Origin of the sequence: Halothiobacillus diazotrophicus, assembly GCF_001663815.1 — a bacterium.
Lineage (GTDB): Bacteria > Pseudomonadota > Gammaproteobacteria > Halothiobacillales > Halothiobacillaceae > Halothiobacillus > Halothiobacillus diazotrophicus.
In genome coordinates, this window is sequence record NZ_CP016027.1 from 1,685,001 (window position 1) to 1,742,671 (window position 57,671).

General features: G+C 61.6%; 43 protein-coding genes and 1 tRNA gene (1 of these 44 only partly in view). 29 read left to right on the plus strand and 15 right to left on the minus strand.

What is annotated here, in order from left to right; genetic code table 11:
• Positions 1-23: 23 nt before the first annotated feature.
• A complete protein-coding gene (gene tyrS, locus A9404_RS07445) occupies positions 24-1,235 on the minus strand; it encodes a tyrosine--tRNA ligase (RefSeq protein ID WP_066099693.1) in 1,212 nt (403 codons plus the stop codon).
• A gap of 78 nt (positions 1,236-1,313) precedes the next feature.
• Here tyrS and A9404_RS07450 point away from each other — a divergent pair, with 78 nt between their 5' ends.
• Together A9404_RS07450 and A9404_RS07455 are read left to right on the plus strand one after the other, a co-directional pair.
• Positions 1,314-2,777, plus strand: coding sequence for a peptidoglycan DD-metalloendopeptidase family protein (locus tag A9404_RS07450; RefSeq protein WP_066099695.1), 1,464 nt, complete (start codon positions 1,314-1,316; stop codon positions 2,775-2,777).
• Positions 2,778-2,812: 35 nt separating this feature from the next.
• Entirely contained in the window at positions 2,813-3,994 is a 1,182-nt protein-coding gene (locus A9404_RS07455; protein ID WP_066099699.1) for an anhydro-N-acetylmuramic acid kinase, read from the plus strand.
• A 49-nt stretch (positions 3,995-4,043) separates the two neighbouring features.
• On the opposite strand, the gene A9404_RS07460 is transcribed toward A9404_RS07455, so the two are convergent.
• The 3 genes from A9404_RS07460 to argC form a co-directional block, all read right to left on the minus strand.
• A complete protein-coding gene (locus tag A9404_RS07460) occupies positions 4,044-5,204 on the minus strand; it encodes a citrate synthase (RefSeq protein WP_066099702.1) in 1,161 nt (386 codons plus the stop codon).
• 15 nt (positions 5,205-5,219) lie between these two features.
• Positions 5,220-5,582, minus strand: coding sequence for an iron-sulfur cluster insertion protein ErpA (gene erpA, locus A9404_RS07465; protein ID WP_066099706.1), 363 nt, complete (start codon positions 5,580-5,582; stop codon positions 5,220-5,222).
• 117 nt (positions 5,583-5,699) lie between these two features.
• Positions 5,700-6,734, minus strand: coding sequence for an N-acetyl-gamma-glutamyl-phosphate reductase (gene argC / locus A9404_RS07470; protein WP_066099709.1), 1,035 nt, complete (start codon positions 6,732-6,734; stop codon positions 5,700-5,702).
• A 156-nt stretch (positions 6,735-6,890) separates the two neighbouring features.
• Here argC and A9404_RS07475 point away from each other — a divergent pair, with 156 nt between their 5' ends.
• The 5 genes from A9404_RS07475 to A9404_RS07495 all read left to right on the plus strand — a co-directional run bounded on the left by A9404_RS07475 (position 6,891) and on the right by A9404_RS07495 (position 13,424).
• Complete coding sequence (locus A9404_RS07475; RefSeq protein ID WP_066099712.1) at positions 6,891-8,714, plus strand: chloride channel protein; 1,824 nt, start codon at positions 6,891-6,893, stop codon at positions 8,712-8,714.
• A 39-nt stretch (positions 8,715-8,753) separates the two neighbouring features.
• Positions 8,754-9,278: a peroxiredoxin family protein gene (locus tag A9404_RS07480; protein WP_066099715.1), complete on the plus strand. Its 525-nt coding sequence runs from the start codon at positions 8,754-8,756 to the stop codon at positions 9,276-9,278.
• Between the two features lie 83 nt (positions 9,279-9,361).
• On the plus strand, positions 9,362-10,126 hold the full coding sequence (map, locus tag A9404_RS07485) for a type I methionyl aminopeptidase (protein ID WP_066099718.1): 765 nt from the start codon (positions 9,362-9,364) through the stop codon (positions 10,124-10,126).
• Positions 10,127-10,167: 41 nt separating this feature from the next.
• Positions 10,168-12,774, plus strand: a complete 2,607-nt coding sequence (glnD, locus tag A9404_RS07490) for a [protein-PII] uridylyltransferase (RefSeq protein ID WP_066099721.1) — start codon at positions 10,168-10,170, stop codon at positions 12,772-12,774.
• Positions 12,771-13,424: an RluA family pseudouridine synthase gene (locus tag A9404_RS07495; RefSeq protein ID WP_066099725.1), complete on the plus strand. Its 654-nt coding sequence runs from the start codon at positions 12,771-12,773 to the stop codon at positions 13,422-13,424. Before glnD ends, A9404_RS07495 begins: the two co-directional genes overlap by 4 nt.
• A gap of 15 nt (positions 13,425-13,439) precedes the next feature.
• Here A9404_RS07495 and A9404_RS07500 read toward each other — a convergent pair whose 3' ends face one another.
• The gene (locus A9404_RS07500; RefSeq protein ID WP_066099728.1) at positions 13,440-13,832 is read right to left on the minus strand and encodes a VOC family protein; all 393 of its coding nucleotides are present in this window, start codon (positions 13,830-13,832) and stop codon (positions 13,440-13,442) included.
• 122 nt (positions 13,833-13,954) lie between these two features.
• Between A9404_RS07500 and dapC the strand changes: the two genes are divergently transcribed.
• From dapC to dapD, 3 genes are all read left to right on the plus strand, one after another.
• Complete coding sequence (dapC, locus tag A9404_RS07505) at positions 13,955-15,160, plus strand: succinyldiaminopimelate transaminase (RefSeq protein ID WP_066099731.1); 1,206 nt, start codon at positions 13,955-13,957, stop codon at positions 15,158-15,160.
• 62 nt (positions 15,161-15,222) lie between these two features.
• Positions 15,223-16,437: a carbohydrate porin gene (locus A9404_RS07510; RefSeq protein ID WP_066099734.1), complete on the plus strand. Its 1,215-nt coding sequence runs from the start codon at positions 15,223-15,225 to the stop codon at positions 16,435-16,437.
• Positions 16,438-16,565: 128 nt separating this feature from the next.
• On the plus strand, positions 16,566-17,390 hold the full coding sequence (dapD, locus tag A9404_RS07515; RefSeq protein ID WP_156521369.1) for a 2,3,4,5-tetrahydropyridine-2,6-dicarboxylate N-succinyltransferase: 825 nt from the start codon (positions 16,566-16,568) through the stop codon (positions 17,388-17,390).
• A 109-nt stretch (positions 17,391-17,499) separates the two neighbouring features.
• On the opposite strand, the gene aspS is transcribed toward dapD, so the two are convergent.
• From aspS to A9404_RS07535, 4 genes are all read right to left on the minus strand, one after another.
• The gene (aspS, locus tag A9404_RS07520; protein WP_066099739.1) at positions 17,500-19,311 is read right to left on the minus strand and encodes an aspartate--tRNA ligase; all 1,812 of its coding nucleotides are present in this window, start codon (positions 19,309-19,311) and stop codon (positions 17,500-17,502) included.
• A gap of 39 nt (positions 19,312-19,350) precedes the next feature.
• Positions 19,351-20,034 (minus strand): DUF502 domain-containing protein, encoded by a 684-nt coding sequence (locus A9404_RS07525; protein WP_066099742.1) that lies wholly within the window; start codon positions 20,032-20,034, stop codon positions 19,351-19,353.
• Between the two features lie 239 nt (positions 20,035-20,273).
• Positions 20,274-22,283 (minus strand): methyl-accepting chemotaxis protein, encoded by a 2,010-nt coding sequence (locus A9404_RS07530; RefSeq protein WP_066099744.1) that lies wholly within the window; start codon positions 22,281-22,283, stop codon positions 20,274-20,276.
• 220 nt (positions 22,284-22,503) lie between these two features.
• Positions 22,504-23,751, minus strand: coding sequence for an AmpG family muropeptide MFS transporter (locus tag A9404_RS07535; RefSeq protein WP_066099747.1), 1,248 nt, complete (start codon positions 23,749-23,751; stop codon positions 22,504-22,506).
• A 118-nt stretch (positions 23,752-23,869) separates the two neighbouring features.
• Between A9404_RS07535 and A9404_RS07540 the strand changes: the two genes are divergently transcribed.
• From A9404_RS07540 to A9404_RS07555, 4 genes are all read left to right on the plus strand, one after another.
• The gene (locus A9404_RS07540; protein WP_066099750.1) at positions 23,870-24,169 is read left to right on the plus strand and encodes a YcgL domain-containing protein; all 300 of its coding nucleotides are present in this window, start codon (positions 23,870-23,872) and stop codon (positions 24,167-24,169) included.
• A gap of 24 nt (positions 24,170-24,193) precedes the next feature.
• On the plus strand, positions 24,194-24,610 hold the full coding sequence (locus tag A9404_RS07545; RefSeq protein ID WP_066099753.1) for a hypothetical protein: 417 nt from the start codon (positions 24,194-24,196) through the stop codon (positions 24,608-24,610).
• 118 nt (positions 24,611-24,728) lie between these two features.
• Positions 24,729-25,886 carry a 3-dehydroquinate synthase gene (aroB, locus tag A9404_RS07550; protein WP_066099756.1) on the plus strand — a complete coding sequence of 386 codons (1,158 nt, stop codon included), beginning with the start codon at positions 24,729-24,731 and terminating at the stop codon, positions 25,884-25,886.
• A 4-nt stretch (positions 25,887-25,890) separates the two neighbouring features.
• Positions 25,891-27,426, plus strand: coding sequence for an SPOR domain-containing protein (locus A9404_RS07555; RefSeq protein ID WP_066099759.1), 1,536 nt, complete (start codon positions 25,891-25,893; stop codon positions 27,424-27,426).
• 127 nt (positions 27,427-27,553) lie between these two features.
• On the opposite strand, the gene A9404_RS07560 is transcribed toward A9404_RS07555, so the two are convergent.
• Both A9404_RS07560 and A9404_RS07565 read right to left on the minus strand, forming a co-directional pair.
• Positions 27,554-28,321 (minus strand): DsrE family protein, encoded by a 768-nt coding sequence (locus A9404_RS07560; protein ID WP_066099762.1) that lies wholly within the window; start codon positions 28,319-28,321, stop codon positions 27,554-27,556.
• Entirely contained in the window at positions 28,318-28,977 is a 660-nt protein-coding gene (locus tag A9404_RS07565) for an RNA polymerase sigma factor (protein ID WP_407645297.1), read from the minus strand. Before A9404_RS07565 ends, A9404_RS07560 begins: the two co-directional genes overlap by 4 nt.
• Before the next feature lie 122 nt (positions 28,978-29,099).
• On the opposite strand from A9404_RS07565, the gene A9404_RS07570 reads away from it, so the two are divergent.
• The 9 genes from A9404_RS07570 (at position 29,100) to A9404_RS07610 (ending at position 43,560) form a co-directional block, all read left to right on the plus strand.
• On the plus strand, positions 29,100-29,579 hold the full coding sequence (locus tag A9404_RS07570) for a DsrE family protein (protein WP_066099765.1): 480 nt from the start codon (positions 29,100-29,102) through the stop codon (positions 29,577-29,579).
• A 45-nt stretch (positions 29,580-29,624) separates the two neighbouring features.
• A complete protein-coding gene (locus A9404_RS07575) occupies positions 29,625-30,935 on the plus strand; it encodes a porin (protein WP_066099768.1) in 1,311 nt (436 codons plus the stop codon).
• A gap of 383 nt (positions 30,936-31,318) precedes the next feature.
• A complete protein-coding gene (locus A9404_RS07580; protein WP_066099772.1) occupies positions 31,319-31,798 on the plus strand; it encodes a DsrE family protein in 480 nt (159 codons plus the stop codon).
• Positions 31,799-31,858: 60 nt separating this feature from the next.
• On the plus strand, positions 31,859-33,190 hold the full coding sequence (locus A9404_RS07585; RefSeq protein WP_066099775.1) for a porin: 1,332 nt from the start codon (positions 31,859-31,861) through the stop codon (positions 33,188-33,190).
• A gap of 154 nt (positions 33,191-33,344) precedes the next feature.
• Entirely contained in the window at positions 33,345-34,358 is a 1,014-nt protein-coding gene (locus tag A9404_RS07590) for a molybdate ABC transporter substrate-binding protein (RefSeq protein ID WP_197490301.1), read from the plus strand.
• Positions 34,359-34,698: 340 nt separating this feature from the next.
• Positions 34,699-39,159: a glutamate synthase large subunit gene (gene gltB / locus A9404_RS07595; protein WP_066099777.1), complete on the plus strand. Its 4,461-nt coding sequence runs from the start codon at positions 34,699-34,701 to the stop codon at positions 39,157-39,159.
• Positions 39,160-39,382: 223 nt separating this feature from the next.
• Entirely contained in the window at positions 39,383-41,335 is a 1,953-nt protein-coding gene (locus A9404_RS07600; RefSeq protein ID WP_066099780.1) for an alpha-amylase family glycosyl hydrolase, read from the plus strand.
• A gap of 196 nt (positions 41,336-41,531) precedes the next feature.
• Positions 41,532-42,404 (plus strand): alpha/beta fold hydrolase, encoded by an 873-nt coding sequence (locus tag A9404_RS07605; RefSeq protein ID WP_066099783.1) that lies wholly within the window; start codon positions 41,532-41,534, stop codon positions 42,402-42,404.
• Positions 42,397-43,560, plus strand: a complete 1,164-nt coding sequence (locus A9404_RS07610; RefSeq protein ID WP_156521278.1) for a helix-turn-helix transcriptional regulator — start codon at positions 42,397-42,399, stop codon at positions 43,558-43,560. The genes A9404_RS07605 and A9404_RS07610 overlap by 8 nt, the downstream gene beginning before the upstream one ends.
• A gap of 114 nt (positions 43,561-43,674) precedes the next feature.
• Here the strand turns inward: A9404_RS07610 and A9404_RS07615 are convergent, their stop codons facing one another.
• The 4 genes from A9404_RS07615 to A9404_RS07630 all read right to left on the minus strand — a co-directional run bounded on the left by A9404_RS07615 (position 43,675) and on the right by A9404_RS07630 (position 54,105).
• Positions 43,675-46,191: a hypothetical protein gene (locus A9404_RS07615; protein ID WP_066099789.1), complete on the minus strand. Its 2,517-nt coding sequence runs from the start codon at positions 46,189-46,191 to the stop codon at positions 43,675-43,677.
• Between the two features lie 541 nt (positions 46,192-46,732).
• Entirely contained in the window at positions 46,733-51,547 is a 4,815-nt protein-coding gene (locus tag A9404_RS07620) for a CHASE domain-containing protein (protein WP_066099793.1), read from the minus strand.
• On the minus strand, positions 51,544-53,625 hold the full coding sequence (locus A9404_RS07625; RefSeq protein ID WP_066099795.1) for a putative bifunctional diguanylate cyclase/phosphodiesterase: 2,082 nt from the start codon (positions 53,623-53,625) through the stop codon (positions 51,544-51,546). The genes A9404_RS07620 and A9404_RS07625 overlap by 4 nt, the downstream gene beginning before the upstream one ends.
• Positions 53,626-54,029: 404 nt before the next feature.
• A tRNA-Phe gene (locus A9404_RS07630) sits at positions 54,030-54,105 on the minus strand.
• A 138-nt stretch (positions 54,106-54,243) separates the two neighbouring features.
• Here A9404_RS07630 and hisB point away from each other — a divergent pair.
• The 6 genes from hisB to A9404_RS07660 form a co-directional block, all read left to right on the plus strand.
• Complete coding sequence (hisB, locus tag A9404_RS07635) at positions 54,244-54,840, plus strand: imidazoleglycerol-phosphate dehydratase HisB (protein ID WP_197490302.1); 597 nt, start codon at positions 54,244-54,246, stop codon at positions 54,838-54,840.
• Between the two features lie 11 nt (positions 54,841-54,851).
• Positions 54,852-55,493 (plus strand): imidazole glycerol phosphate synthase subunit HisH, encoded by a 642-nt coding sequence (gene hisH / locus A9404_RS07640; RefSeq protein WP_231880982.1) that lies wholly within the window; start codon positions 54,852-54,854, stop codon positions 55,491-55,493.
• Positions 55,494-55,535: 42 nt separating this feature from the next.
• Complete coding sequence (hisA, locus tag A9404_RS07645; protein ID WP_066099801.1) at positions 55,536-56,291, plus strand: 1-(5-phosphoribosyl)-5-[(5-phosphoribosylamino)methylideneamino]imidazole-4-carboxamide isomerase; 756 nt, start codon at positions 55,536-55,538, stop codon at positions 56,289-56,291.
• Between the two features lie 10 nt (positions 56,292-56,301).
• Positions 56,302-57,075, plus strand: a complete 774-nt coding sequence (hisF, locus tag A9404_RS07650; protein WP_066099804.1) for an imidazole glycerol phosphate synthase subunit HisF — start codon at positions 56,302-56,304, stop codon at positions 57,073-57,075.
• Positions 57,076-57,151: 76 nt separating this feature from the next.
• Entirely contained in the window at positions 57,152-57,547 is a 396-nt protein-coding gene (gene hisI / locus A9404_RS07655) for a phosphoribosyl-AMP cyclohydrolase (protein WP_066099808.1), read from the plus strand.
• Positions 57,540-57,671: the 5' end (the start) of a phosphoribosyl-ATP diphosphatase gene (locus A9404_RS07660; RefSeq protein ID WP_066099811.1), read on the plus strand. The gene runs 222 nt beyond the window's last position; 132 of the gene's 354 nt are visible here — the first part of the coding sequence; the start codon lies at positions 57,540-57,542; its stop codon lies off the right edge, out of view. Before hisI ends, A9404_RS07660 begins: the two co-directional genes overlap by 8 nt.

Consider the following 57,671-nt stretch of genomic DNA (forward strand, 5'->3'; position numbering starts at 1 on the left):
CTATACAGCGCCCATTTTTTCCGTCAAGCCCCTTCGGTGACATTTGTCACAATTATTTTCGCCATGCGCCGCTTCCCGACCTGGATGATGTATTCACCCGCATCGATGACCGCCGCGCGATCCGTTACCACTTCGCCGCCGATCCGTACCGCGCCAGCCTGGATATGCCGGAAGGCCTCGGAGGTGGAAGCAACCATACCGATGACCTTCAGCGCCTGGGCAACCCCCAGCCCCGCCTCGAGGGCATGTTCGGGCAGATCATCCGGAATCTCCGACTTGGCAAAACGCGCGATGAATCGATCGCGGGCCTGGGCCCCCGCCCCGATTCCATGGAAACGATCGACGATTTCCATGGCGAGTTCGAACTTGATGTCGCGGGGATTGCGCCCATCGCGCATTTCCTGCCGCAGCGTCTCGATTTCCGACAGCGGTCGGAATGACAGCAACTCGAAGTAACGCCACATCAGATCATCGGAAATCGACATCAGCTTACCAAACTGCTCATCGGGCGCCTCCTCGATACCGATGAAGTTGCCGAGCGACTTGGACATCTTCTGCACGCCATCCAGCCCCTCGAGCAGCGGCATCGTGATGACGATCTGCGGTGACTGCCCATACTGCTTCTGCAATTCGCGCCCCATCAGCAGGTTGAACTTCTGGTCGGTCCCTCCCAGCTCGACGTCCGCCTTCAGCGCCACGGAATCGTAGCCCTGCACCAGCGGATAGATGAATTCATGAATGGCGATCGGCTGATGGCCCGCATAGCGCTTCGAGAAATCGTCGCGCTCCAGCATGCGGGCCACGGTCTGACGACTGGCCAGCTGAATCAGGTCGGCAGCCGACATCTCGCCCATCCATGCGGAGTTGAAGACGACCTCGGTTTTCGCCGGATCCAGGATCTTGAATATCTGACGCTCGTAGGTCCGGGCGTTTTCCAGCACCTGAGCCCGTGTGAGCGTAGGCCGCGTGGCACTCTTGCCGGTCGGGTCGCCGATCATGCCGGTGAAGTCGCCGATCAGGAACAGGATGTGATGCCCCATCACCTGGAATTGACGTAACTTATTGATCAATACGGTATGCCCCAGGTGCAGATCCGGCGCAGTCGGGTCGAAACCGGCCTTGATGCGCAACGGACGACCTGACGCCAGGCGCTCCCGCAACTCGGACTCGATCAGGACCTCCTCGGCACCCCGACGGATTTCAGCAAGAATGGGATCTAAAGGGTTGTTCACGATGGTCTCTCATTCATTGAATACTAACTGCAAGCGCGGTATGGTAACCGCTTATAGAAATTTTTATGAATGGATGCCCAAATGCAGAATCGATATTTGTTCGGTAAACGAAAATCCCGTACCGGGGTTCTTCTGACCGGAACCGCACTGTTACTGGGGCTGACGGGACTCGGTGCGGTCATCGCGAAGGTCTCGACGCCGACCGACCCGGCGCTGGATAAACGTATCGATCAGAGCATTGCCGATGCCGTATCTTCGCCGGAAATCCCCTTACCCCTCGAAAACCCCCGTCCCGCCAATGACCAGGAACCCGCCCAAACGGCCGCACTCGACGCCCCCCAGGACGACCTGTTCAGTACGCCAAGCATCGACTTCACCCCACCCACACCACTCCCCAGCCTGCCCAGCGCACCCAAGGTCATCACCAAAACGGTCAAGGTTACCTCCGGCGACAGCCTCTCCACCGTTTTTGCCCGTGCCGGCCTCGGTTACCAGGACGTCGATCGCCTGATGGCATTGGGCGACTCCGTTGCCCCCCTGAAAACCCTGCATCCCGGCGACGAATTTTCCTTCCGGCTTTCCCCCGATCAGAATTTCCAGGGCCTGACCTACCAGATCGCACCGAACAAATCCCTGGCGGTCAGTCTTGACGAGCACGACCAACTGTCCGCCCACGAGATCGTGCTGCCCATGGAAACGCGCCTCACTACCGCCGAGGGCACCATTGACAGCTCACTCTATCAGTCCGCCATCGACACCGGTCTCTCGGCCAACATCGTGATGCAACTCGCCGATATCTTCGGCTGGAAAATCAACTTCCTGAAAGATGTGCAAAACGGCGACCACTTCCGCATTGTCTACGAGGAGAATTTCCTCAACGGAAAGCATGTGGATACCGGCCGCGTGATGGCGGCGCAATTCACCAACAACGGCAAGGTTTACCAGGCCGTACGCTATACCGCGCCGGATGGTAAAACGGGATATTACGAGCCCAACGGCGCCAGCCTCGGGCGCGGCTTCCTGCGCTATCCGGTCGAATTCTCACGGATCAGCTCCCGTTTCAACATGCACCGGATGCACCCGCTCTACCACAAGATTCGGGCGCACAAGGGCGTCGATTTCGCCGCACCGACCGGCACACCGATTCATGCCGCCGGCGGCGGTCGCATCGAGTTCATCGGCTGGCAACACGGCTACGGAAAGGTCATCAAGATCAAGCATGACGGCGGTTACGAAACCGTCTACGGCCACATGTCCCGCTTCAACCCGAAGATCAAGAACGGCACCAAGGTCGATATGGGCGAAACGATTGGCTATGTCGGTATGACCGGCGCTGCGACGGGCCCGCACCTTCATTACGAGTTCCACGTCAATGGTGTCTACACCGACCCGCTGGCTGCCAAACTCCCTGAGGCGAACCCGATTCCTTCCCGCTACCGCAAGGACTTCCTGGCCCAGACGCAATCGCTGGTCGACCAGATCGCACAAGCCCCCAAGAACACACCGATTCGTGCCGCCCAGGTGACAGGCCTGACGTCGGAATAATCCATCGGGCACACGTGTGACCACAGGGGGCTGACATGAGCGGGGAAAATCGGCGCCAGAGTGTAAAAGCACGACCCTTCATCGGCGTGATGAGCGGCACCAGCATGGATGCGATCGATGCCTGCATCGTCGACTTCTCGGCGGCCCGCCCGCGCGTGACGTCACACGCATCCCGCGCGCTGACTGACCTTCATGACGACCTTCGCGCACTGAATCCCGGCCGCCAGACATCAACCCAATCGGGTCAGGACACCATCGATCTTCTGGGACAACTGGACATTCGTATCGCCCACCGCATTTGCGAATGCATCGAGGAATTGCTCGATCAAGCCGGGCTTGGCGCAGAAGATATTGCGGCCATCGGCTGCCACGGCCAGACCATTCGGCACCGCCCCACGCTGTCGACCCCCTTCACTCTGCAGATCGGCGACCCCAATACCATCGCCGAACGAACAGGCATTCCCGTTATTGCCGACTTTCGGAGACGCGACATGGCTGCCGGCGGACAGGGCGCCCCCCTGGTACCCCCCGCGCATCGCGTCCTCTTCGGGTCGGACGCACCGGACGAAACGCTCATCGCCGTCAATCTCGGCGGCATCTGCAACATTACCGTGTCCCGTCCGAATGACGAGCTGGTCGGCTTCGATACCGGCCCGGCCAATACACTCATGGATGCGTGGATTCGTCGGCACCGCGATCTAGCCTACGATGAGGATGGCCGCTGGGCCGCATCCGGCACTCTACGCACGACGCTACTGGCCCGCCTGATGAACGAACCTTATTTCCACCAGCCCGCACCCAAATCGACCGGGCCCGAGTTCTTCAATCTCGACTGGCTCCTCGCCAGCGCGGGAGACGGTCTGGAACAACTACCCCCCGAAGACGTACAGGCAACGCTCCTGGCCCTCACGGCACAAACGCTCACGGCCGCCATCCGTCCCTGGGTCATGGCCGCGTCCACGCGCCCACGCGTCATCCTCGCCGGTGGCGGCGCCCGAAATCCGGTTCTGGTGGCGGCGATTCGGCAAATGATCCGGCATATGGCGCCGGAGGCCGTCGTCGAACTGAGCGATGAGTCGGGAATTGATGTGCAGTGCGTGGAATGCGCCGCCTTTGCCTGGCTGGCGCGGCAATTCCTTCTGGGGCAACCGGGGAATGCCCCTTCGGTTACCGGGGCGCGCGGCCCACGGATTCTTGGCGGCTATTACCCGGCTTGACGAAAATCGATAACGGGCAATCTCCGCCGCTACGGGCGCGGACGGGCAATCAGCCGTTCAGACGGGAGGGATAGGGGCGCGGGTCGTATCCGGTGTAGACCTGTGTCGGCCGGAAGATGCGATTCTGGCTGATCTGCTCCTTCCAGTGCGCCAGCCAGCCCGCCGTGCGGGAAATCGCGAAAATCGGCGTGAACTGATCGCGCGGGATACCCAACGCCTCGTAGAGCAGCCCCGAATAGAAATCGACGTTCGGGTAAACGCCCTTAGATGCAAGGCGCTCCTCGGCGCTGCGCTCAAGCTCGCGGGCAATTTCATATTGGGGAGAAATCTCGCCGCCCCGATGCTCCCGCAGCTGCTCCAGCAGGCCCTGCAGAATATCTGCCCGCGGATCCTTCGTCTTGTATTCCCGGTGACCGAAGCCCCAGACGACCTGTTTGTTCGCCAAGCGCTGATCAAGCCAGTCGGCAACCGCCGCCACGGAGGGAATTTCGTCCAGCATGTTCAGCACGCGCTGATTGGCACCCCCATGCAGGGGACCCGCCAGCGTACCGATGGCCGCCGCGACCACGAGATTCGGCGGGGCCAGGGTCGAGCCGCTGACCAGCGCCGAAAAGGTGGAGGCATTGATGGTGTGCTCGGCGTGCAGAATCAGACAGGCGTCCATGATGCGCGACTCGACGGCATCCGGCTCCCGCTCGTTCATCATGTAAAGGAAGTTTTCCGCGTAGGTCAGATCCGCCCGGGGCTGGACCGGATCATCACCGCGACGAATGTGCTCCCACATCGCCACGAGCGTCGCCATACTGGCGAGCGTCTTGATGATCATCTGTTCGACGAACTCGCTATCGGCATTGACGCCGTTTGCCGTCATGCGCTCCTGACCGGGATAGAACATGCCCAGACTGGCCACGCAGGTCTGCAGCGCCTCCATTGGATGCCCGTCGATAGGCAGGAACTTCATGATGTCCCGGACGTTGTACTTGACCCGACGGTTCCGGCCGTTGCGCAACTCGGCATCGAAGGCGGCCAACTGCTCCCGGTCCGGCAACTCGCCATTGATCAGCAGCCAGGACGTTTCCTCGAACGTACTGTGACGGGCCAGATCGACGATTGGGTAACCGCGATACGTGAGCAGGCCCTTCTGACCATCCAGAAACGAAATGGACGACTGGGTGGCGGGTACACCCTGTAAACCGGGAATGTATTCCATGCGCGCCGATAGCTCCTAAACCGAAAAAGATGAACCGCAGCCACAGGTCGTGGCAGCCATGGGATTACGGATCACGAACTGTGCACCGCTGATGTCTTCCTTGTAGTCGATTTCCGCACCCTCAAGGTACTGGATACTCATCGGGTCGACGAGCAGGGTCACCCCTTCCCGAACCACCTGGGCATCGTCTTCCTGAGCCGACTCCTCGAACATGAAGCCGTACTGAAATCCGGAACAGCCGCCCCCGGTGATAAACACCCGCAGCTTGAGGTCGGGATTCCCTTCCTCCTCGATCAGACTCAAAACCTTACGAGCCGCATTCTCGGTAAAAATCAGCGGCGCCTCCTCGACGGGGCTGGCAACATTTTCACTGCTCATGGTTTCTTTCTCCGAGCCCCTCGCAGGGCAATAACGTTAAACATGCCGGGCACGGCCTTCATATTCGGCGGGTGCTTTTGGCAATCCGCGCAAGGCCACGGACTCATATGTCCTCAATTATGGCGCCAGACCGATGAGATCCAAGCCCTGGTCTTCCGGGAAGCCGAGCATCAGGTTCATGTTCTGGACAGCCTGTCCAGCCGCGCCCTTGACCAGATTATCGATCACCGAGCTGACCACCAGCATCGAACCGCCGAGCGGCCGGTAGATTGCCACGCGGCACAGGTTGTTGCCGCGCACGCTACGCGTTTCGGGGTAGCTGCCGGGCGGCATGACATCCACGAACGGCTCATCGGCATAGTAATCCTCGAACAACGCCTGAACGTCCACCGGCGGCTCGTCGCGCAAGGGAATATAGATGCTCGACTCGATGCCGCGCACCATCGGAACGAGATGCGGCAGGAACGTCAGGCCCACCGGACGCTCCGACACGGCGACCAGGGTCTGCAGAATTTCCGGCTGGTGGCGATGCCCCTCGGCTGCATAAACCCGAAAACTCTCGCCGGCCTCGGCCATGAGCATCGGCACCTCGGCCTTGCGCCCCGCACCGCTGGTCCCGGACTTGCTGTCGACGACGAGTTGGCCATGGTCGATCCATTCCTGACCCATCAGCGGCAACAATCCCAAGGTCGCGGCCGTGACGTGGCAACCGGGGTTGGCGACGAGCTGCGCCGAACGGATTTCGTCTCGATACAACTCGGGCAGACCGTAGGCGGCCCGACCGACCCATTCCGGGGAGGCATGGGTCATGCCATACCATTTCGACCAGACGTCCAGATCGCGGATCCGGTAATCGGCCGCCAGATCGACGACCTTCACGCCCTGGGCCAGAAGTGCCGGGGCCTGCTGCATGGCCACCCCGTTCGGCGTGGCGAAGAACACGAGATCGCAGGCGGTCAGGTCGGCATCGTCCGGCGTGGAAAAACGCAGAGACAGGGCACCACGCAGGTTGGGGTACAGAATATCCACCGGCATGCCCGCCTCGCCACGGGAGGTGATCGCCACGACCTCGACGCCACCATGGCGTGCCAGAAGCCGCATCAATTCCACGCCGGTATACCCCGTACCACCGACAATGCCAATTTTCTTCATGTTCACCCCATATCCGGATGGCGAAAAACGCCGCTCTGTCGCATCATAACAAAGGCGTGGTTTTCGTTAACAATAAACCTGTGGGCCGTTCTTTGACCGCCGGGACCAGCGCGTCAGGCAGAGCGGGCACAGCGACACCCACACTCAGGATACTCCGTGCGTCCCAAAGTTCACCAGATACTCGACCACATGCGCCTTCGGCTCGCGAAGCCGGATGCGCTGATCCACATGGCCATCCTGGGCCTGTTTGCGGGCCTGCTTGCGTCCGCCCTGGTGACGGCCTTCCGTCTCGTGCTCGAAGCACTGGAAATCTACTTTCTCGGCCTGCCCGCTCCGGGTGAATATGCGGCATTACCGCTGGAATGGCGGTTTCTGCTGCCGGCACTTGGCGGGATCACTCTGGGGTTGATCGTACACCGACTGCCCGTCGGCATCCGCAATGTCGGCGTCGGCCACGTGATCATCCGCTTCCATCGCTTCGAGGCAGACCTGCCCTGGCGGAATGCCGTCCTGATGTTCTTCAGCGGGATTTATGCCCTGCTGATCGGCTTGTCCAACGGTCGCGAGGGGCCGGGCATCCATCTCGGGGCATTCGGCGGCAGTCTCATCGGCCGCAAGCTCGACCTACCGCACAACAGTGTACGCACCCTGGTCGGCTGCGGTGCCGCCGCGGCGATCGCCGCCTCCTTCAACACCCCCCTGGCGGCCGTAATCTTCGCCCTCGAACTGATTGTCCGCCAATACACCCTCGCCACCTTCATTCCGATCATGCTGGCCTCGTCGGCGGGCGCCCTGTTCTCGACCCTGTTCTTCGGCAACAACCCAGCCTTCAACATTCAGCTGATGCACAACCTCGCCCTGTGGGAAGTCCCCATCCTGATCCTCCTGGGCCTACTCCTGGGCAGCTTCGCGGCGAGTTTCATCCAGATCATTGAAACATCCATCCAACGCACCTGGCGTTGGCCCGTCTGGCTCCGGTTCGGCATCATCGGCGTGCTGACCGGCATCATCGGACTCGCGCTACCGCAAGTCATGGGCGTCAGTTACGCCCCACTCGGCCTGGCGGCCGGCGCCAAATTCGCCCTCTGGTTCCTGGTGCTGCTGGTATTCGCCAAACTGATCCTGAGCGCGCTCACTTTCGGATTCGGCCTGCCGCTGGGACCCATTGGCCCTTCCCTCGTCATCGGCGGATTCACCGGTAGTGCCGTGGGCACCCTGCTGCTGAATTTCACGCAGATCCCGCTGTCGGACGTCGCGTTCTACACGGTACTCGGGATGGGCGCGATGATGGCGGCGACGCTGCAGGCACCACTGGCGGCCCTCGCCGCAGTCCTCGAGCTGACCGGAGATACGGGCGCCATCATGCCCGCGATGCTGACCATCATCGTGGCCAGCCTCACGAGCCGAGCCCTATTTCACAAGGATGGCATTTTCGACACGGTACTGCGCGCCAACGCGCACCAGATGCATGGCCTATCCCTCTGGCACGGTGCCAACGACGTCGGCATCAGCAGCGTGATCGAACGCAGCTTCGCCGAAGTCGCCCAGAACAGCACCTGGCGTGAACTGACGGCGGCGATCGCCGACAAACCCGCCTGGCTGATCGTGCGGGACGACGCACGTCAACCGATCGGCGTGTTGCCCCTCGCTACCGTGCAGAAGCTGCTGTCGCAACGTGCGCAGGCATCGACGGCCACCGACACCGGTAGCGAGGCCGAAACACCGGAAACGCAGACCACGGACACCCCCGGCAACGACACCCCTTCGGATGCCGCCCCAATCGATCTGGCCGAGACCTTCACCCTGATGCCGGTCGAGGCGGTGGATCTGGGCCTGACCCTGAACGAAGCCCGTGAACTCATGCGCCGTCAGCAGGTCGATGTACTGGTTGGACAGCGCATCACTGTTCCGCCCTTCAAACGCACCTACGGCGTACTGACACGGGCGGCACTGGAGGAGTACACCCGGAATGCGGCCTGATCCGTCCCAGACTCAAGAACACAGAACACAGGAAGCAACATGAACGATCATCCGCCTCAGTCCCCCGCCCGTCGCGCCGCCCTCCGCCTGCTGGGCGCAGTGGGCGCCGCCGGGCTTCTGGCTGGCTGCTCGACGGACACGCCGGTGAAGCTGAGCGGCATCACCGTCCAGACGCTTGAGGGGCAAACCGTCGATCTGGCCAAAATCCTTGGAAAGCCCACGGCCATCACCTTCTGGGCCACGACCTGCCCCGGTTGCGTCGAGGAAATTCCCCACATGGCGGCACTCCAGAAGAAATTCGGGCCCAAGGGCGTGCAGGTCATCGGTCTCGCCATGTCCTATGACGATCTGGGCCAGCTGCGGGCCATGGTGAAGGAAAAGGACATCCCCTACACGATCTGGCAGGACAAGACCGGTGCCGCGGCGGCGGCATTCGGCCCCGTACGACTCACGCCGACCTTCTTCGTGCTGGATCGGAAGGGGGTCATCCGCTATCAGAAGATCGGACCATTCGATACCCAACGCGTCGACCAGTTGCTGACCCAACTGACGGCGAACGCCTGAACCGTCCCGCCGAACGGAACGCAATGATCGCGGCCGGATTTGTTACACTCGTGCGTATTTGTTGCATTTAGCCTAGGGCCGACATGAGCGTCACGATCAAAACCCCGGAAGAAATCGAGAAGATCCGCACCGCCAGCCTGCTGGCCACCGAGGTGCTCAACCTCCTGCGGCCGCTGGTCGTTGCCGGCGTCACTACCGACTACCTGAACGACGTGGCCCACCGGCACATCACGGAAGTCCAGGGCGGCACGCCCGCCACGCTGGGCTATCACGGTTTCCCGAAGTCCCTTTGCACCTCGCTGAACCATCAGGTCTGTCATGGCATCCCGGGCGAGCGCAAGCTCGTCAACGGAGACATCCTCAACATCGACGTCACCGTCATCAAGGACGGTTGGTACGGCGATACCTCGGCCATGTACACAGTCGGAGCGCCCTCGATTCGGGCGCAACGGCTGATCGACGTAACCTATGACGCCATGATGCGCGGCATCGAGGCCGTCCGGCCCGGCGCCACGCTCGGCGACATCGGCCATGCCATCCAAAAGACCGCCGAGGCCAGCGGCTTTTCCGTCGTGCGGGAGTATTGCGGACACGGACTCGGCCGGAATTTCCACGAGGAACCACAGATCCTGCATTATGGTCGACCCGGCGAGGGGTTGGCACTGGAGCCGGGCATGGTGTTCACCATCGAGCCCATGATCAATGCGGGCAAAAAGGAAATCAAACTGCTGAACGACGGCTGGACCGTGGTCACCAAGGATCACTCGCTCTCCGCCCAGTGGGAACACACGGTCGCCGTCACCGAAACCGGGGTCGACATCCTGAGTGGTTCCGCCCGACCCGAGTAGCCGCCGACCCGCGCCCGCACCCCAGAGAGGTACGCTCAGGCATGACGACGACGCAAGCCCCCCATAAAGCCGCCACCGCCGTTCAGCAGCAGATCACGTCGCTCCACGGCCGGTGGCCGGAGGCCATCGTCGACGCCGCAGCCGCCGAGCGATTCCTCAAGGAGCTGAGCGACCAGATCGACCAGTTTCTGCGCATCCTCTGGCCCACGGATTTCGTCAACCAGCCGCTGGCTCTCGTTGCCGTCGGCGGCTACGGGCGGCAGGAACAATTCCCCCACTCCGACATCGACATTCTCATCCTGATCGACGACCACCGCTGGGATGAGGCCATCCAGACCTTTCTCTATGCATTGTGGGACGAGGGTCTGCCCATCGGGCACGCCGTGCGTACGCTCGACGAGTGCGTCGAGGCGGGTCGGGAGGACGTCACCGTCTACACCAACCTGCTCGATGCGCGGCTGATCATCGGTGACGCCCCCCTGTTTCAGGCCCTCATCGAGGTCGTTCGATCGGATCGAATTACCCAGGATTGGCCGTTCTTCCTCGCCAAACTGGCGGAGCAGAACCAGCGCTACGAAGCCCAGGACGCCATGGGTGCACGCATCGAGCCCAACATCAAGGAAAGTCCGGGCGGCCTGCGCGATCTGCAAACCATCCGCTGGATCAGCAACCGTGTGGCGGGAGCCGGCACGCTGGCCGGCATGCATCGCGCGGAACTGCTGCGCGATCAGGAATGGCACTCACTCGAAGCCGCTCAAGGGCTGCTCTACCGGGTCCGCATCGGACTCCATGCCCTGGCCGGCCGTGGCGAGGAACGGCTGCTGCTGATGCACCAGAAAGCCCTGGCAGCCCATTTCCAGTTCACCGAGGACAGTGACGGCAATCTGGCCGTCGAGCGTTTCATGCAGTCCTACTTCCGGGCGACGATCGAAATAGAACGGCTCAACCGACTGATCCTGCAGAATTTTCGCGAGCAACTCGACCCGCATCCGGCCACCGAAATCACGCCCCTCAATCCCCGATTTCAGATCCGGGGCAACCTGCTGGAAACGACGGACGCCCAGGTGTTCATGCGCGCCCCGACCGCCACGCTGGAGTTGTTCCTGCTGCTGGCCCAGCACCCGGAACTAATCGACATGAGCGCATCGACGGCCCGCCAACTGCGCGCCAACCTGTCGGTCATCGATGCCGGTTTCCGCAAGAACCCCCACGCCAATCAGCTGTTTCTGGAGATTCTTCGGGGGGAGCGGGGCGTCTATCGCGCCCTCAAGGCCATGAACCTCTCCGGGGTGCTTGCCGCCTACATCCCCGCCTTCGGCCAGATCGTCGGACTCATGCAGTTCGACCTGTTCCACGCCTATACGGTCGACACCCATACCCTGCTCGTCACGCGCAACCTGCGTCGCTTCTCGCGCCCGGAGTTCGCCAACGAACTGCCCATGGCATCGGCGATCTTCTCGCGGATCGAGAAACCGGAAGTCCTGTACCTGGCCGGGCTATTCCACGACATTGCCAAGGGACGTGGCGGCGACCATGCCATCCTCGGCGCCGTCGACGCGCGGATCTTTGCCCAACAACACGGCCTGCCGGAGGAGGCGGTCGACCGCCTCGCCTGGCTGGTGGAAAACCATCTCCTGATGTCCTTCACCGCCCAGCGCCGTGATATCGAGGATCCGGCCATCATTCGCGAATTCGGTCAGAAGGTCGGCTCCCGCGAACGGCTCGACGAACTGTTTCTGCTGACGGTCGCCGATATCCGCGGCACCAACCCGAACCTTTGGAACGCCTGGCGCGACGCCCTGCTCAAGCGTCTGCACCAATTGACCAGCGCCTGGTTCGAGGAAGGCGAGCAAAGCGCGCACGAAACCATTCGGACAAACCGGACCGATGCCCAGGATCAAGGTGAAGCTGCCGGCCTGTCGCGCGCGGGACTCCAAGCCTGGCTAGCCGCGCTGCCGGATGATTACTTCCTGCGTACCGATACCCTGCCGATCCTGCAGCATGCCCGACTGGCGCTGGAGCAAACCCCGTTACCAACGCTCGAAATCAGCAGCGATCCCGAACAGCATGCGACGCAGATTCTGATCCTGACGAACGACCACCCGGCCCTGTTCGCGCATATCGTGGCCGAAATCGACCGACAGGGACTCAACGTGCAATCAGCCAACATGACCCTGATCCCCGCAACCCAACCGGATCAACCGGACCGCGCCCTGTTCGAGTTTTTCGCGTTGAATGGGCAAGGAGCTCCGGCGCTGGATGCCTGGAGCATCGAGCATCTGACCGAACGGCTGACCGAACGACTGGCCCACCCGGAAGGCGCCCCCCCGGTCATCAGGCGGCGCATGAAGCCGCAACTGGCCAGCATTGACGTCGCCACTCAGATCGAGTTTCTGCCAGATCGTGCTCGCCAGCGCACACTCGTGCAGATCAGCACCAAGGATCGCCCCGGCCTGCTGGCCGACCTGACCGAGGCCTTTGCCCGCGAAGGGGTGTTTCTGCGCCATGCCCGCATCAGCACCCTGGGCGAGCGGGTCGAGGATGCGTTCTATGTAGTTGATGCACGGGATCGACCGATCGAGGTTCAGGAAACCCGTACGCGACTGGAGGCCACGCTGCGCGACGCCATCAACAGCAGCGATCGATGAACACTCAGACCGCCGGCGTGACGGACACTCGCGAACCGTGGCTTCTGTGCGCAGAGGCTCGGGATTATCTCGTCGTGGGCAAGCCTTGCCGAATGCTGTCCGTGCCGGGCAAGGACGCCCACAAGCAGGATTGCCTGATCGTCCGCGTCCAACAGGAATTCCCGGAAGCGCGAATCGTGCACCGGCTGGACTGGGACACCTCGGGCCTGCTCGTCCTGGCGCGGAACGCCCGTGCGCATAGCCTGCTTTCACAGGCGTTTCAGGACAGAAAGACGAAAAAACGCTATATCGCGCGGATCGACGCGCCGCTGGATCCGATCGAAGGGGACATCGATCTGCCCATCGGGCCGGATCTCGAGCGACGGCCCCGTTACCGCATCGACCCGGAACACGGCCGCCCCTCCCAGACGCGGTACCAAGTTCTGGACAATCATCCCGATTTCACGCGGGTGGCTCTCGAACCGATCACCGGCCGCTCCCATCAACTGCGGGTTCATCTGCTGGCACAGGGCCGACCGATCCAGGGGGACTCGCTCTATCATCCCGAACCGGCCCGTCACGAACGACTGATGCTGCACGCCGAACGGCTGGGATTCCCCGATCCGGAAACCGGAGCCTGGCGGGAATTCGAACTCCCGGCACCATTCTGAAATCGCCCATCACCCTCAAGCTGCCAGCCCGACGAGCTCCAGGGCATTGCCGTCGGGATCGCGGAAAAATACGGCATCGCGTCCGGATTTCGACCGCGTATACGGCCAACTCAGAGCGTCGAGCCGCGCAATGAACGGAGCGGTATCCGCCACGCGCAACGCGACGTGACGATCCCGACCGCCATGTTCCGGACGACCGGTGGCGGGATCGGGGTTGGGCAGTTCGAGCAAGTGCAAGGTGATCGTGCCGGAAAGTCGCAGCCAGGCCCCCGGAAAGCCGAGATCCGGACGATCCGCGTCCGCCAATCCCAGCACCTGCCGATAGAACGCCGCCGAAGCCTGCGCGTCTGACACCACGACGCTGACGTGATCCACGCCCAGAATGGCCCCATTCCTCACCTCATCCATCGCCCCATCACCCCTCAATTTCCTAAACCATCGCCGCGCGCAGGGTACGCCATGTCGTCCTGAACGGGCGCCCATTCACGTATACTAGCGGGCGTTGTTCATCGAGCCGACAAGACCTTTCCATGAATCCCGATCTCGCCCGCCTGTACCCCTATCCCTTCGAAAAACTGGCCGAACTCAAGGCCGGCATCACGCCCGCGACAATGGCAAAGCACATTGCCCTGTCCATTGGCGAACCCCAGCACGAGCCGCCTGCCGTGGCCATGAGCACCATGGCCCAATCCCTGGATGGACTGGCACGCTACCCGCTCACCCGGGGCGAACGCAGCCTCCGCGTCGCCATCGCCGACTGGCTGACCCGTCGTTTCCGACTGGACGCCGGTCAGATGGACCCCGACCGGCAGGTATTGCCGGTAGCCGGCACCCGGGAGGCGCTATTCTCCTTTGCACAGGCCGTGATTGCCAGACCGGACGATCCGTCGGCGCCACGACCGCTGGTGCTGATGCCCAATCCGTTCTACCAGATCTACGAGGGCGCCGCGTTCCTGGCAGGCGCCGAGCCCTATTACTACCCGACGGATGCGGCAAACGGCTTCCTGCCCGACTTCGCCGCCATCCCGGAAGAAATCTGGGCGCGCGCGCAGCTGATCTACGTTTGCTCGCCCGGCAACCCCAGCGGGGCGGTCATCGATCGATCGCGCTATCAAACTCTGCTGGCGCTGGCCGATCGACACGACGTGCTGATCGCCGCCGACGAATGCTATTCGGAAATCTTCGACGATCGAGGCGAAGCCCCGGCGGGCCTGCTCGAAATCGCCCACGAACTGGGTCGGAACGATTTCCGTCGGATCGTCGTGTTCCACAGCCTGTCCAAGCGCTCGAATCTGCCCGGCCTGCGCTCCGGATTCGTGGCCGGCGACGCGACGATTCTGGCGCAGTATCTGCGCTACCGCACCTATCAGGGCTGCGCCCTCTCCCTGCCTGTGCAGATGACCAGCATTGCCGCCTGGAACGATGAAGCGCATGTTCAGGAAAACCGTCGCCACTACCGGCAAAAATTCGATGCCGTGCTGGACATTCTCGCGCCCGTGCTGCCGGTACAACGACCCGATGCCGGCTTCTACCTCTGGACAAATGTGGGCGGGGACGAGCGCGAATTCTGCCGGGGACTGTTTGCCGAACAGAACGTGACGGCGCTGCCGGGTCGCTACCTGTCCCGCATCGTCGATGGCGTCGATCCCGGCGCCGGTTTCGTACGCATGGCCCTGGTGGCCGAACTGGCCGACTGCATTGATGCGGCCGAGCGCATCCGGGCGTTTCTGCGTTGAGCACTCAAGCTGCGCGACGACAGCCAGCAACCCTGTTTACTTTTGATGATCGGTTCCCATCCATGAATACCCGCTCCTTGTTCAAACCCCTTGCGATCAGTCTGACGTTGCTCGGGGCGTCATGTCCGACTTTCGCCCATAACGCCCCGACGAACGACGTCCCGCCCAAAATATCGCCCGCCCCAACCGTCGACACGGAACCCACACCACCGACGGCGGCCAGCTACCCGCCCCCCCTGGACGAAAGCCAGATGTTTTCGGTCTACGGGCACTGGGACAGCGAACTCGTCAGCAACCTGAAAGGCGGCATCCGCACGGGCAGCGCGTTCAACAGCGTGGCGGTCGGAGGCATCACCCTGCGCGGGGATGATCTCGGATTGCCGGACACCCTGCTCAACCTGTCCGTCATGGGCATCCGCGCAGGGCATGCCAACGGCAATCTGATCGGCGACACCCTGGGCAGCAGCAATATCGAGGGCACGCGAAGCCGGGTTCTGCTCGATACGGCATTCTGGCAGCAGAACTGGCTGACCCGGCCGGGGTTGCGGATCAACACGCGTCTCGGGATGTTCGACATCAATTCGGAATTCACGGGGACGGACAATGCCGCACAACTCCTGAACGGGTCTTTCGGCCCCGATCCGGCGATGACCGGCAACTTCACAGCCTCCACCTTCCCACTGAACGGCACCGGTCTCGTCGCTACCGTCGACAACGGCACGGGTGCAGCCAAACCCACCGGTTTCGCGCCATTGACCCTCAAGATCGGTCTGCTGCAGGGGGAAACCAATCAGCAGACCCAACCGTTCAACCAGGGCGTGCTCAACATCGTCGAAGGCCAATGGCGGCCTCAGGACGGCAGTACCCTGAAAATCGGCGTGTGGCGCAAGCGCGGATATGGCCGGCCGAATCTGCAAGGAGCCTATCTGAGCGGCGAACAGAATCTCTTCAGCGGGGATGGCACCGCCCTGGACGGTTTCGTGCGGGCCAGTACCGTGCATAGCGATACACCCGATGCCTTGACCCTGGACCGCTACCTCGGTGCCGGCGTCAACTGGCAGGGCCCGCTGGCGGGTCGTCCCGACGATTTCCTGACCCTCGGCGTCGGGCAGGCGCGCTTTCAACCAAGCGGTCGACACGAGCGCCTGATCGAGATCGCGTATATCTTCCGGGTGAACGATCGAGTCTTCCTGCAGCCCGACCTGCAATACATCGACCGCCCGTCCGGCACGCTGCCCGCCGCCTGGGTCGCCACGCTCCGCCTGCACCTCGAATGACCGTCCGGGCATGAACGCCGGGAACGCCGGCTTTCTGTCCGCCGCCGCGTTCCCTTGTTAGAATGCCCGACCAATAATCTTTACGACTCGCCGAACAGGAACGACACACCATGAATCAAGCCGTTGATCTGAACAGCCTCAAAGCCATCATCGAAGTCGCCTTCGAGGATCGCGCGAACATCACGCCGAATCAGGCGCCGGAAACCGTCCGCGCGGCGGTCAACACCGTCCTCGAACTGCTGGACAGTGGCAGCCTGCGCGTGGCCGACCGACGGGGCGTTGGCGACTGGATCGTCAACGAATGGGTGAAGAAGGCGGTTCTGCTGTCTTTCCGGCTCAACCCCAACAAGGTGGTCGAAAGCGGCGATCTGCGCTATTTCGACAAGGTGCCGACCAAGTTCGCCAACTGGGATCAGGCCCGCTTCGAAGAATCGGGGATTCGCGTCGTGCCGAATGCCGTCGCGCGTCATGGCAGCTTCGTGGCCAAGGGCGCGGTGCTGATGCCGTCCTACGTCAACATCGGTGCCTACGTCGATGAAGGCACGATGGTCGACACCTGGGCCACGGTCGGCTCCTGTGCCCAGATCGGCAAGAACGTCCACCTGTCCGGCGGTGTCGGCATCGGCGGCGTACTCGAACCCCTGCAGGCGGCCCCGACCATCATCGAGGACAACTGCTTCATCGGCGCGCGCTCCGAAGTCGTCGAAGGCGTGATCGTCGAGGAAGGTGCCGTGATCTCCATGGGCGTCTATATCGGCCAGAGCACGAAGATCTACGATCGCGAAACGGGCGAAATCCATTACGGCCGCGTCCCGGCCGGTTCGGTCGTCGTTTCCGGCAACCTGCCGTCCAAGTGCGGCAAGTACAGCCTCTACTGCGCGGTGATCGTGAAGAAGGTCGACGAGAAGACCCGCAGCAAGGTCGGCATCAACGCCCTGCTGCGCGACATTTAACCTGTCGCCGCACTCGACGCCCCCAAGCGTCGAGTAGGACCACAAAGAAAAAGCCCGCCGAAGCGGGCTTTTTTTCTGCCGAACGACCGTTTCGGATCGTTCGTGCCGGTCACTCCTTCTCGACGACCGGCTTGCGCACGCGGATCGACAGTTCGCGCAGTTGCGCCTCGTCGACTTCGCCCGGCGCATCGGTGAGCGGACAGGCCGCGGACTGCGTCTTGGGGAAGGCAATCACTTCGCGGATCGAGGTGGCGCCGCTCATCAGCATGACGACCCGATCCAGACCGAAGGCGACGCCCGCCATCGGCGGCGCACCGTACTTGAGGGCATCGAGCAGGAAGCCGAACTTCTCTTCGGCCTCTTCCGCCGAGATGCCCAGCAGACCGAAAATCCGTTTCTGCAGATCCTGGTCGTGGATACGCACCGAGCCGCCACCCAGCTCGTACCCGTTGAGCACGAAGTCGTAGGCGCGGGAACGCACGGCTTCGGGGTTGGAACCCAGCTGCTCGATGTCTTCCGGGTTCGGCGCGGTGAAGGGATGATGCAGCGCATAGTAGCGGCCGTCCTTCTCGTCGTACTCGAACATCGGGAACTCGGTCACCCAGAGGGCCCGGAAGCCCGCTTCCACGATGCCGAGATCATGGCCGAGCTTGACGCGCAGGGCACCGAGGGACTCGTTCACGATCTTGGCCTTGTCGGCGCCGAAGAAGACGAGATCGCCCGTTACCGCGCCGGTCCGCGCCATGATGCCGGCGATGGCCTCGTCGGTCAGGAACTTGAGGATCGGCGACTGCAGGCCCTCGCGGCCGGCGGCGGCATCGTTGATCTTGATATAGGCCAGACCCTTGGCGCCGAAGATCGAAACGTACTTGGTGTACTCGTCGATGGCGCTGCGCGGCAATTCGTTGCCTTTCGGCACGCGCAGGGCCGCCACGCGTCCGCGCGGATCGGTGGCGGGACCGGAGAAGACCTTGAAATCGACGTCGACCAGCAGGTCGGCGACATCCACGAGTTCCAGCGGAATCCGCAGATCCGGCTTGTCGGAACCGAAGCGACGCATGGCTTCCGCCCAGGTCAGCCGCGGCAACGGATCGGGCAAGGCGATCTCCACCGTGCGGGCAAACAGATGGCGCATCATGTCCTCGATCAGGGCCATCACTTCCTGTTCGTCCATGAAGCTCGTTTCGATGTCGAGCTGAGTGAATTCCGGCTGGCGATCGGCCCGCAGATCCTCGTCACGGAAACATTTGACGATCTGGTAGTAACGCTCGAGGCCGGCCACCATTAACAGCTGCTTGAAGAGCTGGGGCGACTGCGGCAGGGCGAAGAACTCGCCGGGATGGGTCCGCGACGGGACGAGGTAATCCCGCGCGCCTTCGGGCGTGGCACGCGTGAGTACCGGCGTTTCCACGTCGATGAACCCGGCATTGTCGAGGTACTCGCGCATGGCGCGGGTCACCTGGTGACGCAGACGCAACTTGGCCAACATTTCAGGGCGGCGCAGATCAAGATAGCGATGACGCAGGCGATGCTCCTCGGCAACGCGCTCGTCGTCGAGCTGGAACGGCAGCGGCTCGGAACGGTTCAGGATGCTGAGCCCGAGGCCCAGGACCTCGATCTGGCCACTGACGATATTCGGGTTCTCCGTCCCGGCCGGGCGCCGGCGGACCTTGCCGACCACGCGGATGACGAATTCGCTGCGCAGACTTTCGGCCATGCCGAACACGGTCAGGTCATCTGGATCGAACACGACCTGGACCATGCCGTCCCGGTCGCGCAGATCCACGAAAATGACGCCGCCATGATCGCGGCGGCGATTGACCCAGCCCACCAGCGTGATTTCTTGATCCAGCGCAGCCAGATCGACCTGACCACAGGTATGGCTTCGGGCGTTCAGAGAAAGGTTTTGCGGCGTGTTCATCGACAAAGTCCGTGCATTGATTCGGTAAAGGGCGGCATATTAGCCGGATATGGGGGGTTTTTCGAGCGCATCGGGCGGCAACGGTTCAGGTGCTGGCCGGGAATTGCCGCGCGGCACCACCACCCCAAGGGAGATCACCATGCGGAATCCCTCCTCAACGGTCATGTCCAGCTCGATCACCTCCTGTTCGGGTACCATGATGACAAACCCGGAGGTCGGATTGGGTGCCGTCGGCACGAACACCGTAATCAGATGCTGGGCCGTTTTTTCCTGCACCTCGCCGACGGGCTCACCGGCAAGAAAGGCGAGGGACCAGCAATCCCGGCGCGGATACTCGACCAGGACGACCTTGCGGAACGAGCGGGAATCCTGAGAAACGAAGGTCTCGATCACCTGCTTGACGGCTGAGTAGACGCTGCGGACCAAGGGGATGCGGTTCAGTATCGACTCGCCGATCGCCACCAGCTTGCGCCCCAGAAAATTCGCGACCAGTGCCCCGGTCAGCAACACCACCAACACGGCGAGCACCGCACCCATGCCGGGCACATTGAAGCCGAACAGGTGCTCGGGCCGATAGTCCGGCGGCAAGAGCAGAATGGTCTGATCCATGAAGCCGATCACGGCATTGATCACCCAGAAGGTGATGGCGAGAGGGGCCCAGACCAGAATTCCGGCCATCAGCCATTTGCGCAGGGTGGATACCTTGCTCGTCGATTCGCTCATAATTTCGTGGCTCTGTTGAGGGTCGCTCGATCGCATCCGGTCAAGGCGGGGTGGTCAACCCGGACGCCAGGGGCCGCGCGATCCGCATGGACGCATAGTGTGCCACATCTCCCAATAAACCATCGGGACTATCGGGCACCGATCTGCCCCGCCGCTCGTTTCCGCAGGTCACGTAACAAGGCCCGGCAAACCCGGGCCTTGTGGGGTAACCGTACGCCACATCCGTGGCGTCATCCCGATCAGATCTTGAACTGGCGGACCAGCTCGGCCAGCGTGGACGCCTGACGAGAGACGTCCGAACCGGCTTCGGCGGTCTGGGCAGCCGCTTTGGCCGTTTCGCCCGCAGTCACGTTGATGGACTCGATGTTCTGCTTCATGCCGCTGGAGACGGCCGTCTGCTCCTCCGCCGCCGCCGCAATCCGGGCATTCATATCGCTCAATTGATCGAACGACTGGGCAATGATGGTCAACATTTCGTTGGCCTCGGTGATGGCGTCGAGGCTTTCGTGACTAACCCCACGGCCTTCACCCATGGCCTCGACCGCATCATGGGCCCCATGCTGCAACTGGCTGATGATGCCCGAAATCTCCCGGGTGGATTCCTGGGTGCGCGTGGCAAGCGAGCGGACCTCTTCCGCCACCACCGCAAATCCGCGCCCCTGCTCGCCGGCCCGCGCCGCCTCGATGGCGGCATTCAACGCCAGGAGGTTGGTCTGATCCGCAATTCCACGAATCACATCCAGCACCTTGCCGATGGTCTGGCTCTGCACCGACAGCTGGTGAATCTTTTCTTCAGCGCGCAGGAGCGCTGCGTCCAATTGCTCGGCACTACGGGTACTCGTCGCCACCTTGCCCATCCCTTCGTGCAGCTTGTCATTGGCCTCGCGCACCGAACCACTCGCCATTTCCGCGCTCTGAGCAACCTCCTGAGCCGCTTCGAGGGTCTGACTCATCCCCGTGACCAGCGAATCCGTATCCTGCGCCTGCCGGCGGGCACCCTGCTGCCCCCGCTCCGAGGAGGCGGTCAGACGATTGGCCGAATCGGCCAGGGATCGCGTGGTTTCCACGACCTGGGTCACCAGGTTGTGGGCGGTTTCGGCAAAGGTGTTGAATGCCTGGCTCACCTCGGCAATTTCATCCCGTCCCGTCACGGGGAGTCGTTTGGTGAGATCGCCTTCCCCCTCCGCGATGTCCCGCATCCGCTCGGCCACACGACGCAGCGGCGAGGAAACGCCGAGGATCGACAGCATGGCCAGAATCCCGACAACCACGATACCCAGGAGCACCAGTCCCACCTGTCCGAGCATGGTCTGCGAAATGGTGGCATTGAGGGTCTGCGATTGCGCGTGGATCTGACTCCGTTCGGCCAGCACGATCTCCTCGACGGTTTTTTCCACCTGGTTGAACATCGGATCGAGCTTGGTACGGACGAGATAGGCATCCATCCGCCATTTATCCGACTTGTGAATCGCGAAGGCCTTTTGCGCCTGATCGATGAAATCGGGCAACAGTTTCAACAACTGGTCGACGGCATCTTGCTGCTCGAAGGTCAACAAGCCGGCATACTGTTTGTTGATCTCCTGTATCCGCTTGAGCACCTCGGCGGAATACAGGTCGAAATTATGCTCCAAGGCCGGACTCCGGAAGGCCATGAACCCACGCAGACCGGCCATGACATCGCCCCACTCCCCCCGCGCACGGGCGATCTCCAGAACCAGCGGGCGCCGGCTGGCCGTAGGACTGGGCTCGGCATCCGCTTCCGCACTAAGCAACGTCCCCATCAACCCGGATATCTGGATGGCCTTGGGATTCACATACTGGTTGGCGTATTCCATAGCGGGCAAGTTGAGCTTGTCGTCGGACGACACCTTCATCACCTCATTCGCATCCGCAACGAAGTGCTTGAGCTGCTCGTCCAGTTCGGCATATCCCATGCCGGAGTGCTTCTTGAGCTCGGCTTGTGCCGAGTCCACCCCAGCGATGGCGTCGTCAAACGCCTTGCGATCCCGCTCGCTCTTGCTTTGCAGATACAACCCCACCGAGGCCATCGCCCGCTCGATCTGGACGCGGATGGCGTCTGCGGCAAAAGCCGCTGGCTGGCGCTGGTAAATCACCTCATCCGCCACCTGCTGCACGCGGCCCATATTGAAGTAAGTCAGCACAGCCATCGAAAACATCAGCAATAGGATCAAGCCATAACCGAACATGTTCTTTTTGGCGATCGAAAAACCAGCTATCCAACTACTCATCCGACTGATTCCTTATTCTTGTTTTGGCATTTCGTCGTGATCCTGCGCTCACGTTACCCCGGCAGTCCTCACGATCTGTTAGCGGGGCTATCGGCCTGCCGCATCAAAACTTTAACACTCCACGCCCCTGCGCGGCGCGCCGATCAGCATTTTCGTCTTTCACATGCGTCAAACCACACATTCGCTGATCTCCTCGAACGATTTCGAACCTGAAAAACCCTCAATCCCGGGCATCCAACCGATCAATCATGGGGCGCAGGCGATGCAACAGCCAGAGTCCCGGCAACGCGCTGAGGAACGTAATGATGAAGAAGATCGGCCAACCCAGCGAGGCTGCGGTCAGACCGGCCAAGGGGCCGATATAGACGCGCCCCAGATTGGCCAGTGCGGACAGCAGCGCAAACTGGGTGGCGGAATAGCGGGCATCGCAAGCTGCCATCAGCAGGGCAACGAACGCGGCGGTACCCAGACCGCCAGTGAAATGCTCGAGCGCGATGACGGGCACCATCAACCCCAGGCTCGGTGCCAGCGCCAGCAGCGCATAGCCCAGATTGGTCACGGCCTGAAGGATGCCGAACAACATCAACGACCGATACAGCCCCAGCTTGACCATCCACGCCCCACCGAGGAGTCCGCCGATGATCGTGATCGACAGTCCCAGGCCGTTGTTGATCACGCCGATCTGCGACAGCGAAAAGCCCGCCCCACGGATGAGGAACGTGGTCGAAAGCGCACTGGCGAACGCATCGCCGAATTTGTAAAGAACGATGAGTGCGAAGAGCGCCCACACGTCCTTGCGCTGGAAGAACTCACGCAGGGGCCCCACCACCGCCTCCTCCAGACTCTTCGGCGCCAGACTCGCCGTATCCCGCTCAGGAGCCAGCAGGGTCGCAAGGATTCCGACGCCCATCAGCAGCGCCATCAGGAAATAGGTCACCGGCCAGCCGAAATACTGGGCGACAACCAGGGCCACACTGTTCGCGACGATCATGCCGATCCGGTAGGCCAGCACGAAAATTGCGGCGCCCAGCCCCCGCTCTTCGGCCGTGAGCGTATCGGTTCGCCAAGCATCGATGGCAATGTCCTGGGTCGCGGACAGAGTCGCCAGCAGCAGCGCCAGCAAGGCAAGCCCCCAGAGCTGCGATTCGGGATCCGTCAAGGCCATCAGCAACAGCACGCCGGCAATCGCGAGCTGCATCAGCAGCATCCAGCTGCGCCGGCGTCCCAGCCAGCGCGCACTGAACCGGTCGATCAGGGGCGCCCAGAGAAACTTCAGTGTGTAGGGGAGCCCCACGAGCGCAAACAATCCGATGGTTTCGGTTTTGATCTGACTGACGGCCAGCCAGGCCTGCAAGGTACCCGAACTGAGCAGCAGCGGCAGCCCGGAGGAAAAGCCGAGAAAAAGGACCGCCAGTTCGCGGCGCGAAGTGAGGATATCGCGCAGGGAGGATAACCAAGATGTCTTCATGAACACGCATCCTCGCATAAATCGAGGCGGTGCCGATGGTCAATACGCAATCCGGGGGATATTTCCGCTAAAATGCGGCACTTCAGCGATCACGAGTCATCTTAGAAACCCGAACGCCATGCAGTGCACCGTTTACAAAAGCAGCAAGAAAGCCGATTTGTATCTGTTCGTCCCCACGGATATTCAGCCGGACACGCTGGATCCCGCCATCCTTGCGCCCTTTGGCGCCCTGCAGGCCGTCATGACCCTCGATCTCTCCGCCGATCGCCGCCTCGCCCGCAGCGATACGGCAACCATCCGCAAACATATCCAGGCATTCGGATTTCACGTTCAGATGCCCCCCGGCAACGAGAACTGGGCCCACTGGGACAACCTGAAGGCCGGTATCCGCGGACAGGACCCGAACCCGGACGCCTAACCGACACCCCCAGGAACAGGAAACATGCCTCTTCTGCGCCACCTGCCCCGTCTCTTCCTCGCACTCGCCATCATGACGCTGGCAGCCTGCGGCTTTCACAATGGCCCCGACAAGGATGCCGTCCGACAGATTCTGCAGGATCAGATCGATCCATCCGGACAGGTCGTGGTTGTCCAGAGCATCGACGCATTGAACGCGGCAGAACAGACACCCAACTGGATCGTCGACGTCAAGGCCACCCTGCTGTTCAAGAAGAACGTGCAGCAACTCGCCCAGTCCCTGGAGCACGCCGCCTCAGGTTCGGACATGCTCGGTACCGTGGGCCAGATCGGTCTGGCCTTGCGGTTCGGCAATTTCAAGGCAGGCGAGACGCAACCCTATCAGACCCGCCTGGTACTGCTCCATGGCTCGGCTGGCTGGATGCCCGCGCCCGCCCGATAAACGGTGACCACAGGCCGTGCACCGGGTGGCGGGCTTCCTGATATAGTTCCGTCTTGCGCGCCTTGTTGCACGGTGTCCCGGCGCGCCGATTTGATTTCTTCCGTTAAGGTTGCTGAATATGTCCGAAGACCGCCCATTGGCCAATACCGCCACACTGAACGTCGACCTGGGTGACCGAAGTTACCCGATCTACATCGGCGCGGACCTGCTTCAGCAACCTGATCTGCTGGCCCGCCACATTCCGGGCGAACAGGCCGTCGTCATCTCCAATACCACGGTCGCCCCGCTCTATGCCGAAACGCTGCGCAGCGGACTGGCCCAGTTCAAGCACGTCGAACTCGTCGTGCTGCCGGATGGGGAGCAATACAAGTCGCTGGATACGCTGGGCACGATCTTCGACGCACTCGTCGACAAGCAGTGCGACCGCCAGACCACGCTGATCGCCCTGGGCGGCGGCGTCATCGGAGACATCACCGGTTTCGCGGCCGCCAGCTACCAGCGGGGCGTGCCCTTCATCCAGATTCCGACCACCCTGCTCTCCCAGGTCGACAGCTCGGTCGGCGGCAAGACCGGCGTCAATCATCCCCGCGCCAAGAACATGATCGGCGCGTTCTACCAGCCCCGTTGCGTGATCGCCGATATCCGCACCCTCGACACCCTGCCGGAGCGCGAGCTCTCGGCGGGTCTGGCCGAAATCATCAAATACGGCCTGTTGTGGGATACCGATTTCCTCGACTGGATCGAGGCCAATCTGTCCAAACTGCGCGCGCGGGACGAAACGGCGCTGCGCCACGCCATCACCCGTTCCTGCGCCATCAAGGCGGACATCGTCAATCAGGACGAACGGGAAGGCGGTCTTCGCGCCCTGCTGAACCTCGGTCACACCTTCGGTCACGCCATCGAAGCCGGCATGGGCTATGGCAAGTGGCTGCACGGCGAAGCCGTCGGCGCCGGCATGTGCATGGCGGCCAATCTTTCCCATCGACTGGAGTGGATTTCCGCCAGCGATCTTCATCGCGTGGAGACCATCGTTGCCGCTGCCGGCCTGCCGATTCGCAGCCCGGTCGAACTGCCGATCGAAACGCTCCGTAACCTGATGAACAGCGACAAGAAGGTACAGAGCGGCCGCTTGCGGCTGGTTCTGATGCATGGACTGGGTGCCGCACTGATCACCGACAAAGTCCCGGAAAACCTCATCATGGAGACCCTGCGCGCGACCCACGCGGGCACGGCCTCCGAATTGCCCGAGCCTCTCCAATTCACCGATAGCGAATAGGCCCATGAACACCGCTCAAGAACATGCCGTCGAACAAGCCAACCTCATTGCCCAGCTGGTGAAATATGCCGACCGGCTGATCGTGGTCGAAAGCGCCTCGCCCCCGGAGCGGCATGATTTCGTGGAACTGGTTGCCGAACGCCTGCCGGACAGCGTCGAAATCCTGGCCATGGCCGCCGAAGCCGGCAATTTCCCCCGCGAGATCATTCCACTCGTCACCGAAGCCCTGCAACTGTCGCCCGGCATCGAATCCCCCCGGCAACTGGCCTCCGCCGTTCACGAGGCGCTGACCGCGCAGGGCCGCATGCTGGTGATCATCGAAAACGTCAATGCCTGGCTCGACACCGAATCCTGGCCGGAGCTGTTGATCCTGCTTCGCGCGGCCCACGAGCTGGCGCCGAATCATCTGCTGTTCCTGCTGACAGGCGAAATCGATCTGACCGAACACCTGCGTGCCGAACCGGAACTCGCCGATATGCAGAGTGACATGCATCAATGCCTGTTGCTCGACGCGGCGTTCGCCGACGCGGCGCCGGAAGCAACGCCCGAACCGGCGCGCCCGGCGACGAAAGCGACTCCGCACAAGGAAAGCCCCAAGGAAGAAGCGTTGATCGCCCACCTCAAGGGCGAAGGCGAGGTGCCGCACTTCACGAACAAGCCGGCCCGGCGCGGCTTCAATCCGACACTGCTCATCATTGCCGCCTTCAGCGTTGCCGTGGTGAGCTTCGGCGGCTTCGCTCTGTTGACCCGGACTGCCAGCACCGATCACGCCGACAAGAGCATCCCGCTGCAACCCGCCCCATCGGCAGAAACCGCCACACCAGCGGCCCATTCCGGCCAGGAACCGTCCGCGCAGATAGCAGCAGCGACGCCGTTGGCACAGCCTGGGAACCCGTTACCCAATGACGGCGAAGCCGGGAAAACCGCGGGCGCGGATGCGGCCCCAACGTCCCCGGGCGGCAATGCGCCGCATCTCGTGCCCGTGCCGGCTCCACAGCCGCCGGCCACGAGCGCTGGGGAGACAGTCACACCGCATTTGCCCGCCATCGACACCACCCAGAAGGCGGAGACACCAGCTGAAGCATCGGGACAGCCGAAACCCGCCCCCGAAAAACCCACACCCGAAAAATCCGCGGCGGACAAACATGCCGTCGAAAAGGCGACCGTCGCGAAACCCACCCGCGAGACGCACAAGCACACCCCGACACGGCCATCGACAAAGCCGGAAAAGGTCGCTGCTGCAGACAATGCCTGGTACCACGCCCAACCGAAGAGCCGAGCCGCCCTGCAGCTTGGCGCCTTTACGGACACCCAGGCCGCCCTCGGCTTCATCCGGAAGCATGAAGCCAGCACCCACCTCACGGGCTGGCACATCTTCACCCAGAAGCCCAAGAACCAAGTTCTGTACACCGTGACCGTCGGCGATTTCGCTACCTTGAACGAAGCGCGCGCGGCTATAGCCAAGCTGCCCGAACCGCTCCGACGGGTCAAACCCTACCCACGGACCTTCAACGCGATCGATCAGGTGCTGACCAAATAACCACCGCAACTACCTTCGGAGCGGCGCGTCGAGCGGCCAGATACGGTGCAACTGGGGCAATACCCAACAAAAAGGGCGACACCAAAGGTGCCGCCCTTTTATTGTCCGCGCATCCACCGCGCCCTAATCAGATCGACAGATAGGTCCAGCCTTGACGAATGCGATGCGCCACCTGCTCCACGGCCGAATCCGTCACGGTTACCCGGGGGAGTAGATTCGGCTTCTTGCCGCTTTCCCGCAGCTTTTCGAGACTGGTGCCGCACACCATGAAGTGTACATTCGGATATTTCGTCATCAGCGCTTCGATCTGCTGCGCGTAGGGTGTCGTCCCGGAACGGAGGAAATTCAGCCCGTCCGAGTTGGTAAGCACTTCCAACTGAAAGCCGGGATCATGCGCCGAATTTTTCAGCACCTGTTCGGCCACCTTGAGGGTTTCGCGAAATTTCTCCGGCGAATCCGACCCCAGACGAAGCAGCACGTTGCGATGCTGAGCGGTCGCCATTAGTGAAGAAGCCGTAACGGCACTGGCGGCCTGCTGCTGCATCGAAACGATTCCAGGATGACCGCCGCCATCCGTTTGCGCCATGGACCCCGCGAACCAGCCGGCCAAGGCGCCAACGGAGAGCAGGGCGACTGCCGCCACTGCCGTGGGAAACAAGGCGAGCGCCCGAACGCGAGCGAGGCGTTTCGGCGGCTGTGGAACGGATTGATAGGCTTCGCGCACCCAGTCCTGAACCTGATCGATATCACAGATCATCTGGGTCAGCTTGGGATTGTGCTTTACGGCCGAGCGAACCCGCTGCCGATCCTCGATCGTCAACTCGTCGTCGACGAACGCATGAATTTCCTCATCAGAGATTCGGTCCGTATTCAGACAGTGGCGTGAGTAGCTCATATCACTCTCCTCAAATGACGCCCGGGCGAGGCGGTTTCCCGCACCTCCGGTTGTGGGCGTTCGATCAGCAACTCGCGAAGCGCCTGTCGACCACGGGACAAGCGGCTCATCACCGTCCCCACGGGAAGATCCAGAATGGTCGCCGTTTCCTTGTAGGAAAACTCCTCGAGATCCACCAGCGTCACCACGATACGCTGCATTTCCGGCAGGCTCATGATGGCACGTCGCACGCACTCGATCATTTCATCCCGGCAATGAAGACAGTCAGGGGACTGATTATCCTCCATGCACAGGGAATCCATGACGTCGTCGATATTTTCTTCCTTCGGGCGGCTGCGCACGTGATCCAGCCAGAGATTCGCCAGAATCCGGATGGCCCAGCGATCCAGCAGTTCGTCATCGCGCAATTGAGCCTGCTTCTGCAGCGCCCGGATCATCGCCTCCTGAACGAGATCGTCGGCAAGGAAGGCATCCTTGCTCCAGGAAAAGGCCAACCGGTACATCCGGGGCCGTAATTCGTCCAGGCGCCCGGCGAATGAAAGCCGCCGAAACAGAAACGTTGATATGCCCACTGACTCCCACCCCGTGTCATCTGTATTTAGGTTCATACCTATTGTGACGTAACGACTTACGTTTTCATTCCCCCGGGGCGTCATAAAAATTTAATACACCCATCAATATTAACGTTGGAATAAAGGCTTCCGGGATCTCGTCGTGTTTTGTGAACCCAGCGTAAATGGGGGATTAATAAAATGTCACTCACCACCAGGAGTTAACAATGATCCAATTGTCTCGGATAACGCCAATCGCTCTGCTATTGGCCGCATCCCTCGCCACGACAGGATTGGCCCAGGCCAATGAAAAAGCGGAACCGGTCGCCAAAGTCATGCAGGACAAGCCATTCGCGCAGACGCGCGTGGCCCTGCAGATCAGTGACGGCAGCCCCGACAAGCAGACGCTGATCCTCAACGTCGCCAACAACCTGCTGAAATTCTACGGACCGGACAAGGTGGACATCGAGGTCGTCGCGTTCGGCCCCGGACTGCGCCTCCTGTTCAAAGGCAACGCCAACAGTCAGCGCATCGCCGATCTGGCCGCGCAAGGCGTGCGCTTCAGCGCCTGTGAGAACACCATCAAGGCCATGACCAAGAAACTGGATCATGTCCCCGAACTGAACCCCAACGCGCGCATCGTCCCCGCAGGCATCGTACGCATGGTCGAGCTGAACAAGGCCGGCTATTTCGTGGCCCGCCCGTAAGGCATCACCGACTGACACGATAATAAACAGAAGGAACCATCATCCATGCAATTGCACAACACCTCGAAGAAATTCCAACGCTATCTGGCGCTCACCGCGCTCTGTGCCGGCATGGCCGCTGCCATGCCCAGCGCCCACGCCGCCAACTGGCTGATGCTGCAAGGCACCGAACCCGCAGACAATGCACCGCGCGCCAAGGTCTGGGGTTTTATCCAACCGATGTACTCCAAGGACTTCAGTGACGCCTTCGCCGGCAAGTACGTTCCACCGAAACTGATCGGCCCGAGCCTGGACTCCCAGTCTTCGTTCAACATCCTGCGTGCCCGGATTGGGGTCCGCGGCACCGGCTTCCCGCTGGACAGCCACATCAACTACTTCCTGCTGACCGAGTTCGGCAACAACGCCATCACCAACGGCGGCAAATACGGCAGCTACAAGCCTTACCTCACCGACGCCAGCATCACCCTGAACTACATCAAGGGTGCCCGCGTCCGCCTCGGTCTGTTCAAATACCCGGGCGCCGAGGAAGGCCTGCAGGGCATTGCGGCCTTTCCCTACATCGGCTATACCAGCGTCACCAACCAGATGCTGCTGGAGCGTTTCCCGACCAACGGCGAAACCAACATCGCCCCCCAGACCGTTCCGAATGCGGATATGAATGCCTTCTCCGCACCCGTGGGCGCATTCCGCGATGTCGGCGCTCAGGTATTCGACGCCTTTGACGTCGGCAACTGGGAGCACACCTACGCCGTCATGCTCGGCAACGGTCACGGCGTGCAGATGAGCGACAACAACAGCAGTAAGGATCTGTATCTGTACTGGTCCTCCGCCTATCTGTTCGACAAGAGCGCCAAAGGCCCCTTCCGCCCCAGTTTGAAAATGTTCACCTGGTATCAGAAAGGCAAGCGCACGGATGCCTACGACAATACCAAGGAACAGGATCGCAAGCGTTACGGCGTGGGTGTCTCCTACCTGAAGAAACCGTTCCGCGTGTCCGCCGAATACATGTGGGGTCAGGGCATGATCTTCCAGGGACAACAAAACCCGCAGCGCATGTTCAACAACAACAAGGCGGCCGGTGGCTATATCGAGGGCGGTTACTTCATCCCCAACACCAAGTTCGAACTAGATCTGCGCTACGACACCTACAAGCGCAACAAGGGCATCATGAAAGGCCCGACACCCGAAGCGAAGTTCAATACCTGGACCGCGGGCGTGAACTACCACTTCAACAAGAAAACCCGGTTCACCCTCGATTATTCCATTCGCAAGTACAGTTCCGTCTTCACCCCCGTCAACAACCAGTTGAAGGACGTAAAAGGCCTGCTGGCACTGCAGGTCACGGCAGTTTTCTGATCCGGAACCCGCCGATTACAGGGACCTAAATCACGGACCGATTTTCACGGATGACCCCGACGCCCTAGCCGACCGAGGATTCCGGTAAAGGCGTCACCTATTCACCCACTGGCGCACCTGAGTTTTCAGGGGCGCCTTTTTTATTGCCCCGGGCCAATTCACGCGACCCGATACCCTCGCCCGGACACCCTCACAAGTCGTCGCACTTTAATGCCGAGAACGCACGAAATCGGCACTTATTTACATGCCATTAACGAATCATAAAAACCGGTTATGGGATAAAAATAAACACTGGAATAAACGATTTCACGGCTTCGTCATGGTGCGTGAACCCGCAGTAAACGGGGGATTACAACGACGTCACGCACCACCAGGAGTTAACAATGATCCATCTCTCGCGGATTACACCAATTGCACTGCTTTTGGCCGCATCACTTGCCGCCACCGGCCAGGTTCACGCCAATGAAAACGCGGAACCGGTCGCCCAGGTTCTTCAGGAAAAACCGTTTGCCCAAACCCGCGTCGCGCTGCAGATCAGCGACGGGAGCGAGGAAAAACAGACCCTCGTCCTGAACGTTGCCAACAACCTGCTCAAGTTCTATGGCCCCGACAAGGTCGACCTGGAAATCGTCGCCTTCGGCCCTGGGCTGCGGCTCTTTTTCAAGGACAACGTCAATAGTCAGCGCATCGCCGACTTGGCCGAACAAGGGGTTCGATTCAGCGCCTGCGACAACACGATCGCCGCCATGGCCAAACAGTTGGGCCACGCCCCGGAACTGAACCCGGTCGCGCGCATCGTTCCGGCCGGCATCGTACGCATGGTCGAGCTGAACAAGGCCGGTTTTTTCGTTGCCCGCCCCTAACCCCCAAGTCGCCACGTTCGCACACGTCGCCTTGATTCAAGCACCCTAAAGGAACCACTCATGCACACGCATTTCCAAAACAAGAAGTTTCAAAAATTCCTGGCACTGTCCGCGCTCTGCGCCGGCATGGCCGCTGCCATGCCCAGCGCCCACGCCGCCAACTGGATCATGTTGCAGGGCACCGAACCGGCCGGAACGGCACCCCGCGCTGATGTCTGGGGCTTTATCCAACCCACCTACTCCAAGGATTTCAGCAGCCCCTATGCCGGCAAGTACAACCCGTCGAAACTGATCGGCCCGAGTCTCGACTCGCAATCTTCCTTTGGCATTCAGCGCGCCCGAATCGGGGTACGCGGCACCGGCTTCCCCCTGGACAGCAAGATCAACTACTTCCTGCTGACCGAATTCGGCGACAACGTCCTGACCGACGGGGGCGCCTATGGCAGCTACAAGCCCGTGCTGACCGATGCCAGCGTCACGCTGAACTACATCAAGGGCGCCCGGATCCGCCTCGGTCTGTTCAAGTACCCGGGGGCCGAAGAAGGCCTGCAGGGCATCAACCTGTTCCCGTACATCAATTACACGGACGTCACCAACCAGATGCTGCTGGAGCGTTTCCCCACGAAAGGCGAGGTCAATATCGCGCCCCAGCCGACACCCAACGCCAACATGAATGCCTTCTCACAACCGGGGGGCGCCTTCCGGGACGTCGGCGTACAGGTCTTCGACGCATTCGACATGGGCAACTGGGAACACACCTATGCCATCATGCTCGGCAACGGTCACGGCGTGCAGATGAGCGACAACAACAGCAGCAAGGATCTGTATCTGTACTGGTCGTCTGCCTACCTGTTCGACAAGAACGCAAAGGGCGCCTTCCAGCCCAGCGTGAAAATGTTCACCTGGTACCAGAACGGCAAGCGCACCGACGTGTGGAACACCAGCCAGGAACAGGACCGCAAGCGCTATGGCGCCGGCGTCACCTATATGAAGATGCCGTTCCGCGCGACTGCCGAATACATGTGGGGCCGCGGGATGATCTTTCAGGGCGCGCAAAACCCGGGTAACGGCACCACCACCGCCGCAACGATCTTCAACGACAACAAAGCGGCCGGTGGCTACATCGAGGGCGGCTGGTACATTCCGAACAGCAAATGGGAACTGGACCTGCGTTACGACACCTACAAACGGAACATCGGTGTCATGAGCGGCCCGATGCCGGAAGCGAAGTTCAGCACCTGGACGACCGGCGTAAATTATCACTTCAACAAAAAGACCCGCTTCACGTTGAACTACGCCTTCCGCAAGGACAGCGCAGTCACCACGGCGGTCAACAACCAGCTCAAGGACGTAAAGGGCCTGCTCTCGCTGCAGGTGACCGCCGCGTTCTAAGACGCAGGGAAGCGCAGGGCGCGCGTAACAAAACGGCATGACGCCATAGGCAAATTTGATCCTGCCGAAGGCGCAAACCGAGCAAAGGCGCGGCTATATATTAGCTGCGCCTTTTTATTTTTAGCCAGGCAATCATCCTGGCAGGGAGTCCCCCATGATCCATCGCCATGCATCGCGCAATGCACTCAGACTCGGCATGATTGCCGGCCTGATGCTCGGCACCGTGCTTTCCGTCCAGGCCGCTTCTGCCAGCACGCCGGAACCCGCCGGCAAGTACATGAACAGCTATCCCAAGAGCCTGCTGGCGGTCCAGCCCCCATGGAGCGCCCCGTTGTACCCGGGCACCGAGGTCACCGTACCCGGCATGGAAAACGTCCCGGATATCCACGGCGACATCAACGACCCGCAACTGGTGGTGTTCTTCGCGGGCAACCAGTACATGCTGGTCAACCGCCTGATGGCGGCTTTCAGCAAGGCCTATCCGCAATATCCCCGCGTGGTGGCCTTCACCCTGCCGCCGGGCCGTCTCATCACCGCGATCAAGCGCGGTAACGGCATCCTGCTGGGCAACATGCACATCACCCTCAAGCCGGATGTACTGACTGCCGGACACGGGAGCATCATGCGACTTCAGAACGACGATCACTGGTTCACCGGCACCGAAGTCTATGCCCGGAACCGGCTGGCCATCATGACGCAGAAAGACAATCCGGAACACATCACCGGACTCAAGAGCCTGGCCAATCCGTCAATCAAGCTCTGCATGCCGAACCCCGCATGGGAGGGTATCGCCAAGAGTTCGATCATCCCGGCGCTGAAGAAAACCGGCGGCGAGCCCCTGGTCGATGAGGTCTACACGAAGAAGGTGGCGGACGGCACCACCTTCCTGACCCACGTCCACCATCGCGAAACGCCCATCCGGATCATGTCGCACCAGTGCGATGCCGGTGTCGTCTGGTATACCGAAGCCTACTTCCACGACAAGATCGCGCACCATGCCACCGACATCGTGCCGATCCCGGAGGCGGACAACCAGGAGGTCAGTTACACCGCCGGACAAATGAAGGATGCCCCGCACCCCGAAGCCGCCAAGGCGTTCATGAGCTTCCTGCTCAGTCCACAGGCCCAGACGCTTTACCACCAGTTCGGATTCATGCCGCCCAAGTAGCCGCAACCCCGCACCGGCCGATCTGTCGGCGCCATCGAAACCCGCTCCGGACGCACCATCTGCGTGCACGCGGAGCGGCGTCCGAAGGCGCCAGCCTGCGATATCCGCCGAATATTTGCCAGCCCGCCCCCCTGCCGTTAAAATCCCATCCCATTTTGTCCGTTGATGACGGGCTTCGATGCTATATTCGCGAGACAGTTGCGATTTTCCCGGTACGTGCGCGACGGGGATCATGATGATCCGGTTCTGCCACGAATCACGTCCTGACTGGCGCTGAATGATTCAGCGCGCATCCGATTGCAAGTGTTCCAAGAGAAAACGAGAAGAGGTTACGCCCCCGATGAATCGCGCTCCTACCGCCGGCCTGTACCACCCCAGTTTCGAAAAGGACAACTGTGGTTTCGGCCTGATCGCCCACATGAATGATCAACCCAGTCACAAACTGGTGTCGACGGCGATCGAGGCCCTGGCACGCATGACCCATCGCGGCGGCATCTCGGCCGATGGCAAATCCGGTGATGGTTGCGGCATTCTGCTCAAGAAGCCGGACGCCTTCTTCCGGGCCGAAGCGGCCCGTCTCGGGTTCACGCTGAACGACCAATATGCCGTGGGTGTGGCCTTCGTCGCGCTGGACGCCGCAGCGGCCGACCACGTGAAAAGCACCCTGACCGACGCCCTCGTCAGCCAGGGCCTCATGGTTGCCGGCTGGCGGGCCGTGCCCACCAATCCGGACGTCCTCGGCGAGATTTCGGCCGCCCAACGCCCGGACATTCTCCATGTGTTCGTCAACGCCCCGGCGGGTCTCACGGATCGCGAGTTCGACACCAAGCTGTACATTGCCCGGCGCATCGCCGAGAAGCAGCTGGTCGACGACCCGGTGTTCTACATGCCGTCGATGTCCGCCCAGGTCATTTCCTACAAGGGCCTGATGATGCCCGACGATCTGGCCGGCTTCTATCTCGACCTGCAGGATGAAACCCTGGCCTCGTCCCAGTGCGTGTTCCACCAGCGTTTCTCCACCAATACCTTTCCGGAATGGCGCCTGGCGCAGCCCTTCCGCTATCTCGCCCACAACGGCGAGATCAACACGATTCGCGGCAACCGCAACTGGGCCCTGGCCCGTTCAGCCAAGTTCGCCAGCCCGTTGATTCCGGACATGAGCCTCGTCACGCCGCTCGTGAACACCACCGGCTCCGACTCATCCTCCATGGACAACATGCTCGAGGCGCTGCTGGCCGGGGGCGTGGACATGCTGCGCGCCATGCGGATCATCGTGCCGCCGGCCTGGCAGAACATCGAGCATATGGATGCCGATCTGCGTGCCTTCTACGAATACAACTCGATGCACCTCGAACCCTGGGATGGCCCGGCCGGTATCGTCATGACCGACGGCCGTACCGTCGCCTGCGCCATGGACCGCAACGGCCTGCGCCCGGCGCGCTGGGTGATCACCAAGGACGGGCACATCACCCTGGCCTCCGAAATCGGCGTCTGGGATTACGACCCGGCCGACGTGGTACAAAAGGGCCGCGTCCGCCCCGGCCAGATCGTCGCGGTGGACACGGCCAAGGGCGAGCTGCTCAAGCCGAACATGGTCGATGACCTGATGAAGCAGCGCCAGCCTTACCGCGCCTGGCTGAAGGCCCACTCCCTGCGCCTCGTCAGCGCGCTGGACGAGGGCAAACTCACCAGCCAGCCCTTCGATGGCGAGACGCTGCGTCAGTACGAAAAGGAATTCCTGCTCACCTTCGAGGAGCGGGATCAGGTATTGCGCGTCCTGGCGGAAGACGGCCAGGAAGCCATCGGCTCGATGGGCGACGACGCGCCGATGGCGGTACTGTCCCAGACCCAGCGCTCGCTCTACGACTATTTCCGCCAGCAGTTCGCGCAGGTGACCAACCCGCCGATCGACCCGTTGCGCGAAGCCATCGTCATGTCGCTGGAAACCCTGATTGGCCGCGAACGCAACATCTTCGCGGAAACGCCCGAGCACGCGCACCGTCTCCAGCTGGAAACGCCGATTCTGAGCGAAGCGAAGTTCAATGCGCTGCTGGCCCAGAAGGATCCGGATTTCGCTCATGGTCGAATCTCGCTGAGCTATCCCCTGCACGAGGGGCTGCACACGGCCATCGAACGCGTTTGCGACGAAGCCGTGGCTCTGGTGCGCAGCGGGAAGGTCGTGCTGGTGCTCTCCGATCGCGGTATCGCGCAGGACACCCTGCCGATCCACGCACTCCTGGCCACCGGCGCCATCCACCATCGCCTGATTCGCGAAGGCCTGCGCACCGACGCCAACCTCGTCGTCGAAACCGCCACGGCCCGCGATCCGCACCACAGCGCCGTGCTGATCGGCTACGGCGCCACGGCCGTCTACCCCTATCTCGCCTTCGAAACCATCCACGCCATGCGCGAGGCGAACCAGATCAGTGCCGGCACCAGCGAAAAGCTCGCCAGCAACTACGTCAAGGGCATCGGCAAGGGTCTCAAGAAGATCCTCTCCAAGATGGGGATCTCGACCATCGCCAGCTATCGCGGCGCACAACTCTTCGAGATCATCGGCCTGTCCGACGAGGTCGTGAACCTATGCTTCAAGGACACGACCAGCCGCCTGCAGGGCGCGCGCTTCGTGGATCTGGAAGCCGACCAGAAGGTCCTGCACAAGGAAGCCTTCACCCGCTTCAAGCTGCCGCGCCAGGGCGGCCTGCTCAAGTACATCGACGGCGGCGAATATCACGCCTACAACCCGGACGTGGTCAATACGCTGCAACAGGCCGTGGCCACCGGCGATTTCGACCTGTGGAAACAGTACTCGGCGCACGTCAACCATCGTCCGATCGCCTCACTGCGCGATATGTTCGAGCTGAGCCACGACGCCGCGCCGATCCCGCTGGATCAGGTCGAATCCCTCGAATCCATCATCCGCCGGTTCGACTCGGCCGGCATGAGCCTGGGCGCCCTGTCGCCCGAGGCGCATGAAACCCTGGCCGAGGCCATGAATCGTCTGGGCGCCCGCTCCAACTCCGGTGAGGGTGGCGAAGACCCGGCGCGCTACGGCACGGCCAAGATGAGCAAGATCAAGCAGATCGCCTCGGGCCGGTTCGGCGTGACCCCGCACTACCTCGTCAATGCCGAGGTGCTGCAGATCAAGGTCGCCCAGGGTGCGAAGCCAGGCGAAGGCGGTCAGCTGCCGGGCCACAAGGTCGACGAAACCATCGGCCGCTTGCGTTATGCCCGTCCCGGTGTCGCCCTGATTTCCCCGCCGCCGCACCACGACATCTACTCGATTGAGGATTTGGCCCAGCTGATCTTCGACCTGAAGCAGGTCAACCCCTCGGCGCTGGTTTCGGTGAAACTCGTATCCGAACCCGGTGTTGGCACCATCGCCGCGGGGGTCGCCAAGGCCTACGCCGACCTGATCACCATTTCCGGCTACGACGGCGGCACCGGCGCCAGCCCGCTGACCTCCGTCAAGTACGCAGGTTCGCCCTGGGAACTCGGCCTGGCCGAAGCCCACCAGACTCTGCGTGCCAACGATCTGCGCGACAAGGTGCGCCTGCAGACGGACGGCGGCCTCAAAACCGGTCTCGACGTCGTCAAGGCGGCCATCCTGGGTGCGGAAAGCTTCGGTTTCGGCACCGGCCCCATGATCGCGTTGGGCTGCAAGTACCTGCGTATCTGCCACCTGAACAACTGCGCCACCGGCGTCGCCACTCAGAACAAGGTGCTGCGTCTGGAGCACTTTAAGGGCAATGTCGAGAAGGTCATGAACTACTTCCGCTTCATCGCGATGGAAGTTCGTGAATTGCTGGCACAACTCGGTGTCCGCTCCATCGACGACCTGATCAGCCGCACCGATCTGCTCAAGCGCCGTGCTGCCCAGAGCGAGAAGCAGGCCAACCTGGATCTCGACGCACTGGTCTCCGACGGGGGCTTGATTTCCGACGCAGCGACCTGCTGCGTGGCGCCGCATAACACACCCCACGATCAGGGTGAACTCGCCGAACGGATCGTCGCGGACATCCTGCCCGCCATCGAAGCCAAGCAAGGCGGCGAGTTCAGCTACGTGCTGCGCAACACCAACCGCTCCATGGGCGCGCGCATCTCCGGCGAAATCGCCAAACGCTACGGCAACCTCGGCATGGTCGATGCCCCGATCCACCTCAAATTCACCGGTATCGCCGGCCAGAGCTTCGGTGTCTGGAACGCGGGTGGTCTGCACATGACCCTGGAAGGCGATGCCAACGATTACGTCGGCAAGGGCATGGCCGGCGGCGAACTGGTGATCTACCCGCCCAAGGGCAGCGCCTTCGATACCCATGACACCCCGATCATCGGCAACACCTGCCTGTATGGCGCAACCGGCGGCAAGCTGTTCGCCGCCGGACAGGCCGGGGAGCGGTTCGCCGTCCGCAACTCCGGCGCCTGCGCCGTCATCGAGGGCTGTGGCGATCATGGCTGCGAATACATGACGGGCGGCATCGTGACGATCCTGGGTGCCACCGGCATCAACTTCGGGGCCGGGATGACGGGCGGCTTCGCGTATGTGCTGGACGAGACCAACGACTTCGTCGACCGCTACAACCACGAGCTGATCGACATCCACCGGATGCAGGCCTCGGAACTCGAACCGCATCGCCAGCACCTCCGCGGCATCCTGAAGGCGCACGTGGAGAAGACCGGCAGCGCCCGCGCTGCGGCGATCCTGGAGCAGTTCGACCTGTTCCTGCCGAAGTTCTGGCTGATCAAGCCGAAGGCCTCCGGACTGGAAGACCTGCTGGCGACGCTGGCCAACGCCGCCTGACCGAGCCATCACGGGGTGCCATGCCCCGGATGAACGATCCGGCCACCGGCCTCGAGGCGGGGCCCCGGGTTTACCCCGGGGCCCCGTTTTTTTCGCCCGGAACAAAGTGCATGGACAGGAGCCCAAGGAAGGACAAGAATAATAAGACGTTCCGCCCACGGGTCGCTCCTGCACGCCGTCGCTGGGCATCAGGCACCGCAGCACGTTTAACCAGAGAGGACGTATGTACGAACAAGCCTCCCATGCCTTGCTGAACGAAATCCTGCTTGAACTGAAACCCGAGATCGGCAACGCGCACCTCCGTCACTTCTACACGCGGCTGGGCGCGAATTTCTATGCGATCTACTCCCTGTTTCACCGGCTCTACGGCGAGCGTCCGGATTTCAAGAAACAGATGAAACGGCTGGTCGAGACCCTCGTCCTGCGGTATATCGAACGCTCGCCCACCCTGCGCAAATCCGATCTGGCCCGTGAACGCGACTACAACTGGTTCCTGAATCAGGAATGGGTCGGCATGGCGCTGTACTGCGATCGCTTTGCAGGCGATCTGAAAGGCCTGCGCACCCATCTCCCCTATCTGCAGGAGCTGGGCATCAACCTGCTGCACGTGATGCCCATGCTCGACTGCCCGCCGGACCGGAGCGACGGCGGCTATGCGGTTCGCGATTTCCGACGCATCGACCCCCACTTCGGCACCCTGCGCGACGTGACTTCCCTGGCCTCGGCCCTGCGGCGCCGCGACATGCTGCTGGTGCTCGACGTCGTCGTCAACCACACCTCGGACGAACACGAATGGGCGCAACTGGCACGCGCCGGCGACAAGAAGTACCAGGACTACTACTTCGTGTTCGACGACCGGGAAATCCCCGACATCTACGAACAGACCATGCCGGAGATCTTCCCGGAAACCGCGCCCGGCAACTTCACCTGGGACGAGGAAATGGGCAAATGGGTGATGACGGTGTTCAACACCTACCAGTGGGACCTGAACTACCACAACCCGGCCGTGTTGATCGAGATGATCGACATCATCCTGTACTGGGCGAACAAGGGCGCCGACATCCTGCGTCTGGACGCCGTCGCCTTCCTCTGGAAAAAGATCGGCAGCGTCTGCCAGAACGAGCGGGAGGCGCATCTGCTGCTGCAACTGATGAAGGACTGCTGCCAGGTCACGGCGCCCGGCGTGCTCTTTATCGCCGAGGCCATCGTCGCGCCGGGCGAGATCGCCAAGTATTTCGGCGAGGATGCGATCAACGCCAAGGAATGCGAGATCGCCTACAACGCCACCCTGATGGCCCTGCTCTGGGATGCGGTGGCAACAAAAAACGCCGTCCTGCTCAATCAGGGCATCAAGAGTCTGCCGCACAAGCTCGAGCGTGCGACCTGGCTCAACTACGTCCGCTGCCACGACGACATCGGTCTCGGTTTCGGCGACAGCGACATCATCGCCTCCGGCTACGATCCGGCCCCGCACCGACGCTTCCTGATCGATTACTTCACGGGGCGATTTCCCTATTCACCCGCGCGCGGACTGCCCTTCGGCGAAAACCCGAAGACCGGCGACTCGCGCATCTCCGGCTCGCTGGCCTCCCTCGTTGGCCTCGAAAGCGCGCTCGAAAGCCGCAACGAGGCGGCGATCACCAATGCCATCAAGACCATCGTGCTGCTGCACAGCGTGATCCTGTCCTTCGGCGGCATCCCGCTGCTGTACTACGGCGACGCCATCGGTACGCTGAACAGCCTCGCCTATCTGGCCGATCCGGCCAAGGCCGACGACAACCGATGGATGAACCGATCCCATTTCGACTGGAACAAGGCCAGTCGCCGTCATGAACAGGGTACGGTGGAGCAGCGCATCTTCAGTGCCCTGCAACGGATGATCGCGCTGCGCAAGGAGGTCAAGGCCTTTGCGGACTTCGACAACCGCCAGCTACTCTCGGTGGACAACCCGAACCTGCTGATCTTCACGCGCAGTGACCCCTACAACTTCAACGACCACGTGCTCGTCATCTGCAATCTCAACGATGCCCCACAGCGCCTCTCCATCGACAACTTGCGGGCGCACGGCTATTTCCTCCAGGAAAACATGAAAGACCTGTGCACGGGATCGCTGCTCGAAGTGGCCGGAGACACCCTGGAACTCCCCCCGCTTTCCCACTTCTGGCTCATCGAGTAGTCCTTCCCCGGATCATCCACACGCCGCCGCCCGGGATAGGGGCCCTGACTGGGCCCCACGAACGGCTCGAAGCCGATAGTCGTCGTGATAATTGACCCCACTACCGACACTGGGCAACAATAAAAAACGGAGCCGTATCGCCTCGACCGTACCGCCCGGTCGTGTGCGCCCAGCCATAAAACCATTACAAGCAGTCATGAAAGATCGTGCTAACCAACTATTCCCGCTTCGGGATGGACGGCGCTTGGGCTATGCCGAATATGGGGATACGACAGGCAGACCGCTGTTCTACTTCCATGGCATACCGGGCTCGCGCAAGGAGCTTCTGTTCGACGAAGCCAGTCTGACGGCGCAAGGCGTCCGCCTGATTGTGCCCGATCGACCGGGCTATGGTCTTTCGGACCCGCTTGCGCACCGTCGAATCCTGGACTGGCCGGACGACGTCGCCCAATTGGCGGACAGCCTGAATCTGGCGCAGTTTCACGTATTCGGTTTTTCCGGTGGCGGCAGTTTTGCCCTGGCCTGCGCCCACCAACTGCCGGAACGCGTCACTGCGGTAGGGCTGCTCGGTTGCGTGGCGCCCCTGGATACCCCCGGCATGCACGATGCCGTTCCCCCCGCACTTCGCGACATGTACGCGCTGGCCGCCAAGGCGCCGGATGCCCTGGCGCAACACTTTGCGCCCCTTGCGGCTGCACCCGAAGGGGTACTGCAGGTACTGGCCTCGGGCGCACCGGAACCGGATCGTGCCGCCTTTGCCGACCCGGTGCTCCGTGATCGACTCCTGACCGATTTCACCGAAGCCCTGTGCCAGGACGCCCAAGCCACGGCCTGGGACCTGCATCTGATCGCCTCGCCCTGGGGTTTCGACCTCCGCCGGGTCCAGCAGCCCGTCCACCTCTGGCACGGTACCCTGGATCAAAATGCGGGACCCGCCATGGGGCATTATCTGGCCGAAATCCTGCCCTGCTGTCATGCCCGGTTCCTGGAAAGCGAGGGACATTACTCGCCGTTCAAGCACATGGGCACGATCCTGGAGCCGCTCATGGATCAACGGAAGGGTGACTGATGTGGGCAAGGATACGGTCGATCTGGACACCTACGACACGCTCGTGTGCGCCATCTACGACGCCGCCAACGATCCCGCGCTGTGGCGCGCATTTCTCGAACGCCTCACGGAGGCCTTTCGGGGTCATGGCGCCTCACTCCGGCTTCTGGACGCCCATTCCCACTATCCCAGTTTCAGCGCGTCACACGGCTACGATGATACGTTCACCCAGCAGTATCTCGACTACTACTACCAGACGGATATCTCCATTCCCATTCTGGAAGACGCCGACCAAGGGACGGTCATCGCCCGATCCGAATTCATCCAAGACAGGGACTACCAAAACTCCGAGTACTTCCAGGATTTCGGCCGACGGTGGGGCATCAATGACCTGCTCGGCGGCTACTTCATGAAAACCCCGAGCTGCAACGCCCGCATCGGCGTGCACCGCCCCTTGGGAGAGCCCACGTTCGGCCCGGAAGACAAGCAACTGATGTCGCGCTTGATGCCCCATTTGCATCGAGCCTTTCAAATCAGCCGCCACATCCAGCAGATCAAGGCCCAGCAAATGGCCAGTCAACACGCGTTTGACCATATCCCCTTCGGCGTGGTGCTTGTGGATAGCGATGGAAAGCCCGTGGTCGTGAATCGCCAGGCCGAAGACATGAGTCGTAAGGATGGCGGCATTCTCATTCGCGCCGAGGGGATTTCGACCGGCGCCCCCCAAACGACACAGGTGCTTCGCCACCTCATCCAGCAGGCAACGGGGCACGAAAATGGCAAGAGCTACAGCGGCGGCGCCCTTTCCGTCGAACGCGCGCGATCCACGTTACCGCTTTCGATCATGGTCGCCCCCCTGAATGCCGGGCAATCCGTGTTCGGACGGGACAACGAGCAGGCGACCGCCGTCGTCTTCATCAGTGACCCTCTGCAGGAGCAACATGTTTCACCGGAAATCCTGAGCATCCTCTACGGACTCACCAAGGCAGAAGCCCGCCTCGCCCGGGAACTGGCCCTGGGCAGGACCCTGGACGAAATTTCGGACCGGTACCAGCTGAGCAAGCACACCCTCCGCGCCCAACTCAAGGCCACCTTCGGCAAAACGGGCATCAGCCGTCAATCCGAACTCGTCCGGTTGGTGCTCGGCGGGCCCGCCACGCTGAGCCTCAACCGCTAACCCGCCCGAACTTTCGCTTGCTCAAGACAGCGCACGCAATGAAACACGCGCAATAAAAAGGGATGGACGACCTCCCGATCGTCCATCCCGCTGGCGCCTGACGACGCGTGCCCCTTAGAAAGCCCGCGTGAACGTCAGAAGCACCGTACCGCCACTGCTCACCGCCAGCGTATTGTTGCTGTTCGACAGGCCGAGGGTGAATTGGGACGTCGTACCGATCGACCCGATACCCGATGAATTGTTCGCATCGCCGTTATCGTCGTAGCTCAGGTTGACGGCCAAGCTGCCGGTCGCGGTATCGAGCGTGTACGTGCCGACCTCCAGGCCGTTATCCGGCGCGGTATATCTCGGATCGTTCTCCGCGTACAGAAGCGTTCCGTCCGGGAAGATGGCCAGATACTCGAACGAACCGGCGCCTTGCGCACCGTCCAGCCGCCAGATCCCCTGATAGGCATTTGCTGTACTGAAGTCCACGGCGGAGAGAGTGAACGATGAACCGTTCGACAGGGTCACGGTCATGACGCCGTTGTTCACCTGAAGCGTGTCATGGGACGGCGTGCCGATGCTGCCGGCCCCCGACGATGCCCCCGAGGTCGTGGTGTTGTCGTCGTAGGTGACATTCAGGGTCACGCCACCGGTGGTCGCATCGTAGGTGTAGGTGCCGACTTCCAGGCCGTTCTGCGGTTCCGTCACGCTGGTGTCGTTCTCGGCATACGCGAACGTGCCATCCGTGAACAGGATCAGATACTGGAAGTTGGCACCATTCACGCTGCGCCAGGCACCCAGGACACTACTGTTGCCGCTCGGCGTCGGGGTCGGCGTGCCGCCCGAGCCGCCGGGGATCACATCCTGCACACCGGCGACTGTCCGTCCGAACATATCCGTCGCGAAGACGAGCACGGACTGCTTCGTGGCGGCGCTGTTGGCCGTCGGGACATTCAACGTGACGGATCGCGCATCGCTGGCGACGCTGACATCCACCGCCCGATCGTAGGAACCGTCAGCCAGATTGCGATCGAAGGTCACGTCATCGTTGGTCGCGCCGTCCGGCAAGGTCCAGGACACGTCCAGCGTGCCGTAGACGAAATTGCCGAGGTCCGTCTGGGTCGGGGCCGTCACCACGGGGAAATAGGCCGTTTCGGTGGACAGCAACGGGCGCTTGATCAGCGTGCCGGTTGCGTTGTCCACCATCAGGTCGTCCGCCGTACCGGCGAGCGTCGCTGCGTCGCTGACGGTGACTCGCGGGTTGCTCGTGGCATAGATGTTCGTGTCGCCATTGACATCGTGATAGCGCGTGAAGGTATACGCGGAACCATCGGCGATGGTTTTCGCCACGGCATCCGTGACCGGATAGCCGTAGATCATGTAGTCATTCGACGCCTTGTTGGCGAAGCTGTTGAAATCGTACTGTACCAACACCACGCCCTTCGCCGGCAAGCCGGGCCCGGTCACGATGAAGTAATCGCCGGCCTGAAACTTGTTGCCATTGTCATGGACGTTGAGATTCAGCTCCGAATAGACGGTGCCGGTGGATTGATACAGCTGGCTTTCGCCATTGACGTGCGTATCCCAGTTCGCCCCGTTGCCGAGAAGCATCCAGCCCGTGCCGTCATTGGACAGGTTCATGGTGTTGGCGCCGAAGCGAATCGTGGCGGTCTGCGGAGATGCCGCCGTATCCAGACTGACCAGCGTGAACGCCTCGAGCGCCTGACGCGACTTATCGGCATCCGCCTTGATGGTCGGGTCCGCACTGGTGAAATAGGTGATGATGGCCGCCTTGTCGGTACCGTTCATGAGAAAGCCGGCATCGAAGTACGCCCCCACCTGGGCACTGGTCGGAATGCCGTTGGCGAACAGGGCATTGAAGTCCCGGATCCGCGTTGCGATCGCGCCCAAGGCATCGATGGACGTAGCCGTATCGGACGGAACATCCAGGACGGTATTATCGGCCGGATTGCTGAAGTCGTCGGTGATGGGGGTCACGGTGCCGCCCAACCGGTAGCTGATGGTGGCCGTATTCGCGCTCGCATCCACCTTGACCTCGATCAGGTCGAGCAGGGAGTCCATGCCCGAGTGATCGGCCGTGAATGGCGCATGCAGCACATCCACGTCGCTCGGCAGGCCGGATGCCGTCAACAGCGGACCCAGGCGACCGATCAGCTGGGTCACGGCAGATTTGATCGCATCGGCGACGAGCCGGGAAAAATCGGGCGAGGCAAAAAACGCCGCGCTATCGTCCCCCACGACATTACTGACGACGAGATCCGTCAGCGGCGTGATATTGACCGTACCGCCCAGGTCGCCCTGAGTCGCCACCGAAGAGAGGACATAGGCGTGACCGCCCGCCACACCGCGCGCCTGCAGGATCATCGGTGCGGTCAGCCCCGTCGTGTCGACCGAAAAATGCCCGTTGGCATCGATCGGCGCCGTGACGGACTTGCCATTGGCCCCCTTGACCTCGACAACCCCGCTAAGCGCGGCGCCCGCGGCGGCTGTGCCACTGACCGTGGTGGATTGACTGACGTTCGGCGTCGGGTTGGTTGCCGTCGTACTTCCGCCGCCTGAGCCGCCACATGCGGCGAGCAGCGTCGCCAGGAATGCAACGCATAGGAATTGGGTGCTCCGTTTCATGATGAACCTCTTTTCGTTTGTCGTCGTTTTGTTGTCGTTTCCTAGCCGCCGTCCGAGTCCGGGATACGGTTTTTTTATCCACCCAAAACCTACTGTCGCCTGGACAGAACCGCATCCCCCAAATGGGGGATGCGGTCATCGAAGAAGACAATCTCCCAGGCCTGAATGGGCAGAGGTTGGAAGACAGCTCATTGGAAATGGGTCAATGGAGACAAGCGAATGGAGACAGGCCATTGCAGATAGGAGCGAAGAACCCGCGTCGAGTAAGCAGCCAATAAGACATGCATCGCACTCAATTCGCACCGGCACTCAGCGCGTCGGGCAGGCGCAGGAACTCGGGAAGATTAGGATGAGATCGCGCTGCGTTAATCAGAACGCGAAGATAGGCCCCCTGTGGAGGCCCCCTTATGCCCGATCATCGTCAGGTCACACTGACATGTCTGACAAGCGGGGGAAACGTTGGCAGGCACGAACACACGAAAGGAACCCACAGGTACGTAGCCGGACCTGCCACGCTTAAGGATCGATGAATGAAGGGGGGTCACCGATCCAGAGACATGCGGGCGGACAGAAGATCCTGCGCGGTCTTGAAGTCGAGCTTTCTGAGGCTGGCGTCGAATCGCGGATAGGCCTCGGCGCCGAGAGTGGCCCGCAAAGCCCCCCCTTCCCGCGACGCGAATTCGAATGCCGCCATGTCCTGATGCGCCAGCAGATCGAGCAAGTGTTGCACCTGCTCGGTTGTCAGCGGTATCTGCGCTGTGCCGTCCGGTGCGGTCGCCGCCGCCCGCGCGTCATGCCAAGAAGCGAGTACGGCCATGCTGTCCTGCTGGAGTTGCTTCAGTCCTTCGGCAAGAACCGTCATCTGCGCGTGGATCGGTTGATCCCCGGCGCGCAAGGCCTGCTCGAGGGCCGCCGCCTGGCGGTGCAAGTCCGCCGCCCCCACCATGCCCGTGGCACTTTTCAGATTGTGCATCTGGGCCGCCAGGGCACGGCGCTGCTCGGACGCCTCGGCCCGATCGATCGTGGGCGCCGGCGGCGTCATGAGATTGGCATGCTCCTGCAGCAGGCGGTCCAGCGTCCCAAGAAAGAGTTGCTCGTCGCCCAGCAGCAGACGCTTGGATTCTGCCCCATCGATCCCCGGAATCCGCGGCCAATTGGTCGTGCCTTCGGCCTCATCGTGGTCGTTCGCCTCATCGGCGGGGAGATCCTCGATGGCCAGCTTCTGCCCGCGATAATGCTCCACGGCAGAACGCAACCGGTTGATCAGCTGGTTGGGGTCAATCGGCTTGGTCAGAAAATCGTTCATGCCCGCCCCAAGAGCGCGCCGCCGTTCCTCGACCAATGCCCCGGCGGTCAGCGCCAGAACGGGGATCTGGGTCAGTGCCAGCTGTCCGCGAATCAGACGGGTCGCCTCCAGGCCGTCCATACCGGGCATCTGGACATCCATCAGCACGACATCGTAGTTATCGGATGCTTCCTTGAGTCGGTCGAGGGCGGCATACCCACTGTTGGCCGTGTCGACGATGGCGCCATTGCGCACCAGAATCTGCGTGACGACCTCGAGATTGATGGCGCTGTCGTCGACCACCAGCACGCGAACGCCCGGCAACCAGCGGGCCTTCAGCGACTCGGTCCGGGTGGCCTCCAACACGCGGCGGGTATTCCCCGTCTGCTCAGTCACGATCTCGTTGACGGCGGCAAACAGGCTGGAAGCATTGACCGGTTTATGTAGAAAACGATGCGACAGGTGTTGGTCGTCCAAGAGCTCGATCTGATCGATGTCACTGGCGGAGACCATTAGCACGGCGGGCAGTCGCTCCCGACCGACTTCCTCTGCCAGGGCAGCGATGGCCGAAAGCCCATCCATGCGCGGCATATGCCAGTCGACGATCAGCGCATCCGGCGGACGCAACCCGCTGTTGACACGTTTCATGTATGCGTCGACCAATTCGGCACCATCGTGCACGACCTGAGCACGCCAGCCCAGGGTAATGGCGAGTTGCTGCATCTGCCGGGCATCCGCAGGATGGTCCTCGGCAATCAAAACATAGATTGCGGTGTTATGTTCGTCCTGACCGGCCACCTCCTCGGCACGGGGAATCCCCATGGGAATATCCGCCCAGAACTGGCTTCCCGCATCCTCGCGACTTGAGACTCCAACCACGCCACCCATCAATTCGACCAACTTGCGTACGATGGACAGGCCCAACCCCGTACCACCATAACGGCGGGACGTACTGCTATCCGCCTGCGTGAAAGCCTGGAACAAACGGGACTGGACGTCCGGGGACATCCCGATCCCGGTATCCGACACCGTAAAGCGCAGCCATACGTGGTCAGGTTGAGGCGTCGACGGGGTTCGTACCTCGGCGCGCAGAACGATCTCACCGGTCTCGGTAAACTTCAGGGCATTGCCGAGCAGATTCAGCATGATCTGATGCAGTCGCGTGGGATCGGTGCTGACCCAGACCGGCAGGTCACGGTCCAGATCCAGCGCGAAACGCAACTGCTTCGCCTCGGCCTGGGGCGCGAACACGCCGGCCACCGCCTCGAGCCACTCGGGCAAGTCGATCGGCACCTGCTCGAGGGCCATTTCCTCCGCCTCGATCTTCGAGAGATCCAGCACGTCGTTGACGATGCCCAGCAGCGTGCGGCCGGAGAGCTGAATCTTCTCCACCAGACGCCGTTCCGCCTCGGTCAGTGGTTCGTCGGCCAGCAGATGCGTGAAACCGATAATCGCATTGAGCGGCGTGCGGATCTCGTGGCTGGTATTGGCAAGAAACGCGCTCTTGGCTTCATTGGCCTGCTCGGCCAGATGCAGGGCGTCATGGAGCTGTGCCCGGATCGCCAGGCGTTCGCTGATATCGCGAATCGCGGCATAGACCAGCATGCGATCGGGCAACGCCACGGGACCGAGGGAAATCTCCGCCGGAAACTCCCTGCCATCGCGCCGACGACACTGCACACCCTGATCGCCACCCAGTGTCAGCACTTTAGGTTGCGAGAAGTATTGTCGAACGTGATCCGGATGATGGGGGGCATAACGTTCGGGTACCAACTGGTGGATCACCATGCCGGTCAGTTCTTCGCGGGCGTAACCGAAAAGCTGTTCTGCCTGCGTATTGACGAACTGGATGACGCCCTGCTCGTCCACGATCAATGCCGCTTCCGGCGCTGAATCCAGCAATACCTTGAATAAGGCGCTTTCCTGGTTACGTTGGATCTCCCGTTGCGCTTGCCGGGTATCCCACAGTCGTCGCTGCGCGGACACCCACAATTGGTACTCGATAACGGCGGCAATTACAGCCAGTGCCAACAGGGACAAGACCAATCCCAGAATCTGCAGAATCAGGGTCCGATAGACGGGAAACTGCGGCTTCACGGAAAAAATGCGCAACGCATCGGATTTTTGCAGATCGTCAGGGAAAAATCGGGTTTGACGGACCCACACTCCGCCCTCCGGCCCCGCCCAACGACTCTGGCCGTCGATATCCAGCCCCAGCGTGTTGTCACGCTGCTTGAATTCATCCGTCCAACGATAGGGGTGTCCCAAATCGAAACCGAAAGTGAGCGAAGGGTCCGGATTGAGCAGAAAATCGCCTGTCTGGTTCGTAATGTACAGCTCGGTTCCCTTGGGCGAGGCATTCGCCACATCGGCCAGCAATCGCTTGGCATTGACGTTGATGATAACGACGGCGAACGGTTGCCCATCAGTGCGGAAGACAGGGGTGGCAAATCGCCAGACCGGTTGATGCGGTCGTTCGATCGCGCCCTGCTCCCGATTCAAGTTAATGGGCGACACATAGACATGTCGGGCGCCCACCTTCAGCGTATTGGCAATGTAGGGGGCCAGCGCCGAATCCTGAAACATCGAATCGTCGAGAATGTCGATGTCCTTGCCAACGCGCTTGACCTTCACCCATTCCTGAAGATTGCCGCGCGCCTCAATCAGTCGCACCTGATACACGGCGGGATTGGCCAACATGTAAGCCTGGAAAATACCCGCCAATCGCGCCTTCCACTCCTCAGAAGCCGCGTGATCCTTGCTGGCGGACGCCATACCCAGCGTGCGCGCCAAACCGGAAACCGGGGGCGTGTTGGCCAAGAAACGCACGTCATGTCGATAGCGAGCCGCAGACTGATCAAGCAGATCGTAGGCCGAGGTAGTGGACTGGCCGAGGTCATCGCGCACAGCCTGCAGTTGCTGCTGTACCAGACGCACGCTCAGCCACAGGAATACGAACAACAGCAACAGCACGACTGGCGGCCAACTTCGTCGGACCAGCGCGCTGCGCAGAAATGCACGGATGCTGGCCATACCGGTTGGCGGCGGCGCATCGGCATCCGCGTCAGAATCAGCGCTCAGCTCAATGCCAAATACGACCTGACTGAGCCATATCAACAAACCCGTCAGCCCCAGGCCCAAAAAAATGATCCATCCAACCGGCATCAATTTAAGATGGTTGGCCGCTGCAGCACGCGTCTCAATACGCAACTCCCAATGCTGCCCCATGACATCGACCGGTCGAACGACCTGAACGCCCAACAAGCCCGGGGCATTGGCGGGCAATGATCGATAAAATGGCTTATTTTCATCCGGGTCGGTTAGCGTGATACCCGCCTGCGTCATCACGGAGCCCAAATCGGCCAATACGTCATCCACGACCAGTGGGGCATATACCCAGCCGGCCACGTCCTGCTCGCGCGCTTCGGGGGTCTTCGGTACCGGACCGGGGTAGACCGGGAGCAGGATCAGAAAACCGCGACGCGGCTTGTTATCGGCTTGAACGAGGGTAATGGGCTCGGTGAGATGCGACTCGTCATCCCGTGCTGCCGCCAATGCGGCCGTGCGACGACTCGCTTCCGAAGCGATGTCGAGCCCAACGGCCTGCGCATTCTCCTTGACCGGGTATATGTACTGGATGACGAAACGATCGCCCGAGTGCGGTTTCAGACTGCGAATCTGGAAATTCGGTGCGCCATCTGCCCGCGCCTGCGCAAGAAAGGCCGCCTCCTGCTGCTCGGGCACGCGACGGATAAAGCCATATCCCAACGCCCCGGGAAACTCGCGCGCCAAATCACGGCTGTTGATGTATCGCTCGAACTCATTCCGGGTAATTCGATTCACGCCCGCCGTGATGACAGCCCCGCGCGTAGCCCGCAAGCCATATTCATAAATGTTGAAACGCGCTTTGATCTGATTGGCGGCCTCGTCGGCCAGCGTATTGGTATAAGTGAGCAACACGTGCTGGTTGTACAAATGAGCCAACCACGCCGTTGCAAACGTAAACACAAGGCCGAGGAACAACGGCAGCCATGCGGAGATGCGACGCATTTTCGTCAAACCGTACTTCATAGCGAATACCGGGTATTGAGTTGATCGGCAGGCACGGGCCGGGAGAAGTGGTAGCCCTGAAGCAACGAAACGCCCAGGTCTTTCAGATGCCGGGCCTGTTCCTCCGTCTCCACGCCCTCGGCCACAGACAGCACGCCGATACTCTTGGCCAGCGTCGCCACAGTCCGCACCAGAACGTCATCGGACGGATCCCCGCGCAAGGGATCGACGAAGGCCTTGTCGATTTTCAATACGTCGACGGGCAGCTCTCTGAGGTAGCTCAGGGAAGAGAAACCGGTTCCGAAATCGTCGATCGAGATCGAAACGCCCAGGGCCCGCAGCTTCTGCATGTCGGACCGCACGCTGTCCAGATGTTTCATCATCAGGCTTTCCGTCACCTCCAGCTCGACCAGTTTGGGGTCCACGCCGCACGCCTCGATGGCTTTGAGTATGGCGGCGAGGAAATGCGCATCGAGAAACTGGACGGGCGAGATATTGATGCACATGCGGATGTGCAACCCATCATCGCACCATCGTCCGAGCTGATCGAGGGCAATCCGGATCATCTGTTCACCCAGCGGAATGATCAACCGGGTTTCCTCTGCCAGACCGATGAACTGCACGGGAGAAACCAGCTGTCCATCGTCGTCGCGCAGTCGCATCAGCGCCTCGACGGCTTCCACGTCCCCGGAAACGGGATTGATCTGGGGCTGATACAGCACGACGACGCCCTGATTGGCGATTGCACTCTTGATCCGCGTGAAGCACAGGCGTCGGGAGGTGAACCCGGACTCCATCTCCTCCGAAAAGAAGCAGACACCGCCCAGCGCGGATTCGTGCTTGGCGCGATACACCGCCTCATCGGCATGTAGCAGCAGGGTCTCGGGATCGGCGGCATCGTCCGGAAACACGCTGATCCCCAGGCAGACGGAAAAATTGTTGAGCTCCGTGTGCAGCTGGGCCAGCTGCATCACGCTGTCCTTGATGGCCTCGGCCAGCACGGCAAGATCACTGGGCTGAACCGTCTCAGGCACCATGACCATGAACTGGTCTGAGTGATGACGGCTGAGGACTTCATGCTGATGGAGCTGACCCTGGATTCGCTTGGCCACCTTCTGCAGCAGCGCGTCCCCGAAATCGAAGCCGAGTTCCTCATTAATCAGCTTGAACTGATTGATATCGAGGGCGATCAGCCCCAGCTTTTCCTCGTTTTTCTGACTGCGCGCAATCTCTGTCTTCAGGTAATCGAGAAACAGAAAGCGATTGGGCAGATTGGTCAGTTGATCGTATTGCAGGGTATGGGTCATCTTCAGCATCATGGCGCGCGCTTCGTCCATTTCGTGAAACACGATCACCGAACCGATCACCTCGTCCGTTTCGGAAATCAGCGGGGCAGCGCTGTCTTCCACAGGAACCCAATGCCCAGTCTGCCGCTGCATTTGGCAGTTGAGCGCCATGCCGACCATGCGTCGTCCCTCGATGGCCAGACGAATCGGATTGACATGCAGGGGACCATTCTCCCCGATGCGCAAGGGCATGATTTCCTCGATCGACCGACCCTTGGCCTTGTCCAGATTGATCCCCGTCAAGGATTCTGCCATCGGATTCATGAAAGTGACCTCCCCGGTCACATTCGTCGTGATGACCGCATCGCCGATCGAAGCCAGCGTCACCCGTGCATGCCGGTACAAGTCGTTCAGCCGACGTTCTCGCGCACGCAATGTCAGATGGGTGCGAACACGCACTGCGACCACTTCGGGCTGCAGCGGCTTGACGATGAAATCGACCGCACCGGCTCGAAGGCAGCGCAATTGTTCCTCGACCGTGTCGTGCCCCGTGATGAACATCACCGGCAGATGCCGGGTCTGCTCATCCGCCTTCAGCTGCTCCAGAACCTCGAAGCCGTTGAGCTCCGGCATTTCGATATCCAGCAAGACCACGTCGGGCCGTGTTTCCCGGATCCGGTCGAAAGCGGCACGGCTATCCTGCTCGAACAGCACCTGACCAAGCGACTTGAGCGTCTCGTTCAGCAGAACGATCTGACTGGCGTCGTCGTCCACGATGAAGATGCGGGGTGTGGCATTGTCCAGTGTGAACATGGGCTCTCCGTGCGTATCGTCCTGTCTGGCGGTCTAAGTGGCGTACGATGAACAGGATGCTAACCAAACCGAGCGTGGAAAACGCGGATAAAAAACCACGCGCTTTCTCTAGAAATCTAGAACAGAGAGCCGAAAAAATCCCGGTAACTGCGCGGAACGGGGTGAAAAGTTTGAGAACGCCCCCGCATGGGGCAGTCTACGTCGCACGCGGGGATTGTGGAACAGCCGGATCGGTACGGGTTATGACCGGGTTAGGTAAGCGCCGTCTCATCGCCGCCCCGTGATCAAACAAGGAAGGGAGCCTCCGGCGCATCAAACAAAAAGCCCGGGATCACGCACAGCGCAATTCCGGGCCTTTCAGGATACTGATTTTCAAGCACAAACCAGTGAAAACATGAAAATATTGGTGGCCAGGGAGGGAATCGAACCCCCGACACGCGGATTTTCAATCCGCTGCTCTACCAACTGAGCTACCTGGCCGTGCAAGGCCGCGAATTAAACGCGATTTGGCCTCGTCCGTCAAGAGCGTGCCCGCAAATTTTGCAGGAATTGCTGACGGGGCATCACCGTCCGTTGTATGCTTCCCGTCTCTTTTTTCGACTCGCACAGATGACGCACATGATGTCCGCTCGCACCTCGACAGTGACCCGCCACACCGCGGAAACCCAGATCGATCTCTCGTTGAATCTCGACGGCTCCGGGCGCGCCGAGCTCAGCACAGGCGTCCCCTTCTTCGAGCACATGCTCGACCAGATCAGTCGGCATGGCCTGATCGACGTTTCCCTGACCGCTCAGGGCGACCTGCACATCGACGATCACCACACCGTCGAGGACTGCGGGATCGTGTTCGGTCAGGCGCTGGCCAAGGCGCTCGGCGACAAGCGCGGCATCACGCGATATGGCCATGCCTATGTCCCGCTGGACGAGGCGCTGTCCCGCGTGGTGATCGACCTCTCCGGCCGACCGGGCCTCGTGTTTTCCTGCGATTTCACGCGGGCGACGATCGGCCGCTTCGAGACCCAGCTCGTCGAGGAGTTCTTCCGCGGGCTCGTCAATCATGCCGGCATGACGCTGCACATCGACAATCTGCGCGGCGACAATGCCCACCACCAGGCCGAAACGATCTTCAAGGCGTTCGGCCGGGCACTGCGCATGGCGATCAGTCCCGACGAGCGACAGGCCAACCAGATCCCCTCCACCAAAGGCGCACTGTAACCGTGGCGGAGATGATTGCTGTCGTCGATTACGGCATGGGCAACCTGCGCTCGGTGGCCAAGGCCGTGGAGCACGTCGCGCCCACGGGCACCGAGGTCCGGGTGACCGATGACGCCCAACAGATTCTCGACGCGGACCGCGTCGTCTTTCCGGGCCAGGGCGCTGCGGCCGACTGCATGGCCGCCCTGAATGGCCGGGGGCTCATCGCCCCGTTGGCCGAAGCTGCCCGAACCCGCCCCTTCCTCGGGATCTGCATGGGCATGCAGGTCATGCTCACGCACAGCGAGGAAAACAACGGCGTTCACCTGCTGAACTGGTTCGAGGGCGAGGTGCAACGCTTTCCGGCGATGCATGATGGCAATGGCCTCGCGCTCAAGATCCCGCAGATGGGCTGGAACGGCATTCGCCAGGCGCACCCGCACCCCTTGTGGCATGGCATCGCGGATGACGCGCGTTTCTACTTCGTGCACAGCTATTACTGTCGACCGAGCGACACCGCGCTGGTCGTCGGGAGCACGGAATACGGCATGACCTACGCCTCGGCATTGGCCCAGGGCTCGGTCTTCGCCATCCAGGCCCACCCCGAGAAAAGTGCGGCCGACGGACTCACGCTCCTGAAAAACTTTACCCGCTGGAATGGCCAGGCCGACTAGCCCCAGCCCGCTGCAAACATCCGCGTATCGAGGACGCGACTTATGTTACTGATTCCCGCAATTGACTTGAAAGAAGGCGCCTGCGTTCGCTTGAAGCAGGGCCGGATGGACGACAACACGGTTTTCTCCGACGATCCGCTGGCCATGGCCAAACGCTGGGTAGATGCCGGCGCACGTCGCCTGCACCTCGTGGATCTCGACGGCGCGTTCGCCGGTAGCCCGCGCAACCGGGCCAGCATTGCAGCCATCTGCGAAGCCTTCCCCGAACTGCCCATCCAGGTCGGCGGCGGCATCCGGGACGAAGAGACCATCGAACAATACCTGGAGATGGGCGTTTCCTACGTCATCATCGGCACCAAGGCCGTCTCCGATCCGCACTTCGTCTCGGATATCTGCCTGTCCTTCCCCGGACACATCATCGTCGGTCTGGACGCCAAGGACGGTAAGGTTGCCGTCGACGGCTGGGCGAAAATCTCCAACCACGACGTGATCGACCTGGCGAGCCGCTTCGAGCAGGACGGCGTATCTTCCATCATCTTCACGGACATCGCCCGTGACGGCATGATGCAGGGCGCCAACATGGCGGCCACCCGAGAACTGGCGCGTGCCGTGCGCATCCCGATCATCGCCTCGGGCGGCATGACCGACATGAACGACATCGACCGCCTGATCGATGCGGCGGAAGACGGCGTCGCAGGCGCCATCATCGGACGCGCCCTGTATGAGGGCGGCATCGATCTCGGCGTGGCCCAGGCGCGCGTCGACGAACGCTGCGGCATCCCGCCCTTCACGGAATGAGCCCGAGCCCATGACCCTCGCCAAACGGATCATCCCCTGTCTCGACGTTGCCGAGGGCCGCGTCGTCAAGGGCGTGCAATTCGAATCCCTGCGCGACGCGGGCGACCCCGTCGAGGCGGCACGCCGCTACAACGACGAAGGGGCGGACGAACTGACCTTCCTGGACATCTCCGCCTCCCACGAGGGACGCGACACCATGCGCCACGTGGTCGAGCAGGTGGCCGAAGAGGTGTTCATTCCGCTGACGGTCGGCGGCGGAATTCGCGCACTGGCCGATGTGCGGCGATTGCTGAACGCCGGCGCCGACAAGGTCTCGATCAACACCGCGGCCGTGCACAACCCGGCGCTCGTCAAGGAGATCGCCGATTCGATCGGCGCGCAGTGCCTGGTCGTCGCCATCGATGCCCGGCGCGTTTCCGCCCTGGGCGAACCGCTGCGCTGGGAAATCTTCACCCACGGCGGGCGCAAGCCTACTGGCCTCGACGCCGTCGAATGGGCCGCGCGCATGGCCGAATTCGGCGCCGGCGAACTGCTGGTCACCAGCATGGACCGGGACGGTACGAAGCAGGGCTTCGACCTTCAGCTGACCCGCGCCATTTCCGATGCCGTGACCGTGCCGGTCATCGCCTCCGGCGGCGTCGGCAACCTGGACGATCTCACCGCCGGGATTCTCGAAGGGCATGCCGACGCCGTTCTGGCCGCCAGCATCTTCCACTTCGGCACCTACCGGATCGCCGAGGCGAAAGCCAACATGGCGGCCGCCGGGATCGAGGTCCGGCTTTAAGCCGGACCGGACCACCCCCGGTCGCCTGCCGTCGCTGCTATACTAGCCCTCCTTTTTCATCCTGATGACCACTGCCATGCCCGACGCCCCCGCCGCCTGGATCGACGAAATCACCTGGACCGCAGACGGTTTGGTGCCGGTGATCGCGCAGGATCATGAAACCGGTCGCATCCTGATGTTCGCCTGGATGAATCGGGCCGCCCTCGAACAGACGGTCGCCACGGGCGAGGCCGTCTACTTCTCACGATCCCGCGGCCGCCTCTGGCACAAAGGCGAGCAGAGCGGCCATGTTCAGCGTGTTCACGACATCCGACTGGACTGCGACGGCGACGTCATTTTGCTGTGCATTGAACAGATCGGCCACATTGCCTGTCACACAGGTCGGGAAAGCTGTTTTTACCGCCATCTCCATAATAATGAATGGCAGATCACCGACCCTGTATTAAAATCCCCGGATGAAATCTATGGCTGAACGCGACCAGGCCACCGAAGCCACCCTCATCCTGCAGCAACTGGCCCAAGTGATCGAACAGCGCAAGCAGGCGGACCCCAGTGGTTCGTACGTCGCGTCACTGTTCGGCAAGGGCCGGAAAAAG

Excerpts from the sequence above, each read along its gene's own strand:
- A9404_RS07450 (WP_066099695.1), top strand. The coding sequence starts at position 1,314 with ATGCAGAATCGATATTTGTTCGGTAAACGAAAATCCCGTACCGGGGTT.
- A9404_RS07455 (WP_066099699.1), top strand. The coding sequence starts at position 2,813 with ATGAGCGGGGAAAATCGGCGCCAGAGTGTAAAAGCACGACCCTTCATC.
- A9404_RS07460 (WP_066099702.1), bottom strand. The coding sequence starts at position 5,204 with ATGGAATACATTCCCGGTTTACAGGGTGTACCCGCCACCCAGTCGTCC.
- erpA (WP_066099706.1), bottom strand. The coding sequence starts at position 5,582 with ATGAGCAGTGAAAATGTTGCCAGCCCCGTCGAGGAGGCGCCGCTGATT.
- argC (WP_066099709.1), bottom strand. The coding sequence starts at position 6,734 with ATGAAGAAAATTGGCATTGTCGGTGGTACGGGGTATACCGGCGTGGAA.
- A9404_RS07480 (WP_066099715.1), top strand. The coding sequence starts at position 8,754 with ATGAACGATCATCCGCCTCAGTCCCCCGCCCGTCGCGCCGCCCTCCGC.
- map (WP_066099718.1), top strand. The coding sequence starts at position 9,362 with ATGAGCGTCACGATCAAAACCCCGGAAGAAATCGAGAAGATCCGCACC.
- glnD (WP_066099721.1), top strand. The coding sequence starts at position 10,168 with ATGACGACGACGCAAGCCCCCCATAAAGCCGCCACCGCCGTTCAGCAG.
- A9404_RS07495 (WP_066099725.1), top strand. The coding sequence starts at position 12,771 with ATGAACACTCAGACCGCCGGCGTGACGGACACTCGCGAACCGTGGCTT.
- A9404_RS07500 (WP_066099728.1), bottom strand. The coding sequence starts at position 13,832 with ATGGATGAGGTGAGGAATGGGGCCATTCTGGGCGTGGATCACGTCAGC.
- dapC (WP_066099731.1), top strand. The coding sequence starts at position 13,955 with ATGAATCCCGATCTCGCCCGCCTGTACCCCTATCCCTTCGAAAAACTG.
- A9404_RS07510 (WP_066099734.1), top strand. The coding sequence starts at position 15,223 with ATGAATACCCGCTCCTTGTTCAAACCCCTTGCGATCAGTCTGACGTTG.
- aspS (WP_066099739.1), bottom strand. The coding sequence starts at position 19,311 with ATGAACACGCCGCAAAACCTTTCTCTGAACGCCCGAAGCCATACCTGT.
- A9404_RS07525 (WP_066099742.1), bottom strand. The coding sequence starts at position 20,034 with ATGAGCGAATCGACGAGCAAGGTATCCACCCTGCGCAAATGGCTGATG.
- A9404_RS07530 (WP_066099744.1), bottom strand. The coding sequence starts at position 22,283 with ATGAGTAGTTGGATAGCTGGTTTTTCGATCGCCAAAAAGAACATGTTC.
- A9404_RS07535 (WP_066099747.1), bottom strand. The coding sequence starts at position 23,751 with ATGAAGACATCTTGGTTATCCTCCCTGCGCGATATCCTCACTTCGCGC.
- A9404_RS07540 (WP_066099750.1), top strand. The coding sequence starts at position 23,870 with ATGCAGTGCACCGTTTACAAAAGCAGCAAGAAAGCCGATTTGTATCTG.
- A9404_RS07545 (WP_066099753.1), top strand. The coding sequence starts at position 24,194 with ATGCCTCTTCTGCGCCACCTGCCCCGTCTCTTCCTCGCACTCGCCATC.
- aroB (WP_066099756.1), top strand. The coding sequence starts at position 24,729 with ATGTCCGAAGACCGCCCATTGGCCAATACCGCCACACTGAACGTCGAC.
- A9404_RS07555 (WP_066099759.1), top strand. The coding sequence starts at position 25,891 with ATGAACACCGCTCAAGAACATGCCGTCGAACAAGCCAACCTCATTGCC.
- A9404_RS07560 (WP_066099762.1), bottom strand. The coding sequence starts at position 28,321 with ATGAGCTACTCACGCCACTGTCTGAATACGGACCGAATCTCTGATGAG.
- A9404_RS07565 (WP_407645297.1), bottom strand. The coding sequence starts at position 28,977 with ATGACGCCCCGGGGGAATGAAAACGTAAGTCGTTACGTCACAATAGGT.
- A9404_RS07570 (WP_066099765.1), top strand. The coding sequence starts at position 29,100 with ATGATCCAATTGTCTCGGATAACGCCAATCGCTCTGCTATTGGCCGCA.
- A9404_RS07575 (WP_066099768.1), top strand. The coding sequence starts at position 29,625 with ATGCAATTGCACAACACCTCGAAGAAATTCCAACGCTATCTGGCGCTC.
- A9404_RS07580 (WP_066099772.1), top strand. The coding sequence starts at position 31,319 with ATGATCCATCTCTCGCGGATTACACCAATTGCACTGCTTTTGGCCGCA.
- A9404_RS07585 (WP_066099775.1), top strand. The coding sequence starts at position 31,859 with ATGCACACGCATTTCCAAAACAAGAAGTTTCAAAAATTCCTGGCACTG.
- A9404_RS07590 (WP_197490301.1), top strand. The coding sequence starts at position 33,345 with ATGATCCATCGCCATGCATCGCGCAATGCACTCAGACTCGGCATGATT.
- gltB (WP_066099777.1), top strand. The coding sequence starts at position 34,699 with ATGAATCGCGCTCCTACCGCCGGCCTGTACCACCCCAGTTTCGAAAAG.
- A9404_RS07600 (WP_066099780.1), top strand. The coding sequence starts at position 39,383 with ATGTACGAACAAGCCTCCCATGCCTTGCTGAACGAAATCCTGCTTGAA.
- A9404_RS07605 (WP_066099783.1), top strand. The coding sequence starts at position 41,532 with ATGAAAGATCGTGCTAACCAACTATTCCCGCTTCGGGATGGACGGCGC.
- A9404_RS07615 (WP_066099789.1), bottom strand. The coding sequence starts at position 46,191 with ATGAAACGGAGCACCCAATTCCTATGCGTTGCATTCCTGGCGACGCTG.
- A9404_RS07620 (WP_066099793.1), bottom strand. The coding sequence starts at position 51,547 with ATGAAGTACGGTTTGACGAAAATGCGTCGCATCTCCGCATGGCTGCCG.
- A9404_RS07625 (WP_066099795.1), bottom strand. The coding sequence starts at position 53,625 with ATGTTCACACTGGACAATGCCACACCCCGCATCTTCATCGTGGACGAC.
- hisB (WP_197490302.1), top strand. The coding sequence starts at position 54,244 with ATGATGTCCGCTCGCACCTCGACAGTGACCCGCCACACCGCGGAAACC.
- hisH (WP_231880982.1), top strand. The coding sequence starts at position 54,852 with ATGATTGCTGTCGTCGATTACGGCATGGGCAACCTGCGCTCGGTGGCC.
- hisA (WP_066099801.1), top strand. The coding sequence starts at position 55,536 with ATGTTACTGATTCCCGCAATTGACTTGAAAGAAGGCGCCTGCGTTCGC.
- hisF (WP_066099804.1), top strand. The coding sequence starts at position 56,302 with ATGACCCTCGCCAAACGGATCATCCCCTGTCTCGACGTTGCCGAGGGC.
- hisI (WP_066099808.1), top strand. The coding sequence starts at position 57,152 with ATGCCCGACGCCCCCGCCGCCTGGATCGACGAAATCACCTGGACCGCA.